58 protein-coding genes and 4 pseudogenes (2 of these 62 running past the window's edge) are annotated in these 54057 nt (G+C 57.9%); 27 read left to right on the top strand and 35 right to left on the bottom strand.

The window, feature by feature from the left end; all coding sequences use genetic code 11:
• The 6 genes from AC0V6L_RS05770 to AC0V6L_RS05745 form a co-directional block, all read right to left on the bottom strand.
• On the bottom strand, window positions 1-185 hold the 5' portion of the coding sequence (locus AC0V6L_RS05770; protein WP_486153389.1) for an endonuclease domain-containing protein. Its footprint begins 349 nt before the window's first position; 185 of the gene's 534 nt are visible here — the first part of the coding sequence; it begins with the start codon at window positions 183-185; the stop codon falls past the left edge of the window.
• Entirely contained in the window at window positions 182-1645 is a 1464-nt protein-coding gene (sufB, locus tag AC0V6L_RS05765) for a Fe-S cluster assembly protein SufB (protein ID WP_486155056.1), read from the bottom strand. Before sufB ends, AC0V6L_RS05770 begins: the two co-directional genes overlap by 4 nt.
• A 56-nt stretch (window positions 1646-1701) precedes the next feature.
• Window positions 1702-2154: an SUF system Fe-S cluster assembly regulator gene (locus tag AC0V6L_RS05760; RefSeq protein WP_486153388.1), complete on the bottom strand. Its 453-nt coding sequence runs from the start codon at window positions 2152-2154 to the stop codon at window positions 1702-1704.
• Window positions 2155-2237: 83 nt separating this feature from the next.
• Window positions 2238-3155: an AraC family transcriptional regulator gene (locus AC0V6L_RS05755; protein ID WP_486153387.1), complete on the bottom strand. Its 918-nt coding sequence runs from the start codon at window positions 3153-3155 to the stop codon at window positions 2238-2240.
• Between the two features lie 174 nt (window positions 3156-3329).
• The gene (locus AC0V6L_RS05750; protein WP_486153386.1) at window positions 3330-5174 is read right to left on the bottom strand and encodes a DUF885 domain-containing protein; all 1845 of its coding nucleotides are present in this window, start codon (window positions 5172-5174) and stop codon (window positions 3330-3332) included.
• Window positions 5171-6202, bottom strand: coding sequence for an AraC family transcriptional regulator (locus AC0V6L_RS05745; RefSeq protein WP_486153385.1), 1032 nt, complete (start codon window positions 6200-6202; stop codon window positions 5171-5173). Before AC0V6L_RS05745 ends, AC0V6L_RS05750 begins: the two co-directional genes overlap by 4 nt.
• A 328-nt stretch (window positions 6203-6530) precedes the next feature.
• Between AC0V6L_RS05745 and AC0V6L_RS05740 the strand changes: the two genes are divergently transcribed.
• From AC0V6L_RS05740 to AC0V6L_RS05730, 3 genes are all read left to right on the top strand, one after another.
• Window positions 6531-7595, top strand: a complete 1065-nt coding sequence (locus AC0V6L_RS05740) for a quinone-dependent dihydroorotate dehydrogenase (RefSeq protein ID WP_486153384.1) — start codon at window positions 6531-6533, stop codon at window positions 7593-7595.
• A gap of 10 nt (window positions 7596-7605) precedes the next feature.
• Window positions 7606-9357, top strand: a complete 1752-nt coding sequence (ggt, locus tag AC0V6L_RS05735; RefSeq protein ID WP_486153383.1) for a gamma-glutamyltransferase — start codon at window positions 7606-7608, stop codon at window positions 9355-9357.
• A gap of 207 nt (window positions 9358-9564) precedes the next feature.
• Window positions 9565-11406, top strand: coding sequence for an AMP-dependent synthetase/ligase (locus AC0V6L_RS05730; RefSeq protein ID WP_486155055.1), 1842 nt, complete (start codon window positions 9565-9567; stop codon window positions 11404-11406).
• 29 nt (window positions 11407-11435) lie between these two features.
• Here the strand turns inward: AC0V6L_RS05730 and AC0V6L_RS05725 are convergent, their stop codons facing one another.
• The 4 genes from AC0V6L_RS05725 to AC0V6L_RS05710 all read right to left on the bottom strand — a co-directional run bounded on the left by AC0V6L_RS05725 (window position 11436) and on the right by AC0V6L_RS05710 (window position 13967).
• Complete coding sequence (locus AC0V6L_RS05725; protein WP_486153382.1) at window positions 11436-11933, bottom strand: hypothetical protein; 498 nt, start codon at window positions 11931-11933, stop codon at window positions 11436-11438.
• Window positions 11930-12460, bottom strand: a complete 531-nt coding sequence (locus tag AC0V6L_RS05720) for a hypothetical protein (RefSeq protein ID WP_486153381.1) — start codon at window positions 12458-12460, stop codon at window positions 11930-11932. The genes AC0V6L_RS05725 and AC0V6L_RS05720 overlap by 4 nt, the downstream gene beginning before the upstream one ends.
• Window positions 12461-12563: 103 nt before the next feature.
• A complete protein-coding gene (thiS, locus tag AC0V6L_RS05715; protein ID WP_486153380.1) occupies window positions 12564-13550 on the bottom strand; it encodes a sulfur carrier protein ThiS in 987 nt (328 codons plus the stop codon).
• A 42-nt stretch (window positions 13551-13592) separates the two neighbouring features.
• Window positions 13593-13967 (bottom strand): MerC domain-containing protein, encoded by a 375-nt coding sequence (locus AC0V6L_RS05710; RefSeq protein ID WP_486153379.1) that lies wholly within the window; start codon window positions 13965-13967, stop codon window positions 13593-13595.
• A 141-nt stretch (window positions 13968-14108) separates the two neighbouring features.
• Here AC0V6L_RS05710 and AC0V6L_RS05705 point away from each other — a divergent pair, with 141 nt between their 5' ends.
• From AC0V6L_RS05705 to rpsI, 5 genes are all read left to right on the top strand, one after another.
• Window positions 14109-15221, top strand: coding sequence for a COX15/CtaA family protein (locus AC0V6L_RS05705; RefSeq protein ID WP_486153378.1), 1113 nt, complete (start codon window positions 14109-14111; stop codon window positions 15219-15221).
• The gene (cutA, locus tag AC0V6L_RS05700; protein ID WP_486153377.1) at window positions 15221-15550 is read left to right on the top strand and encodes a divalent-cation tolerance protein CutA; all 330 of its coding nucleotides are present in this window, start codon (window positions 15221-15223) and stop codon (window positions 15548-15550) included. The genes AC0V6L_RS05705 and cutA overlap by 1 nt, the downstream gene beginning before the upstream one ends.
• Window positions 15551-15564: 14 nt before the next feature.
• Window positions 15565-16320, top strand: coding sequence for a hypothetical protein (locus AC0V6L_RS05695; RefSeq protein WP_486153376.1), 756 nt, complete (start codon window positions 15565-15567; stop codon window positions 16318-16320).
• 211 nt (window positions 16321-16531) lie between these two features.
• The gene (gene rplM / locus AC0V6L_RS05690; protein ID WP_486149022.1) at window positions 16532-17011 is read left to right on the top strand and encodes a 50S ribosomal protein L13; all 480 of its coding nucleotides are present in this window, start codon (window positions 16532-16534) and stop codon (window positions 17009-17011) included.
• A complete protein-coding gene (gene rpsI / locus AC0V6L_RS05685) occupies window positions 17011-17541 on the top strand; it encodes a 30S ribosomal protein S9 (protein WP_486149020.1) in 531 nt (176 codons plus the stop codon). Before rplM ends, rpsI begins: the two co-directional genes overlap by 1 nt.
• A 115-nt stretch (window positions 17542-17656) precedes the next feature.
• On the opposite strand, the gene AC0V6L_RS05680 is transcribed toward rpsI, so the two are convergent.
• The 3 genes from AC0V6L_RS05680 to AC0V6L_RS05670 form a co-directional block, all read right to left on the bottom strand.
• A complete protein-coding gene (locus AC0V6L_RS05680; RefSeq protein ID WP_486153375.1) occupies window positions 17657-17845 on the bottom strand; it encodes a hypothetical protein in 189 nt (62 codons plus the stop codon).
• Window positions 17846-17983: 138 nt separating this feature from the next.
• On the bottom strand, window positions 17984-18724 hold the full coding sequence (locus AC0V6L_RS05675) for a metallophosphoesterase family protein (RefSeq protein ID WP_486153374.1): 741 nt from the start codon (window positions 18722-18724) through the stop codon (window positions 17984-17986).
• A gap of 118 nt (window positions 18725-18842) precedes the next feature.
• On the bottom strand, window positions 18843-19115 hold the full coding sequence (locus AC0V6L_RS05670; RefSeq protein ID WP_486153373.1) for a hypothetical protein: 273 nt from the start codon (window positions 19113-19115) through the stop codon (window positions 18843-18845).
• A 239-nt stretch (window positions 19116-19354) separates the two neighbouring features.
• Here AC0V6L_RS05670 and AC0V6L_RS05665 point away from each other — a divergent pair, with 239 nt between their 5' ends.
• On the top strand, window positions 19355-19663 hold the full coding sequence (locus AC0V6L_RS05665; protein ID WP_486153372.1) for a UrcA family protein: 309 nt from the start codon (window positions 19355-19357) through the stop codon (window positions 19661-19663).
• A gap of 129 nt (window positions 19664-19792) precedes the next feature.
• Here AC0V6L_RS05665 and AC0V6L_RS05660 read toward each other — a convergent pair whose 3' ends face one another.
• The 3 genes from AC0V6L_RS05660 to fumC all read right to left on the bottom strand — a co-directional run bounded on the left by AC0V6L_RS05660 (window position 19793) and on the right by fumC (window position 23337).
• Window positions 19793-20560 carry a LytR/AlgR family response regulator transcription factor gene (locus AC0V6L_RS05660; RefSeq protein WP_486149013.1) on the bottom strand — a complete coding sequence of 256 codons (768 nt, stop codon included), beginning with the start codon at window positions 20558-20560 and terminating at the stop codon, window positions 19793-19795.
• Complete coding sequence (locus AC0V6L_RS05655; RefSeq protein WP_486153371.1) at window positions 20550-21800, bottom strand: sensor histidine kinase; 1251 nt, start codon at window positions 21798-21800, stop codon at window positions 20550-20552. The genes AC0V6L_RS05660 and AC0V6L_RS05655 overlap by 11 nt, the downstream gene beginning before the upstream one ends.
• 103 nt (window positions 21801-21903) lie before the next feature.
• Complete coding sequence (gene fumC / locus AC0V6L_RS05650; protein WP_486153370.1) at window positions 21904-23337, bottom strand: class II fumarate hydratase; 1434 nt, start codon at window positions 23335-23337, stop codon at window positions 21904-21906.
• A 189-nt stretch (window positions 23338-23526) separates the two neighbouring features.
• Here fumC and AC0V6L_RS05645 point away from each other — a divergent pair, with 189 nt between their 5' ends.
• The 3 genes from AC0V6L_RS05645 to AC0V6L_RS05635 are packed head-to-tail and all read left to right on the top strand — an operon-like array spanning window position 23527 to window position 26241.
• A complete protein-coding gene (locus tag AC0V6L_RS05645) occupies window positions 23527-24132 on the top strand; it encodes a protein-L-isoaspartate O-methyltransferase family protein (RefSeq protein WP_486153369.1) in 606 nt (201 codons plus the stop codon).
• Window positions 24129-25604, top strand: coding sequence for a TolC family outer membrane protein (locus tag AC0V6L_RS05640; RefSeq protein WP_486153368.1), 1476 nt, complete (start codon window positions 24129-24131; stop codon window positions 25602-25604). The genes AC0V6L_RS05645 and AC0V6L_RS05640 overlap by 4 nt, the downstream gene beginning before the upstream one ends.
• A gap of 34 nt (window positions 25605-25638) precedes the next feature.
• A complete protein-coding gene (locus tag AC0V6L_RS05635) occupies window positions 25639-26241 on the top strand; it encodes a DUF2497 domain-containing protein (protein WP_486153367.1) in 603 nt (200 codons plus the stop codon).
• A 30-nt stretch (window positions 26242-26271) separates the two neighbouring features.
• On the opposite strand, the gene AC0V6L_RS05630 is transcribed toward AC0V6L_RS05635, so the two are convergent.
• On the bottom strand, window positions 26272-26586 hold the full coding sequence (locus AC0V6L_RS05630; protein ID WP_486153366.1) for a hypothetical protein: 315 nt from the start codon (window positions 26584-26586) through the stop codon (window positions 26272-26274).
• Between the two features lie 130 nt (window positions 26587-26716).
• Here AC0V6L_RS05630 and AC0V6L_RS05625 point away from each other — a divergent pair, with 130 nt between their 5' ends.
• The 3 genes from AC0V6L_RS05625 (at window position 26717) to xth (ending at window position 28419) form a co-directional block, all read left to right on the top strand.
• Entirely contained in the window at window positions 26717-27148 is a 432-nt protein-coding gene (locus AC0V6L_RS05625; protein ID WP_486153365.1) for a CBS domain-containing protein, read from the top strand.
• 63 nt (window positions 27149-27211) lie between these two features.
• Window positions 27212-27541, top strand: a complete 330-nt coding sequence (erpA, locus tag AC0V6L_RS05620) for an iron-sulfur cluster insertion protein ErpA (protein ID WP_486153364.1) — start codon at window positions 27212-27214, stop codon at window positions 27539-27541.
• Window positions 27542-27609: 68 nt separating this feature from the next.
• Window positions 27610-28419 carry an exodeoxyribonuclease III gene (gene xth / locus AC0V6L_RS05615; protein WP_486153363.1) on the top strand — a complete coding sequence of 270 codons (810 nt, stop codon included), beginning with the start codon at window positions 27610-27612 and terminating at the stop codon, window positions 28417-28419.
• Between the two features lie 63 nt (window positions 28420-28482).
• On the opposite strand, the gene AC0V6L_RS05610 is transcribed toward xth, so the two are convergent.
• From AC0V6L_RS05610 to AC0V6L_RS05565, 10 genes are all read right to left on the bottom strand, one after another.
• Complete coding sequence (locus tag AC0V6L_RS05610; protein WP_486153362.1) at window positions 28483-29154, bottom strand: cell wall hydrolase; 672 nt, start codon at window positions 29152-29154, stop codon at window positions 28483-28485.
• 196 nt (window positions 29155-29350) lie between these two features.
• A complete protein-coding gene (locus tag AC0V6L_RS05605; protein WP_486153361.1) occupies window positions 29351-29713 on the bottom strand; it encodes a DUF1491 family protein in 363 nt (120 codons plus the stop codon).
• On the bottom strand, window positions 29700-30191 hold the full coding sequence (locus AC0V6L_RS05600) for a PaaI family thioesterase (RefSeq protein ID WP_486153360.1): 492 nt from the start codon (window positions 30189-30191) through the stop codon (window positions 29700-29702). The genes AC0V6L_RS05605 and AC0V6L_RS05600 overlap by 14 nt, the downstream gene beginning before the upstream one ends.
• Window positions 30181-30642, bottom strand: coding sequence for a PTS sugar transporter subunit IIA (locus tag AC0V6L_RS05595; protein WP_486148987.1), 462 nt, complete (start codon window positions 30640-30642; stop codon window positions 30181-30183). Before AC0V6L_RS05595 ends, AC0V6L_RS05600 begins: the two co-directional genes overlap by 11 nt.
• A 160-nt stretch (window positions 30643-30802) precedes the next feature.
• A complete protein-coding gene (gene hpf / locus AC0V6L_RS05590; protein ID WP_486148985.1) occupies window positions 30803-31366 on the bottom strand; it encodes a ribosome hibernation-promoting factor, HPF/YfiA family in 564 nt (187 codons plus the stop codon).
• Between the two features lie 62 nt (window positions 31367-31428).
• Window positions 31429-32133 (bottom strand): DNA polymerase III subunit epsilon, encoded by a 705-nt coding sequence (gene dnaQ, locus AC0V6L_RS05585; protein WP_486153359.1) that lies wholly within the window; start codon window positions 32131-32133, stop codon window positions 31429-31431.
• Window positions 32134-32204: 71 nt separating this feature from the next.
• Window positions 32205-32837, bottom strand: a complete 633-nt coding sequence (coaE, locus tag AC0V6L_RS05580) for a dephospho-CoA kinase (protein ID WP_486153358.1) — start codon at window positions 32835-32837, stop codon at window positions 32205-32207.
• A complete protein-coding gene (locus AC0V6L_RS05575) occupies window positions 32834-33700 on the bottom strand; it encodes a shikimate dehydrogenase family protein (RefSeq protein WP_486153357.1) in 867 nt (288 codons plus the stop codon). Before AC0V6L_RS05575 ends, coaE begins: the two co-directional genes overlap by 4 nt.
• On the bottom strand, window positions 33700-34311 hold the full coding sequence (locus AC0V6L_RS05570) for a Maf family protein (protein WP_486153356.1): 612 nt from the start codon (window positions 34309-34311) through the stop codon (window positions 33700-33702). Before AC0V6L_RS05570 ends, AC0V6L_RS05575 begins: the two co-directional genes overlap by 1 nt.
• Window positions 34308-35153, bottom strand: a complete 846-nt coding sequence (locus tag AC0V6L_RS05565) for a pyruvate, water dikinase regulatory protein (protein ID WP_486153355.1) — start codon at window positions 35151-35153, stop codon at window positions 34308-34310. Before AC0V6L_RS05565 ends, AC0V6L_RS05570 begins: the two co-directional genes overlap by 4 nt.
• Before the next feature lie 345 nt (window positions 35154-35498).
• On the opposite strand from AC0V6L_RS05565, the gene hemE reads away from it, so the two are divergent.
• The 10 genes and pseudogenes from hemE to AC0V6L_RS05515 all read left to right on the top strand — a co-directional run bounded on the left by hemE (window position 35499) and on the right by AC0V6L_RS05515 (window position 45058).
• On the top strand, window positions 35499-36518 hold the full coding sequence (gene hemE, locus AC0V6L_RS05560; protein ID WP_486153354.1) for a uroporphyrinogen decarboxylase: 1020 nt from the start codon (window positions 35499-35501) through the stop codon (window positions 36516-36518).
• 7 nt (window positions 36519-36525) lie between these two features.
• Window positions 36526-36969: a CopD family protein gene (locus tag AC0V6L_RS05555; protein WP_486153353.1), complete on the top strand. Its 444-nt coding sequence runs from the start codon at window positions 36526-36528 to the stop codon at window positions 36967-36969.
• Between the two features lie 237 nt (window positions 36970-37206).
• Window positions 37207-38471 (top strand): annotated as a pseudogene (rho, locus tag AC0V6L_RS05550) (transcription termination factor Rho).
• 54 nt (window positions 38472-38525) lie between these two features.
• Window positions 38526-38918: a BLUF domain-containing protein gene (locus tag AC0V6L_RS05545; protein ID WP_486153352.1), complete on the top strand. Its 393-nt coding sequence runs from the start codon at window positions 38526-38528 to the stop codon at window positions 38916-38918.
• A 101-nt stretch (window positions 38919-39019) separates the two neighbouring features.
• Complete coding sequence (locus AC0V6L_RS05540; RefSeq protein ID WP_486153351.1) at window positions 39020-39292, top strand: DUF6489 family protein; 273 nt, start codon at window positions 39020-39022, stop codon at window positions 39290-39292.
• 38 nt (window positions 39293-39330) lie between these two features.
• A pseudogene (mnmE, locus tag AC0V6L_RS05535) lies at window positions 39331-40618 on the top strand (tRNA uridine-5-carboxymethylaminomethyl(34) synthesis GTPase MnmE).
• Between the two features lie 72 nt (window positions 40619-40690).
• Complete coding sequence (mnmG, locus tag AC0V6L_RS05530; RefSeq protein ID WP_486155054.1) at window positions 40691-42577, top strand: tRNA uridine-5-carboxymethylaminomethyl(34) synthesis enzyme MnmG; 1887 nt, start codon at window positions 40691-40693, stop codon at window positions 42575-42577.
• A 2-nt stretch (window positions 42578-42579) separates the two neighbouring features.
• Window positions 42580-43212, top strand: coding sequence for a 16S rRNA (guanine(527)-N(7))-methyltransferase RsmG (rsmG, locus tag AC0V6L_RS05525; RefSeq protein WP_486153350.1), 633 nt, complete (start codon window positions 42580-42582; stop codon window positions 43210-43212).
• A gap of 41 nt (window positions 43213-43253) precedes the next feature.
• Window positions 43254-44030 carry a ParA family protein gene (locus AC0V6L_RS05520; protein WP_486151514.1) on the top strand — a complete coding sequence of 259 codons (777 nt, stop codon included), beginning with the start codon at window positions 43254-43256 and terminating at the stop codon, window positions 44028-44030.
• Window positions 44027-45058 (top strand): ParB/RepB/Spo0J family partition protein, encoded by a 1032-nt coding sequence (locus AC0V6L_RS05515; protein ID WP_486153349.1) that lies wholly within the window; start codon window positions 44027-44029, stop codon window positions 45056-45058. The genes AC0V6L_RS05520 and AC0V6L_RS05515 overlap by 4 nt, the downstream gene beginning before the upstream one ends.
• 35 nt (window positions 45059-45093) lie before the next feature.
• Here the strand turns inward: AC0V6L_RS05515 and AC0V6L_RS05510 are convergent, their stop codons facing one another.
• Together AC0V6L_RS05510 and AC0V6L_RS05505 are read right to left on the bottom strand one after the other, a co-directional pair.
• Window positions 45094-46020, bottom strand: coding sequence for a glycine zipper 2TM domain-containing protein (locus tag AC0V6L_RS05510; protein WP_486153348.1), 927 nt, complete (start codon window positions 46018-46020; stop codon window positions 45094-45096).
• 169 nt (window positions 46021-46189) lie between these two features.
• Window positions 46190-46685: pseudogene (locus AC0V6L_RS05505) on the bottom strand (GAF domain-containing protein).
• A gap of 100 nt (window positions 46686-46785) precedes the next feature.
• On the opposite strand from AC0V6L_RS05505, the gene AC0V6L_RS05500 reads away from it, so the two are divergent.
• Window positions 46786-48276: a PQQ-dependent sugar dehydrogenase gene (locus AC0V6L_RS05500; protein WP_486153347.1), complete on the top strand. Its 1491-nt coding sequence runs from the start codon at window positions 46786-46788 to the stop codon at window positions 48274-48276.
• A 9-nt stretch (window positions 48277-48285) separates the two neighbouring features.
• Here the strand turns inward: AC0V6L_RS05500 and AC0V6L_RS05495 are convergent, their stop codons facing one another.
• Both AC0V6L_RS05495 and AC0V6L_RS05490 read right to left on the bottom strand, forming a co-directional pair.
• Window positions 48286-49116 (bottom strand): DUF815 domain-containing protein, encoded by an 831-nt coding sequence (locus AC0V6L_RS05495; RefSeq protein WP_486153346.1) that lies wholly within the window; start codon window positions 49114-49116, stop codon window positions 48286-48288.
• Between the two features lie 12 nt (window positions 49117-49128).
• Window positions 49129-50872, bottom strand: a pseudogene (locus AC0V6L_RS05490) (acyl-CoA dehydrogenase family protein).
• A gap of 89 nt (window positions 50873-50961) precedes the next feature.
• On the opposite strand from AC0V6L_RS05490, the gene AC0V6L_RS05485 reads away from it, so the two are divergent.
• A complete protein-coding gene (locus AC0V6L_RS05485; RefSeq protein WP_486153345.1) occupies window positions 50962-51915 on the top strand; it encodes an L-threonylcarbamoyladenylate synthase in 954 nt (317 codons plus the stop codon).
• Here AC0V6L_RS05485 and AC0V6L_RS05480 read toward each other — a convergent pair.
• From AC0V6L_RS05480 to fdxA, 4 genes are all read right to left on the bottom strand, one after another.
• Window positions 51912-52271 carry a hypothetical protein gene (locus tag AC0V6L_RS05480; protein WP_486153344.1) on the bottom strand — a complete coding sequence of 120 codons (360 nt, stop codon included), beginning with the start codon at window positions 52269-52271 and terminating at the stop codon, window positions 51912-51914. The two genes, AC0V6L_RS05485 and AC0V6L_RS05480, sit on opposite strands and share 4 nt — an antisense overlap.
• Before the next feature lie 39 nt (window positions 52272-52310).
• Complete coding sequence (locus tag AC0V6L_RS05475; RefSeq protein ID WP_486153343.1) at window positions 52311-53114, bottom strand: head GIN domain-containing protein; 804 nt, start codon at window positions 53112-53114, stop codon at window positions 52311-52313.
• A gap of 132 nt (window positions 53115-53246) precedes the next feature.
• The gene (locus tag AC0V6L_RS05470) at window positions 53247-53780 is read right to left on the bottom strand and encodes a CarD family transcriptional regulator (protein ID WP_486148945.1); all 534 of its coding nucleotides are present in this window, start codon (window positions 53778-53780) and stop codon (window positions 53247-53249) included.
• A gap of 265 nt (window positions 53781-54045) precedes the next feature.
• Window positions 54046-54057 carry the end of a ferredoxin FdxA gene (gene fdxA, locus AC0V6L_RS05465; RefSeq protein WP_486148943.1) on the bottom strand. The gene runs 327 nt beyond the window's last position, so the window shows 12 of its 339 coding nt (coding positions 328-339); its start codon lies beyond the right edge, outside the window; it ends in the stop codon at window positions 54046-54048.

Below are 54057 nucleotides of genomic sequence, written 5' to 3'. Positions count from 1 at the left end.
GCGGTGGCGAACCGTTTGGCGAGCGCCTTGTGCGCCTCAGACGAAAACCGCCGCCTCTCGCGCGCCTGGTTGTGAAGTTCATCAAGCCGCTTGTCCGAGATTTTCCACCCGCGCCCCTTTTTGTTGAGGGTTTCAGGATCAATCTCGGTCGTCTCTTTCAGGCCAAGGGTCTTGCGTTCGGTCACCCCACGCTCCCTTCAAGTGAGATCGCCAAAAGCTTTTGCGCTTCGACGGCAAACTCCATTGGCAGTTCTCTAAGTACATCCTTGGCAAAGCCGTTTACGATGAGGGCTACCGCTTCTTCTTCATCCAGTCCGCGCTGCTGCGCGTAAAACATTTGTTCGTCAGAGATTTTGGAAGTTGTTGCTTCGTGTTCGATTTGTGCGCTGGGGTTCTTCACTTCGATATATGGCACTGTGTGCGCCCCGCATTCATCGCCCAACAACAAACTGTCGCACTGTGTGAAATTGCGCACCCCGTCAGCGTTTGGACCGACCCGCACCAACCCGCGATAGGTGTTGTTCGATTTGCCCGCTGAAATCCCCTTGGAGATGATGGTTGAGCGCGATCCCTTGCCGTTGTGGATCATCTTGGTGCCGGTATCGGCCTGTTGGAAATTATTGGTCACCGCGACCGAGTAAAACTCGCCCACACTGTCTTCGCCGTTCAATACGCAGGACGGATATTTCCATGTCACCGCGCTGCCCGTTTCCACTTGGGTCCAGCTGATTTTAGAGCGGTCACCCTGGCACAGCCCCCGCTTGGTCACGAAATTGTAGATCCCGCCCACGCCTTCGCTGTTTCCGGGATACCAGTTCTGCACGGTCGAATATTTGATCTCTGCATCTTCCATTGCGACCAGTTCAACGACGGCGGCGTGCAGCTGGTTTTCATCGCGCATCGGCGCGGTGCACCCTTCGAGATAGGACACATACGAACCCTTCTCCGCGACGATCAAAGTGCGTTCAAACTGGCCGGTATTTTCAGCATTGATGCGGAAATAGGTCGACAGCTCCATCGGGCAGCGCACGCCTTCGGGCACGTAAACGAACGTCCCATCCGAAAAGACTGCAGCGTTGAGGCAGGCGAAATAGTTATCGCGCGTCGGCACAACCCGGCCCAGCCATTTTTTGACGAGCTCAGGATATTCTTTGATTGCCTCGGAGATAGAGCGGAAGATCACGCCCGACCGCATCAGCTCATCACGGAAAGAAGTCGCAACGCTGACGCTGTCAAACACCGCATCCACGGCAACCTTGCGCGCGCCTTTGACACCGGCGAGCACTTCCTGTTCGCCCAGCGGAATACCCAGCTTGTCATAAACCCGCTTAATCTCAGGATCGAGATCATCGAGCGAATCGAGTTCCACCTTCTTGGTCGGCGCAGCGTAATAATACGCGTCCTGATAATCGATCTTGGGATAGCCGACTTTGGCCCAATCGGGCTCTTCGAGTGTCTGCCACAAGCGGAACGCTTTCAGCCGCCAATCAAGCATCCATTCCGGCTCGCCCTTTTTGCCTGAAATGAACCGCACCGTGTCTTCGGTGAGGCCTTTTTCGGCAAATTCGGTTTCGATGTCGGATGACCAGCCATGTTCATATTCAGCCGCATTGGCCGCTGCTGCCGCCTTTGCATCCGCGTCCATTTCAGGAGCATCGAGCGTTTCAGGCGCCGCAGGGGTTTCAAGATCGAGATTGTCGGTCATGCCGCTTCTTCTTTGGCTTGGAGAGAGGGGGAAATTGCATGTGCTGCGTCAGGCGCGGTGCGCAATTGATTAAGCGTGATGCCAGCAAGAGCGCCGCGCAGGGCGGTGTTGATGATTGGCCAATGCGGCTTCATCGTGCAGCCAGCCTCATAATCGCAGTCTTCACCGTGGACGCAGGCCGTCAGCGCAATCGGCCCTTCGACGGCCTCAACGATGTCAGCGACGGTGATCGCTGCAGCGGGCCGCGCCAATTGCAGGCCCCCGCCCACTCCGCGCACAGAACGCAGCAGGCTGGCAGAGGTCAGTTTCGAGACGAGTTTCTGGACCGTTGGCACCGGAAGGCCCGTTTCGCTCGCCAATTCAGCCGCGCTCACACGCCCATCACCGCAATGGGATGCGGCCTGAACCATGGTGATCACGGCATAGTCGGCGAGGTTGGAAAGGCGCATAAATTCCGCTTATTGCGAGTTATTCTTAAATCGGACCAATTGAGTCGGATTTTAATTACGCGCGCATTGGTCCGATTTCAAGTCTAGTCTGCCTTGCCGATCGCGCGATAGGGCGACAACCGCTCCAGGCTCTGGATATGGGTGAGCCTTTCAAACATCGACCCGCCCGTACCTCCCAGCCGCGATGGGGTATACCCGCAAAAACGCCGGATTTCGCGGATCATATGCGGTTGATCAAAAAAGGCTTCTGCAATTTCGGCTTCGCCCTCATCTGTTAAGTCGGGTTGAGCCAGTAAGTTTGCAGCGCGAACGGCGCGAAACTTCCGGGCGAGCCCGTGGGGCGCAAAGCCAAAATATTGCTGCACCAGCCGCTCCATCTGACGGCGCGAATATTGCTGGTCCTGGACAAGCTCTTCAATCGGGGGATTAAGCGAGGAACCGAGCCAGGCGAGCACTTTGTCGATGACGCGTTCATGCGAGGCAGAGACAGGCTTTAACCGATGCCTGATCCATTCAGCCACTTCGAGGCAGGCGTCCTGTGTTGAAGTTTCTCCCGACAAACGGCGCGGCACGAGGTCGTCGGAAAGGTGGTCAATATCTGGCCCAAGCACTTCGCTCGCATGCAAATATCGGTTGCCGTAATCTTTTACCGAAAGCCCCGTCAGTGCAGCGGCACCATGCGGCGAAAGGGAAGCTCCAAGGCACCAGAAAGGGCCGTCATAAGAATAAGGCACAACCTGCTCGAAAGCGTTGAACAAGGCAGGCCCGTTCGCCACTGTGTCGAAACGGTCTCCAAACTGGCCCGACGCAGTGCCTCGTATGGTGAGAAATAATTGCGGCATCATGCCCGGATGGTGATCTTCGGCCGGTCCAGCATGAAGCCGCAACTCAAACAGTGCGAGAATATACTTCTCCAGGCCCGCCGGCGGATCGAAATACTTTAGCTGAAAATGCTCGTTACTGGCATCATTGGCGAGCGTGAGTTTCGACGTAGCAACCATTGTTTATGCAAGTGGGGCGATCAAGCCGTTTTGGCAACATATCGCAGCTCAATCGCCCCCAGCGCCCATAGGGTAAGGCTCTGCGAAGCCGGGAGTAATCGGCCCTGTGGCAGGTTTTAGATGCATCGGCACAAAGCCCATTGTATTCCAGCGACACGGAAAAAAGGCGGCTCGTCAGCCGCCCTTCTGCGTCTCCACCCAAGCTGTCACATTCTCTTCCAGAATCGAGAGCGGCACCGGGCCAGACAGCAAAACCGCATCGTGAAAACCCCGGTAATCGAAATCCTCGCCCAGCTCTTGTTGCGCCATCGCGCGCAATTCCATGATTTTCAATTTGCCGATCATATAGGCGGTCGCCTGGCCGGGCGTGGTGATATAGCGTTCAATCGCTTTCACGATATCCCCTTCGGGGTTGGGCGTGTTGGTTTTGAGGTAATCAATCGCTTCTTCCCGGGTCCAGCGTTTGGAATGCAGGCCCGTATCGACGACCAATCGGCAAGCGCGCCACAATTCCATGCCAAGCCGCCCGAAATCGGAATAGGGATCTTCATAGAAACCCATATCCTTGCCCAGCTCCTCGGTATAAAGGCCCCAGCCTTCGGTATAGGCTGTCCACCCGCCATAGCGGCGAAACGGCGGCAGATCGCCTAGCTCGGTTTGCAATGCGCGCTGCAAATGGTGGCCGGGAAACCCTTCGTGATAAGCGAGCGCTTCCAGCTCATTTTTCGACATATCGCGCAGATTGTACAGGTTCACATAATAGGTGCCGGGGCGCGATCCATCAGCGGCCGGGCTTTGATAGAACGCTTTGCCCGCGCTTTTTTCGCGGAATGCCTCAACCGGTTTGATGATCATGGGCGCTTTGGGAAGGCGGCCGAAATATTCAGGCAGCTTCTTCTCCATCGCATCCAGTTTCGCCTGGGCATCGCGCAGGTAATCCTCGCGCGTTTCGTAGAAGAATTGATCGCCTGTCCGGGTGAACTCGAAGAATTCCTGCAAAGTGCCTTCAAAGCCAACCTTGGCCATGATGGCGCGCATTTCGCCGTGGATACGCTCAACTTCGCGAAGGCCGATATTGTGAACCTCATCAGCCGAAAGATCGGTGGTGGTGTAGCGTTTCAATTGCGCGGCATAATACGCCTCGCCATCCGGCAGGCGCCAGACGCCATCATCGGTAGGCGCAATTGCTTGTTGGCGCTTCATTTCGGCCAAAAGCCGCTCATAAGCGGGGAGGGCAGATGTGTTCCAGGCCTCTTTGGCAGCGCCTTGCCACATTGTCGCAGAGGCGGCCATATCCAGCGCCTGTCCTTCGCCCACGGGCAAAGCCATGACTTTCGCTTCGAAATCTTTGAGCACCGCATTATCATTGCCTGCCGCAATCAACGCTTCGAGATCAGCGATGATATACGGATAGACCCAATCGGGCGGCATAACGCCTGCATCGGCGCGTTCGCGCGCTTGCGCGGTCAGAGCATCGAGCTGCGGCCCCATCCCGAGGATGCGGTTCACATAGGCATCGGCGTGGGAAGGCTCGCTCACCCGGTGAATGTTGATCAGAAACGCCGGCATCTGCGTGTGCGGGCCGCGGCGATGATCGAAGATATAGCCCAGATCGCGAAACGGATGGAGGCTTTTGGAAAGCTGCGCTGATTGCACAAACAGCCGGTAGGAAAGCGCATCCTCGCTCGTCAGCGCATCCAGATCAAAGCGCTCTTCCATTTGCGCGGCCACATCCTGCGTCAAACGGTACCGCGCCAGTTCTGCCGCATCGGACGGGTCACCCCAGCGGCCATAATCCTCATCACGAATGCCCCGGTAGGATTTGGAAATGGGCGACATTGCGAGCAAGGCGGTGTTGTAGGTTTCAAACAATTCCGCCAGCGCGGGTGATGTTTGCTCATCACCGGGCGCGGCTTTTTCAGGCTGATCACCGCCTTCCTGATGATGCTCTGCAAGGGCTGCAGGGGATGTTGCCGCGAGGGCAAAGGCGCTGATGCCAGCAAACAGCAGACGGTTCATTGATTGTCCTTTTCGGGTGTTGATTTGCCGATTTCCACCAGCGGTCGCAGCACATCTGCCTCGCGCCCCCAGCGCGGGTCAAGTTCGCGCAGATTTTGCGGGGCTATCATTTCATTGAGGAACGGGCTGTCTTCTGCACCAAGGCGCGCAGGCGTGCGCCCGACGAACCGGTTGATCTCGCGGATCATATGCGACTGGTCAAAAAACGCCTCGCCCAGGGCCGCTTCGTAATCGGGGGTGAGCGTGGGGAATGACAGCAACGCGGCTGCGCGCAAAGCGCGGTATTTGCGCGCGATATCCTTGGGCGGAAGGCCAAAATACCGTTCAACCAGGCGCTGCACCTGCCGCTCTGAATAGGCCGCCTGCGCCATCAGGTCGCCGACATCGGGGTTAAAGGAGGAGCCCAGCCAGTTGTTAACCAGCTTGATAAGCTCACAATGGCGCGGATTGATGGGGCGAGCCTTTTGGCCAATATAGCTACCCAGCTGCAAAGCGCACTCGCGCCCGGTTTGCGTCCCCGCGAGATACTCCGCGATCAGCCGCTCCCCCAATGTCACCACATCTTCGCCCAGCACATCCCGTGCCTCGACGAGGCGATTGCCATATTCACCTGCATGCAAGCCGGTCAGCGCCGCCCAGCCCAGCGGGGTAAGCGCGGCTCCGATAACGTGGAACGGGCCGTTCACAACAATCGGCGCTGCATCGGACAGCGGCGTGAGCAGCGCGACGGGCGGATTGGGCTCCTGCCGCCCATCGCGAAAATGCATATGCCCCTTGCCGCGCGCAAACAGCGATAAGTGCCCGATAGACGAGGGTTGAATGTCGCGAATGATCTTTTCATCGCAGCGAAAGTGATAAAGCGTGGTGATAAAGTCGCTCAGCGCCACAGGCGGCGCGACATAATCAATGTCGATCAGCGACGAGGAAGTCAGCTCAAAGTCTGACGCGGACGCAGTCTTTGCGATATTTGTGCTTTTGCTTCCCGATTGTGTCGGCTTTAACTTCGGCTCAGGTTGTGGCTGTTTCATCGCTCTTGCTCTTTTGTGGGGAGCACTAGGCGGTTTTGTCTTGTTTTGACACAAAAAAAGGGCGGCCCCATGTCGGGACCGCCCATTTGAGTTGAGGAACTCTTCGCATTGCTGCTCCGAGCCCTTCGGGTCGCAGGAGATGATGTAACGAAGGGATATGCCGGATAATTGTATGCAAACGACAAGGTTGGTTACCTAGGGTAATGCCACGATTGATTAACCACACTTGCAAACCATGCATGTCCCGGAAGTTAGCGGGTTAGCGGGCCTGACTGCCGCGAATTCCTTTCGCTCGACACAGGCAAAATATTTGCCATAGGCTGGGGCCATGCTGTTCAATTTGCTCAAACCAGCCCTTTTTGCGCTCGATTCGGAGACCGGACACCGCCTCGCTTTGGCCGGATTAAAGGTTTTGCCGAATCGCTCCCGCGCCGTTTCGCATGCGAATCCGCACAGTGATAGCGGCCCGTTAGCCATTGAAATCGCCGGATTGCATTTCCCCAACCCTGTTGGTGTCGCCGCCGGGTTTGATAAAGATGCCGAAGTGCCCGATGCGCTGCTTGGGCTGGGGTTCGGCTTTACTGAGGTCGGGTCGGTCACCCCGCTTGCCCAAGCAGGCAATCCCAAACCGCGCCTGTTCCGGCTGGTCGAAGATGACGCTGTCATCAACCGGATGGGGTTCAACAATGCCGGCGCAGATGCAGCCTTTGCGCGTTTGCAATCCCGCAAGGGCCGCCCCGGCATAGTGGGCATCAATATCGGCGCCAACAAAACGTCCGAAGACCGGATCGCCGATTATGCCAAGATGGCCAGGATCATGGCGCCTTTGGCGAGCTATCTGGCGGTCAATGTCTCTTCTCCCAACACGCCCGGCCTGCGCGCCCTGCAGGATGAAAGCGCGCTGACCGCTTTGATCGATGGCGTTATCGCAGCGCGCGGTGATGTGTGCCCCGCCAATGCCCCGCCAATCTTTTTGAAAGTCGCGCCCGATCTTGAACCCGCCGATGTCGACGCGATTGCCCGCATTGCCCTCGATAAAAAGCTGGGCGCGCTGATCGTATCGAACACCACGATATCGCGCCCGCCTTTGCGTTCGCACCATGCGGGCGAGGCAGGCGGCCTTTCGGGTGCGCCTTTGCGCAAACTCGCGCTTGAGCGGGTGCGCGATTTTCGCAAGGCGACGGGCGGCGCCATCCCCCTGATCGGGGTCGGCGGCATCGCGAACGAGGATCACGCATGGGAACGCATCAAGGCAGGCGCCAGTCTGGTGCAGCTGTATTCCGCCATGGTCTATCACGGACCCACTCTTGGCGCGCGCATTGCCAAGGGGGTTGAGCGATTGATGCAGCGCGAGGGGTTCACGCGGCTTGCCGATGCGGTTGGAAGCGAATAGCACGGCGGCCATGAAAGTGATCACTTTACTGGCGACAGCCGCGCTATCCCTGTCTGCATGCACTGCGGCCAATCCGCAACCCATCCCTCTCGATGGCGTAGAAGACATCCAATTTTCGCAAAGCGGCGCTGTCAGCGCCGCCGATCCGCGCGCCGCCGCCGCTGGCGACGCGATCCTTGCTAAAGGCGGTTCTGCCACCGATGCAGCGATTGCGGTGATGATCGCGCTGACTGTGGTTGAACCGCAAAGCTCCGGCATTGGCGGAGGCGGCTTTATGGTCCGCGCCAGCGAAAATGGCATCACTACCTATGATGGCCGCGAAACGGCCCCCGCTGCGGCCACCGGCACGCGCTTTCTTGATGGGAACGGCCAGCGCCTGCCGCGCGATCAGCGGGTTCTGTCGGGATTGAGCGTCGGTGTGCCGGGCAATATTGCCCTGGCAGCAAAAGCGCATGCAGCGCATGGCAAGCTGCCCTGGGCCGATCTGTTTCAGCCCGCCATTGCGCTTGCCCGCGACGGTTTCAAAATGAACCGCCGCCTGCACAATTCGGTGAAAACCCGCAGCAATCGCGCTGGCAAGACGCAGGCGGCCCGCGCGATCTATTTCGATCAGAACGGCGAAGTGCTGCCCGTCGGCTCTACGATAAAAGTGCCTCAGCTGGCGCGCACTCTGACCGCGATTGCCGATCAAGGGCCATCGGCCATGTATGACTGGCTGGCTGGCGAGATTGCCGCCTATGTCGCAGCAGAAACGCCGCAGGACGGCAAGATGACCATCGGCGATGTCAAAGGATATAAGGCCAAAGAGCGCCCGCCCGTTTGCTACGATTACCGCACCTACAAGATTTGCGGGATGGGCCCGCCATCATCCGGCGGTGTGGCCGTGGCGCAGATGCTGGGCCAGCTGGAACGCTTTGATCTGGCCGAAATGGGCCCTGAAAGCGCGCAATTCTGGCACCTGTTCCTCGAATCGCAGCGGATTGCCTATGCTGATCGCGAACTGTATATCGGCGATACAGATTTCGTCGAAGTGCCAGTACGGGGCCTGCTCAACCGCAATTATGTCGCTGGCAGGTCCGCATTGATCGACCCTGCCAAGGCGCTGGAAAAAGCGCAGGCCGGCACCCCGCCCGGCGCTCCGCTGGCGCGCGCTGATGGCGATGAACCGCCTGAAAATGGCACCACGCATTTCTCTGTCACAGACAGCGAAGGCAATGCCATCAGCTATACCTCTACGATTGAGGGGGCATGGGGATCAGGCCTGTTTTTTGCCGGGTTCTTCCTCAACAATGAACTCACTGATTTCTCCTCTTCGCCCGAAATCGACGGCAAACCTGTCGCCAACCGGGTCGAAGGCGGCAAACGCCCGCGCTCTTCTATGGCGCCAACGATTGTTCTGGATGAAACGGGCGAGGTTGTGCTGGTAATCGGCGCGGCTGGCGGGCCGACCATTCCGGTGCAGGTTGCGCGTTCGATCATCGGCGTGCTCGATTTCGGGATGAGCGCAGAAGACGCGCTGGCTCTGCCGCTGGTCATGGCCTTTGGCGATACGGTCATCTCGGAAAAAGGCAGCGTGATTGAAAGCATGGGCGGCGAATTTGAAGCGCGCGGGCACAATCCCATCCGGTTTGTCGACCCGCGCGGAAAAACCAACGCTTTGCGCCGCACGGCCAATGGCTGGGAAGCCGCCGGTGACCCGCGCGTCGCGCCTAATTTAAGCTATGAGGCAGCCAGCACAGGCCCGGCGGTCGATCAACCCTAAGGCGCAGGCCCCAAACACGGCCACCATCCCGGCATCAATGCGGGCAATGCTTGCCGCTACGGCAAGGAAAGCCTATTTTGGCTAGCAGATATTGAGAATGCCCGGCCTGTCCGGGCGCAGGAGACCTTGGATAGAAGGTCTCAGGAGGATCCTAAACCCGTGCACGCCCCCACCACGCAAAGCAGCCTTCCGATCAGCGATCGCCCCATCGTAAACCCAAACGATGATCCGATTTTGCAGGACATCGATAGGGCAGGCAATCTGGTTGATCTGTTCCTCAAACGCGCCGATGCCAAAGGCGATGCCCCGTTTTTGGGGCGCAAGACAGATGGCAATTGGACCACGCAAAGCTGGCGCGACGTGGCTGAGCAAGTGTGCATTTTTGCCGAAAGCCTGCGCGCGCTGGGACTGGGAGATGGGGACCGGGTGGCGCTTGTCTCAGAAAACCGGCCCGAATGGTGCATTGCCGATCTCGCCATAATGGCGGCGGGCTGTATCTCTGTCCCGACATATATCACCAATACGCGCCGCGATCATGCCCATATCCTCGATAATTCGGGCGCGCGCGCGGTGATTGTTTCCACCGAAAAACTGCTTGGTCCCCTGGTCGAAGCCATCGCGTCCACCGGGATGATCGAACATGTGATCGGGATCGATGATTTGCAGCGCAAGCAGTCATCAGCCTTTGAGTATCATTCCTGGGCCGATTTAGTCACGGGCGATTACGCCGAGGCGCGCAACGCTGTCGATGATCGCATTAGCGGCATCGCGCGCGAGGCGACCGCTTGCCTGATCTATACCAGCGGCACTGGCGGCGCGCCGCGCGGGGTGAAACAGCACCACGGCGCGATCCTGTGCAATGCGGCGGGCGCTGCCGAAGTGCTGATCAATGATTTTGGCATCACGGATGAACGGTTCCTCTCTTTCCTGCCCTTGTCCCACGCATACGAACATTCGGGCGGGCAATATCTGCCGATTTCGGTCGGCGCAGAGATTTTCTATTCCGAGGGGCTGGAAAAGCTCGCCTCCAATATCGAAGAAGTCCGCCCCACCATCATGGTCGTTGTGCCGCGCCTGTTCGAAGTGCTGCGCACACGGATCATGAAGCAGGTCGAAAAGCAGGGCAAACTGGCCCGCTTTATGATGGGCAGCGCTGTGAAAATCAGCGAAAATTCGGCCGAGGGCAAAAAGCGCAAGCGCGACCGTCCGCTCGATCTGGTGATCGAAAAAGCGCTGCGCCCCAAAATCCGTGCGAAATTTGGCGGGCGATTGAAAGCGCTTGTGTCAGGCGGCGCGCCGCTCAACCCGGATGTGGGCAATTTCTTTGATGCGATGGGGCTGACCATGCTGCAGGGTTACGGCCAGACAGAGGCGGGGCCTGTCATCAGCTGCAATCGCCCGGCAGCAGGATTGAAAATGGACACCGTTGGTCCGCCTTTGCGCCATGTTCAGGTCAAAATCGCCGACGATGGCGAGATCCTGTGCCGGGGCGAGCTGGTGATGCACGGCTATTGGCGAAACGAGGCAGAAACGCAGCGCACTTTGCAACTTGACCCGAATGAGCCGGATGGCCGCCCATGGCTGCACACAGGCGATATCGGGCACTTGGATCACAAAGGCCGGATCGTCATCACCGACCGCAAGAAAGACATGATCGTCAACGACAAAGGCGACAATGTCGCCCCGCAAAAGATCGAAGGGATGCTGACCCTGCAACCCGAGATTGCGCAGGCCATGGTGTCCGGCGACAAGCGGCCTTATGTGGTCGGCCTGATCGTGCCCGATGCGGAATGGGCGCTCGAATGGTCACGCGAGAACGGCGAGAAATTCGATATGAAAGCCTTGCAGGATTGGCCCGAATTCAAGAAAGCCGTGCGTGCAGCAATCGACCGGACAAACAAAGAGCTGTCCGTCACCGAAAAAGTGCGCAAGTTTGAATTTGCAGACGAAGCGTTCTCCATCGAGAACGAGGAAATGACGCCAAGCATGAAAATCCGCCGCCACAAAATCCGCGACCGGTATCAGGCGCGCATTGATGGGATGTATTGAGGGGGCGAAAGCCCCCGGTGCGGCCAGATTTAAGCCGCTTTCAAACGCGCAACCAGAGCGGCATTCGCGAGGATATTGCCCACTTGATCGTGGATTGAACGGGCATCGGCATCGGTCGCGCGCACCAATTCGTGCCGCTCGTCGTTGCTCCAGACCCTATCCGGGGTCACGTCGTCCCTGTCCAAGGGCAAGTGGCGGGTCACAAAAAGAGGCCTGTTTTCAACGTCATACAGAACCTGAAGCGTTCCGTGAGCAAGCACATGACGCACCGGCCGCAGAGATTGCCAGCGCCCAATACGCCGCTCAAGGTTTTTGCACCGACGATCACCGCTTTGGATCAAACGACCGCGCAGGTCTTTGACGCTTGTCAGCGCTCCGTTCTTGATTGGAAGATCAAGCGCAATGCACAAGCTACCGATGGCTTGTTCCGCTTTGGCAAAATTTGTCAGCACCCGCGCCAGCCATTGTTGAGCCTGCGCTATGGACTGATGCGAATTGTCGGCGGTAATGGGCAGTGCTTCGCTCAAACCGCCTCAACATCCTCGACAAACTCGGGATAGAACACCGGCGCCCTGCCTGACCAGCCGGCGGCAGTGGCGGCTGCTTCGCTTAAGCTTTGCAGCAGGGTTTTGCGCGTATCCGGCTCGATCTGCGGCAAAGCGGCTGCCGCGCAGAACACCGCCGGCAGATAGCCGCGCACATTCGCGCCGATCAACCGTTCATACAGGAACCGAAAAGCGGAAAAGCTGGTGAGCTGTTCCTGCCCCAGATCAAACGCCGCCATCCGCACCGCTGTGCCCATAAAGCCTTCGATCTCGCTGGGCGCGCCCTGGTTCGGCACCAATCCGCGCAAACCCGCCACATCGCGGTACGCGACATATTGGCGGCGGATCGCGATGCAATCACGCTCGCCCCGGCCCCACAGCTTAAACGCGTCCTGGCGCGCCAGACCGATATCCAGGCTGCGCTTGATGTAGCGCTGCTCAGCTGCGGTAAAGCTGGCAAATTCGCGCATCTCGCCGATGGCCATGGAAACAGATTGGGTGGTCGGCATTCTGGGTTCTCCGAAACGGGAGAACCTTTTGCGCCAGTTTGGTTAATTCTGCGTAAGCATAACGCGGCGAAAGCAATAAGCCCGCCGGCGATACAGTGCCGCGTTAAATCAGCCCGGCAAGCGGACTGGACGGATCAGCATATTTGCGCCGCCCCATCCGGCCCGCCAGATACGCCTCGCGCCCACCTTCAACCGCGAGCTTCATCGCGCGGGCCATGCGGATCGGATCTTTCGCCTCTGCAATGGCGGTGTTCATCAAGATGCCATCGCACCCCAATTCCATGCCCACGGCAGCATCCGAGGCTGTTCCCACGCCCGCATCGACCAGCACAGGGACATTCGCACCCTCAACGATCAGACGGATCGTCACCTGGTTTTGAATGCCCAGCCCCGATCCAATCGGCGCGCCCAAAGGCATGATGGCAACCGCGCCTGCATCCTCCAATTGCTTGGCCGCTATCGGATCATCGGTGCAGTAAACCATGGGGAGGAAGCCTTCCTTGGCCAGCACCTCGGTCGCTTTCAATGTCTCGCGCATATCGGGGTAAAGCGTGCGGGCTTCACCCAAAACTTCCAGTTTAACCAGATCCCAGCCGCCCGCCTCGCGCGCCAGGCGCAAAGTGCGCACCGCATCCTCGCCGGTAAAGCATCCGGCGGTGTTGGGCAGATAGGTGATTTTCTTGGGATCGATAAAATCGGTGAGCATCGGGGCCTTGGGATCAGAAACATTCACCCGGCGCACTGCGACCGTCACGATGTCCGCCCCGCTCGCCTCTACTGCTGCGGCGTTCTGCTCGAAATCCTTATATTTGCCCGTGCCCACAATCAGGCGCGATTTGAATGTCCGCCCGGCGACGCTCCACGTATCCGTGGGCGTATTGTCGCCGCCGCCCACAAAGTGGACGATTTCCAGCGTATCGCCTTCGTTTAGCGCAGCTGTCTCCAATGTGGAGCGCGGGACAATTTCGGCATTGCGCTCCACCGCGACTTTGGCAGGCTCAAGCTCAAGCTCGCGCACAAGGGCAGCAATGGTGGCGGCGCTCGTCTGGCGCGGTTCGCCATTGAGGGTGATCGATTTCGTTGCAGTCATGAGGGGGAGATAGAGCCTCCCATCCGCTGCGCAAGCGTGAGTTTATCCCGCCGCGCTGCGCAAATTGAGAATATGGCCCAGCGCGACAAGGGCAACGCCGGTGATCGTCAGGGCAACCTCGCCGGTGCCATGCGGCACCAACAGCGCCGCGCCCATTGCAGCCAGCCCCGCAATTGCAAACACGGCTGGCCCTGTCTTGCGGTGGAGATAGACCCCCCAGCCAATAGAAGCTGCAGCGAAAACAAAGGCCAGGACAAGGCCGGTTTCGTGAATTTCGGGCGCAAGGAAGAAATGCCCGCCAACACCCAGCGCGCTGACAAACACAATCGTGGCAAGACAATGCACAGCGCACAGTCCTGCAATCGCAATGCCCGCGTGGTCCATCCGGCGGCGAAGTTTGTTGGTGCTGTCACCCATTGGCCGTCCATCTATGTGATATTGTATCATTTGGCAAGGGCCGATCCCGCCCAATACGTCCAATCTTGCATGAACCGCGTAGCTGCTTTCGACAATCGCGCTTGCAAGGCTGGCAATCGCGTTACATCTAACCGGGCGAATATGGCGACTTTATCTTCATCCCCCACCACCCCGCCCGCGCATGGGCATGCCGCTGATCAGAACAGTGCGCGGCCTTTATTGCTGGCGCGGTGGCTGGAATTTGTGGCGGCGTTTGTGGTTGTCATCGTGCTGGTCGGCGGGATCACACGGCTTACCGAAAGCGGGTTGTCGATCACCGAATGGGATGTGGCAACCGGCATTTTGCCGCCGTTAAGCGACACGGCATGGCAGGCCGAATTCGCCAAATATCAGGCAACGCCCGAATACAGGCTTGAGGCGAGCCTGTCGGGCATGACCCTGTCAGAATTTAAGTTCATTTATTTCTGGGAATGGTTCCACCGCCTGCTTGCCCGGCTGGTGGGGGCGGTCTTTGCACTTCCGCTGGTCTTTTTCTGGGTGCGCGGCATGATCCCGCACGGATATAAGGCGCGGCTGGCAGGCCTGCTGGCGCTTGGCGGATTGCAGGGTCTGTTTGGCTGGCTGATGGTGCAATCAGGGCTGGTCGGTGATATGACCGATGTGAGCCATTTCCGCCTTTCGCTGCACCTGCTCACCGCGCTGTTGCTGCTGGCGTGTCTGGTGTGGACCGCGCGCGATATGCGCCGCATCGCCCGCAATCCGGCTGCCGCGCCTGCGCCCATGACATGGCAATCGGGCGTGGTTGCGGCCGTGCTGTTCGTTCAGCTTTTGCTGGGCGCATGGGTGGCGGGGCTGAATGCGGGCCATGCTGCCTATGACTGGCCGATGATGAATGGCCGTCTGATACCAGAGATGAACGGGGCGGGAGGGTTTTTCTGGACATTGACGCATGATCCGTTCGTGCTGCATTTCCTCCACCGCTGGTGGGCGTGGATCGCAGTCGCAGCCTTGGTATGGCAAGCGCGCAGAACCCGAAAGGCAGACCGGGCCGCTGCGATTGCGCTCAATTGCGCCTTTGGCATCATGGTCATTTTGGGCATCGCGACGGTTCTTTCGCAGGTTGAATTGTGGATCGCGGCTGCGCACCAGCTAACGGGCGCACTGCTGGTCGCCGCCACCGCGTGGGCCATGCATGCAGACGGCGCGGCCAGTCAGTCGGCCAGTGAGTCGGCACGTCAGGATGCGGCCACCTGATGAAGGATAATGCCGCAGCGCTGGTCTGGAGCACCTTTCCCGATCGCGCAGCGGTGCGCATGATTGCCGCCAAACTGCTCAATGCGCGTCTGATCGCCTGCGCGAATATTGTGAGCGAAATGGAATCGATCTTTACCTGGCAAGGCAAAGTGCAATCAGGCCAGGAATGCGGCGTGCTTTTCAAGACACAGGCCTCTCAATTGGAGGCGTTGATCGCGCGAATTGGTGAATTGCACCCCTATGAAACGCCCGTTATTCTTGGCTGGCATTGTGATAAAGCTTACCCTGCAACGCTGGATTGGCTAAAACACAGCTTACAAAGCGATTAAAACAGGGCTCACCCATGAACAGCACAGGGTCAACACGGCGAACTGTCCTTCGGGGCTTGGCAGCCGCGCCTGTGCTGCTGGGAGGACAATTTGCGCTTGCTCAATCCGAGAGTGCCGGCGCGCCGGCGCTTGAATATCCCAAACAGCCCATGCGTCTGGCCCGGGTTCTGACGCGCGATTTACGCGGCGGAGCAGTGTTGCAGGTGGCCCGCGATTGGCAGGTCGAATTTGCGCCGCAGGGGCGCGGGGTTGCCATCACAGGCGCCCAGCTTTCGGCCCGCGTCGATGCGCCGCCCGGTCTTGCGCAAATGGCCGCAATCGAACAGCAACGCGAGACAGGTGATATGTTCCCCATCCTGCTATCAGAAGGCGGGGTCATTCTGGCAGCAGGCTCGTCGATGCGCGATGTGGATTTGAACTACGCCGTGTTAAAGGCGCAGACGATCCTGGCGCAAACGCGCATCCCTGATGATGAAAAGGCGCAGCACAGCCTGTTCCTTGCGCAATTGCAGCGCAGCGGCGCATCTTTGCTCGATCAAATGCCGCCCGATCTGTTCTTTCCCGGTGGCACCCCTTTGCGGTCCACGCGTGAGATTAGCCTGCCGGGCGGGCTGATCGGTGAATTTGAAATGCGCTATGACGCCTTCACCCGCGCCGGCGCACCCTGGCTGCACCGGGCTTTGCGCGAAGTGATCACCCGGATCGGCGGTGAAGCGAGGCGATCTGTTGAGGAATGGACGCTTGAAACGCTGAGTGATGCGGGCCGATAGGCGCTTTTGACGCTTTTTTGGCAACGCTCAAAAACAGGCGGTATTATTTTACCTCTCCGCAAAGGCCCCGTTTTGCTTGACTAAATGGGGTAAAACGAACACATGCGCTGCTCTTTCGCGTCTGGGCATCAGCCGCGGCGCGATTCGATTGGGGGGCTGAGTGCCCGCACAATCGCAACTGTATCATTCGTTCGTTTAAGGACATTCTGCCATGAAGGCGATCAGCAAACAGACCCGGTCGATCAAACCGGCCGAGGTCGAAAAGAAATGGCACATCATTGATGCCGAAGGTCTTGTCGTAGGCCGCCTCGCATCAATCATCGCCAACATCCTGCGCGGCAAGCACAAGCCAAGCTACACCCCCCATGTCGATTGCGGCGATCATGTGATTGTCATCAATGCCGACAAGGTCCGCTTCACCGGCAACAAAGCCACGAAGAAGATCTATTACAAGCACACCGGACACCCCGGGGGCATCAAAGAGACGACTCCTGCCAAAGTGCTCGAAGGAGCGTTTCCCCACCGCGTTCTTGAAAAAGCCGTGTTCCGCATGATCCCGCGTGGTCCGCTGGGCCGCGATCAAATGCGCGCATTGCACCTTTATAACGGCACCGAGCATCCGCATGACGGCCAAAAGCCGCAAGTGATCGACGTTGCCTCCATGAACCGTAAGAACAAGGTGACAGCATAATGGCTGATCAAACCCCTGAAGAAACAAACACCGTCTCTGATCTGTCGGATCTGAAAGACATCGCCGGTGATGCCCCCGCAGCAGATGCGGCAGAAATCGCTCAGGCGCCGGCCATGCCCTTGCGTGAGCAAGAGCTTGACGCGCAGGGCCGGGCCTACGCCACAGGCCGCCGCAAGGATGCGACCGCACGCGTTTGGGTGAAACCGGGCACGGGTAAAGTGACCATCAATGGCCGCGATCAGGAAGTGTATTTTGCACGCCCCACTTTGCGCCTTATCATTGACCAGCCGTTTTCGATCACCGATCGTCAGGGCCAATATGATGTGGTTGCCACTGTCAAAGGCGGCGGGCTGTCAGGTCAGGCCGGCGCGGTTAAGCACGGCATCAGCCAGGCGCTTACCAAATATGAGCCCGCACTGCGCGCCACTGTGAAAGCCGCTGGCTTCCTCACCCGTGACAGCCGCGTTGTGGAACGGAAGAAGTATGGCCGCGCCAAAGCGCGTCGCAGCTTCCAGTTCTCGAAGCGTTAAACCGCGCTTTTGTTCAGCTGCGAAAAAGGGCGGCCTTCCAATCCGGAAGCGCCGCCCTTTTTATGTGCGCGTTCGCAGACCGAAGCGCGCCGGGTACTAATTTTAACGCTGCATCCTAACGCTGCAACAGCATCAGCGCATAGGCAATGCCCGTCCCGCCCAAAAACAAGGGCCAGGACCAAGCCACTTTGAAATCTCCGACAGTCATTTGATGGACCAGCAATTGGCCCCCGCTTGACCCTTGCGCGCCGATCACCACGGAAACCGTCCACGCAAGCACCGCGCCCAACATCGCAGACTTCATTATGTCCATCATTCCGCTCCAGACAATCAAACCGTCACAATGACAGCCAGCGCTCTTAATGCGCGTGTTTCGTCAGGAATGTCTTAAACGGAAGCTTAGGGTTAGGGTTAAGCGCGCGATACTGGCAAGTACGTGCGATCAGCCGAGTGTGCGCAGCTGGGTTGTGATGCGTGTCGGCCCGCAAGTGATGACCTGATAGGATGGCGGGGCGCCTCTGCGCAGCCTGGTGGACAAAGTGCCTGCCCCGATCATCCGCATCGAACGCCTGCCCACCTGGCGCAGCCGGTCAAACGGCACATGGATATGCCCCGAAAGCACCGCATGCGCGCCCGCACCCACAAGCGCGGCAAACGCCTTTTCGCCTGACAGCGTGGGATTGCCCGGCTTTGTCTCCGGCCCCAGCAAGGGGTGATGGCCCGTCACCAGCTTCTTGCGCGGATCATCCTTCACCGCTTCGAGCTGCTCGACAGTGTCTGCCAATGCGGCGCGCGTGACCACTCCGTCGACCCAGGGAAAGCGGCTCTGCATGCGGACGGTTGTTTTGAGCGGGACCAGAATGCAATCCTGCGTCGCGAACCCATCGACCGCCACGGCATCACGCAGCCGGTTGAACCGGCGATAGGGGGCAATCGCACGCTCCAGCATATTCACATAAGGCATGTCGTGATTGCCCGGATCGAGCAGGACCGGCACATCAATCGCGTCAAACCATTCGCGCGCCGCACGGTATTCGCTGTGCTTGGCACGCTGAGTCAGATCGCCAGTGCACACCAGCGCATCGGGCCGCTCGGCCGCAATGGCTTGCGCGACTGCATCCAGTGCAGCGCGATCTTCGGCGCCGAAATGGACGTCGCTGATATGAAACAGGCGTGTTGGCATGATCGCGAATGTGTGAAGCCGTATTATTGGCAATGCGCAATGGCAAAATGGCTGTAAATCCAATTCGCTGCAAAAGCGCTGGCCAAATAGTTGCGCCAGACAACTTATCCCAGCCCCGCTAAATACGGCCGCTCAAAATCAACCACGCAAACCCGCCATTCAAAGCGGTGTAGGCGAGATAGGCGATCGCAAGGCTCGTCCAGCCATTCGCCGCCAGCGCCATCGCGGCGAGCAGCACCAGAAATTCAGCCACCAGCGCGAGCCGCTTTCCCAGCACAGAGGCAAAGCCCGGCATAGAATCGATCAATTCGTGCCCGCTTTCGACCACAGCGCGGTGCAGAGCGAAATTCCCCACGCCCAACACAAACACGAATCCAACCACAATCCACATAGATGACACTATGGCGTAAACGCCGGTCGGGCGAAATCCTCCATTTGTCGGCGGTCTTATGCATTCGGTCAGCACAGCGCTGCGCCTATCGAGCGACGTGGCCGGGTTGGTCGAGCACCGCGTGCGCACCCGCAATCAAGCAGGTATCTCTTTATCTATCGGAGCGCCCGGCAACCCCGTTTGAACTCCCCGATTTGAACCCGTTCGAACCTGGGCGCTGCGATACAAGGAGAGATACAATGAAGATGATTGCCCTTACCACAGCCGCCCTTGGTCTTGCCGTTTCTGCCGTGCCAGCCATGGCCGCGCCGCAAGAAGCCGAATCGATGAAAGTCTCCACCCGCGGTCTCGATCTCGCCACCGCCGAGGGGCAGGAAATGCTCGACGAACGCATCGAGCGCGCAGCAAAATCGGTCTGCCGTGTGGGCCACGTCCGCACAGGATCACTGATCGAAGCGCAAGCTGCGAAAAAATGCCTCGCCAAGGCCCGGGCCAGCGCCAAACGTCAGACCGCAGCCATTGTCGCCCAGCAGCGCCGCGGCGGCTGATCTACGAGGTACCCTCTTGGGCGTATCCTTTTACCACGACCCGGTACGCGCAAGAACTTTGGTCCGGATCCATCTAGTCCCTGGGTCCGGGCCATTTTTATGCAAAATGACAAATTGAGCCGATTGGCTTTAACGGCCCGCCATCTTCTTCACTTTGGCAAGATATGTCCGCCCAATTCGCAGAGCATCGCCATTCATCAGCTCAGCGGACCAAACACCCAAACCATCATGACGCAGCCCGCGAATATTATCCCGGCGCAAAATGGTGGAACGGTGGATGCGGATAAACTCATCGGGATCAAGCCGCGCTTCTAACCCGGCAATAGTCTGCAGCAGCAGGTACGAGCGCGAATCGCTTTCTGGATCGTTCGGTTTGCCCACGTGCAGTCGGACATAATCGCGCTCTGCATCAATCTGGTGCACTTCGCTTACCGCGATGCGCAGCAATTCGGACCGGTGCGGCACCCACAATTCATCGAGCCATTCGCTCGCGCGTTCCTTGCGCTCTCCCCGGCGCACTATGGCCCGTTCAATCGCGCGCGCCAGCCTGTCTGCGGCAACGGGTTTGAGGACATAATCGACCGCTTCTAAATCAAACGCCTCAACCGCAAAATCATCGTGCGCGGTGACAAAGATGACGGCAGGGGGCGTGTCGCTTTCCGAAAATTTTGCCGCAACGCCAAGGCCATCCAATTCCGGCATGGTCATATCCAGCAGCACCAGATCAGGCTCAAGCTTTTCCGCCAGACGCAAAGCCGCCGCGCCATCGCTCGCCGTGCCCACGACATTGATCGCGGGGATTTCCGCGCAAATGACTTGAATACGTTCCACCGCCAGCGGTTCGTCATCCACGATCAGAGTGCGAAGAGCTGTATCTTTGTTTTCGCTATCCGTCATGGCGTGTCTTTCTGCGAGAGAGAGGGATGCGCATTTCCGTTATGTAACCCCCTTGGACAGGAGCGGACGACAGCACGATATCGGACCCAAAGCGGGCCTCCAACCGGTCGCGCACATTGGCAAGACCAATGCCAAATCCATGCGCGCTGCCTTCGGGCACGCCCGGCCCATCATCGCTGACAGTGACCACCAAACGATCAAACTCCTCGCGCGCGGCCAAAGTTACTGTCACTTGCCGCACGACCGAGGAAACCGCGTACTTGACCGAGTTTTCAACCAGCGGCTGAAGGATCATGCCCGGCACCCGCGCCTGTTCCAGATCCGCAGGAAGATCGAACACACAGCGCAGACGATCAGGAAAACGCACCGCTTCGATATCGAGATACAGCCGCTGCAGATCAAATTCATCGCGCAAAGTCACATCGCTCGTCGGATCATCGGCAAGCGAATGGCGGTAAAAGCGGCTGATGGTCTGGATCATGCGTTCAGCCCGGTCCACTTTGCCTGTCATCACCAAGGCCGATAGCGAATTGAGCGTGTTGAACAGGAAATGCGGATTGACCTGATAACGCAGACTGCGCAATTCCGCCGCCTTGGCAGCAGATCGCAATTGCTGCTGGCTGCGTTCCGCCGCGCGCGCCTGCGCAATCGCGAGCATCGCAATGTACAATGCAGCCCAGGTGAGCAGGATATAATACCGGTTCAGCGCGGCATCGAGCATCGAATACCAATATTCGCTTTTGTCGTTCGCATCCTGAAGCGTGAATGTCAGCACCGGGGGATCATCGGGATCGACGTTCTCACCGTCTTCGGGAACCCAGCCGCGCGGCTGTTCAATCTCTGCCAGCAAATTGCCCGATGCATCGCGCCGAAGGGTAAAGCCGCGCTTTTCGGCGAATTCTTCCTGCACCTTTTGCGACAGGGGTTTGAACAGCGCCTGATTGACCTGAGCGATCAGGATCGCGGTGGGCATGGCAGCCACCAGCGCCACCGCCATAATCACCCAGCGTTTTCGCCCTTCGAACAGGCGCAGCACGCTCCACATAATAAGCGTGGCGGCCACGCCCACTGTGCAGACCAGACCCCGGCGCCACAGGATGTCAATTTCAACACCCATGCCGACAATCACACCGCGCAAAGTCAACAGCACGAAATACACCGACCACAGCGCAAGGATCGACAGCACAATCGTGCGCAGTTCAACGGTGGGTTTGGTTTCCAGGAATTGAGAAATGGCCATATCTACCCAGCAGACCTAAGCGGCACAGCCCCGTGATGGAAGAGGCGCGAGACGCGATCATCGACCCGCATCAGGCCTTGGTCGAATAGCTGCTTACGGCCCTTTACGCCTTTGGCTTGATCATTTCCGAGGGCACAATCCACTCTCTAAACTGCTCCTCAGTCATCAGGCCCAGTTCCATTCCCGCTTCTTTCAGCGTTGTGCCGTCTGCATGGGCTTTCTTAGCGATTTTCGCCGCATTGTCGTATCCGATATGCGGATTAAGCGCGGTGACGAGCATCAGGCTTTCATTCATCAGCTTGTCGATCCGGTCCGTATTGGCCGTGATCCCTGTGACGCAATTGTCAGTAAAGCTCACCGCGCTGTCGGAGAGCAGGCGGATTGATTGCAGCACCGAATAAATCATCACAGGCTTGAACACGTTCAGTTCCAGATGCCCGTGCGATCCTGCAACGCTGACAGTGGTGTGATTGCCCATCACCTGCGCGCACACCATGGTGAGCGCCTCGCACTGGGTCGGGTTCACTTTGCCCGGCATGATGGATGAACCCGGCTCATTTGCAGGCAGAGCAATTTCGCCAAGGCCAGAACGCGGGCCAGAACCGAGCAAGCGGATATCGTTCGCTATTTTCAGCAAGCTAACAGCGGTAGAATTGAGCGCGCCTGACAGTTCGACACAGGCATCATGCGCGGCCAGCGCTTCAAATTTGTTGGGCGCCGTTACAAAGGCATGGCCGGTCGCATCGGCGACCTGAGCTGCAAACTTTTCAGCAAAGCCGATTTTCGAATTGATCCCGGTGCCAACGGCCGTTCCGCCCTGCGCCAATTCCAGAACGCGCGGCAGAGCGTTTTCCAGCCGGACAATCGAATATTCAACCTGCTTGGCGTAGCCGGAAAATTCCTGGCCCAGTGTCAGCGGGGTCGCATCCTGCAAATGCGTGCGGCCGATTTTGACGATATTGGCAAAAGCGCCCGCTTTCGCATCCAGCGCGCCGTGCAAATGCTGCAAGGCCGGGATCAATTGTTCAATCGTCTCGCACGCCGCTGCGATGTGCATCGCGGTGGGGAATGTATCGTTGGAGCTTTGCCCCATATTGCAATGATCGTTGGGGTGAACCGGCTCCTTGCCGCCATGCTGGCCGGTCAGGATCTGGTTCGCGCGGCTGGCAATAACCTCATTGGCGTTCATATTGGACTGCGTGCCAGACCCGGTCTGCCACACCGATAGCGGGAATTGCGCTGCCAAAGTGCCATCAATTACTTCGCCCGCTGCCTGAACAATCGCATTGCCCAGCTCATCAGCCAGCACGCCCAGTTCCATATTCGCTTTTGCTGCCGATTGCTTTTGAATGCCCAGCGCTTTCACCAGCGGGGCGGGCATCGTTTCAACGCCGATGGCAAAGTTTGCAAGGCTGCGCTGCGTTTGAGCGCCCCAATGCGCATCGACCGGCACCGCCACATCGCCCAGCGAATCGCTTTCGATCCGCACTTTGCCTGTCGCGCCAAAAATGGCTCCATCGTTCACCACGTCGCTCATCGAATTGTTCCTTATCCCGGTCGAATGCCGGCTCCCATAAGCACCGCAATTGGCCCACGTCAAAGGCCTTGGCTGCAAACCTTTCAAAGTCTAGAGCCTGCGGGGCGTCTGGCCGGGCGGGCTCTATGGCCGCACAGTAAGGCTTGACGCACTGTATTGTTCACTTAATACAGCTCTTGTGGAGTAGAAATGACCGAAGCATCCCTCACCCTTGATACAGCCACCGCGCGAAAGGCCATGATCGACAGCCAATTGCGCACCAGCGGCGTGAACGAGGAATTCGTCCTTTCACGAATGATGGCAGTCCCGCGTGAGGATTTCCTGCCCGCTGACAAAGCGTCTCTGGCCTATATTGATCGCTCGATTGCGCTGGATGGCGGCGCGCATCTGGCCTCGCCGCTGTTTTGCGGAAAGCTTCTGCTTGAGGCGACACCGCACAAACATGACGGCGTTCTGATTGTTACAGGCGGCACGGACTACCTGGCCGAACTGGTGCGCCCATTGGTCAGCACGGTCACAGCGATTACGCCCGCTGATGCAGTGGCGGGAACGGGTTTTGATGCGGGGGCCTATTCGCTGATCCTTGTAGATGGCGCGGTTGAACACATGCCCGATCAGCTTGCCGATGCGCTTGCCGAAGAAGGGCGGATCGTGACCGGTCTGCTGCTTCGCGAAGTCACGCGGCTGGCCATCGGCCGCAGGATCGCGGGGCAAACCGCTTTGCAAACGCGCGAGGATATTGGCATCCCTGTTCTCGCAGCGTTCAACAAAGCCAAGCCCTGGACATTCACTTGATCGCTCGCACCTCTTCTATCCGCGCGGCATTGCTCAGCGCAGCGGCGGCGGGCTGTGTCATCAGCGCGCCCGCTCAGGCCGATACCCTGCGCGAAGCTTTGGCATCGGCGTATAACACGAACCCGACACTTGCCGGTCAACGCGCCAGCCAGCGCGCGACCGATGAAGAGGTGCCAATCAACCGCGCGCCCGGCCTGCCCGACGTGCGGGTTACCGCAACGCACATCGAATTTGTCCGCCAATCCTCCAACGCTTTCACCGCACCGTCGCGCAATTTGGGCGTCAATGCGGCGGTGACCGTTCCGATCTACACAGGCGGAGCGGTGAAGAATGGCATCCGCGCCGCAAAAGAGCGCGTTGCCGCAGGACAAGCCGATTTGCGCGCCACGGAAAGCTCGATCTTCAGCCAGACGGTCGCCGCCTATATGGACGTGCTGCGCACCGAGGCGCTTGCGGGGCTTGCCGCCAATCAGGTCGATGTGCTGCGGGTCAATTTGGAGGCCACGCGCGACCGGTTTGAAATTGGCGATCTAACGCTCACCGATGTCGCGCAATCGGAATCGCGCCTGGCTCTGGCTGAGGGGGATTTGCGCAGCGCTGCCTCCAATCTGATCGCGGCGCAGCAAAGCTATATCCAATTGGTCGGCCAAGCGCCGATGAACCTTGAAGCGCCCCCGCCTTTGCCCGGCCTGCCTGATACGGTGGGGCTGGCGGTTGATACCGCGCTGAAACACAATCCCGACCTTATCGCCGCAAAAGAACGCGCCGATGCCGCGGGTTTTGACACCAAGGTGGCAGGATCGGGGCGTCTGCCCACTGTCGGACTGTTCGCCAATGGCGATTACAGCGATTTTTATGGGACGCTTGGCGGTCCGATTGCGCAGAACTTTGTGCAGGCAGAAACGACAGCCAATCTGGGTGTAAGGGTCACCATTCCGCTGTTTCAAGGGGGTCTGCCCGCAGCACGCCAGCGGCAGGCCGGCGCACGCGAAAGCGCCGCGCTTGAAAATGTGATCGCCACTGAACGCAATATCATTGCGCAGACCAGATCGGCCTTTGCCAGCTGGCAGGCATCCAATGCAGTGATTAAAAGCTCGCAAGCCGCGGTTGAGGCGGCAGAGCTGTCACTCGAAGGGGTGCGCGCAGAAAATTCGATCGGCAATCGAACCATTCTCGATGTTCTCAACGCCGAACAGGAATTGCTTTCTTCCCGTGCCCAATTGGTGACCGCGCGGCGCAATGCCTATGTCGCTGGCTTCACTCTGTTAGCGGCCATGGGACGCGCTGAAGCGCGCGATCTTAACCTCGATACAGGCGGGCCTTTATACGATCCTATGGTTAATTTTGACCGGGTCAAAGGCAAGATCTGGGACTGGGACCGCGACCCAAAACCTGAACCAGAATCAACCAGAACCGTTGACATTGATACGCCAGAGGCATCAATTGGTCCCGAATTCACGCCGAGTGAATAAATTAACCAAGTGATTCGGGGAAATGGGGCATCCAATGGCGCAAGATAACGCAGCTTCGGTCGAGGAAATCCTTGATTCGATCAAAAAAGTGATTGCCCGCGACAACCGCAGCGATGCGATTGAAGCCCGGCGCAAGAAACAGATCGTATCGGATGACAGCGAAGCGGAGGGCGACATGGACACAGCCAATAAGACGGGCAGCGAAACCAAACTGGATGCGATGGAATTGACCGACGAGGTCCAAACCACCGGCGCTGATGACAATGCAGATCAATCCTCTAACGAAGTGCTCGACCTAGGCGCGATGGAATGCGTCGCGGATGATGCCAGCGATGATGATGCAGATGCCTTTTTTGACTCGGAAAGCGAAGAAACCGTGCCGACAACCAATCACGAAGCCCCGCTAATCAACGACGAAGTGCGCGGCGCTATGCAGGAAAACCTCGCCGCTCTTGCCATGCTGGCAGAGCCGGGTGCAAAACCGCAGATTGTGCGGTCTGGCGAAACATCACTCGAAGGGCTGACGCGCGAATTGATGCGCCCTATGCTGGCCGAATGGCTCGACAAAAACCTGCCTGGCATGGTCGAGAAAATGGTTCAGGCCGAAATCGCGCGGATCGCGGGCAAGCGTCGCTGAAATTAGCGGGAAAAGCCGCTTGAGCCGAATCTAGTCGTCGTCTTTGCGGCCAAACAGCTCTTCGCTGCTTGGCAAACGATTGTCGACCGCCTCGTCATGGCCTGTCCCGTTGGACAGAAACGCCAGCCCCATCAGCCCGCCACCAAGCAGCATCGTAAAGCTGATGCCCAGCGCCACGGCAATATAGAAATGCACGGATATCATGCCGTTATAGGCATAGAGCGCGCTTAGCGCGACAATCACGATTACCACCGTAACCGCCATGAGAACTTTCATGATCTGGCGAAACCGGCCCCAAGCATAGGCAGCGTTTTCTGGATCATCGAGGGGTGATTTTTCAGCCATGCCCGCATCCATGCGCGTTGCCGGATCGCTTTGCAATCCGCGAAATCACCCTTCGGCCTCGCACAAATGCGGATTCGCTTTTCTTGCAAAGGGATGGCAGGTTTGTGTTTGAGAGAAAGAGAGGTGCTTCATGACAATCGCAAAGATTCTCGCCGACCGCTCCGCCCATGACGTTATTTCGTGTGACGTCCAGACTCCGGTTTCTGAAGCCGTATCGATGCTCGCAGGCAAACGCATCGGGGCGCTTCCCGTCTTGCGCGGTGGAGCCGTGGTCGGAATTATTTCAGAGCGCGATGTAATATACCGCCTGGCCGAAGAAGGCCGCGCATGTCTCGACCAACCTGTCGAAGCGATCATGACGTCGCCCGCTATCACCATCACTCCGGAAACCACGATCGATGATGCGCTGTCTTTGATGACAAGGCGCCGCTTTCGCCATTTCCCTGTGATTAGCGGCGATGCGCTTGTCGCATTCATTTCAATCGGCGATCTGGTGAAAAGCAAGTTTGATGAGGTTGAACACGAAGCGGCTGCGATGCGGGATTATATCCAAACGGTCTGAGGCGCGGGACGCTAAATCACCGCGCACCTTGAGCAAACAGGCGGCTCTTCCTAAATAGACCTTATGGCCAACACCCTCACTCTGACCGAATCGGCGGCTAAGCGCGTCGCGTGGATCGCTGAAAAGCAGACCAAACCTGCGATCCTGCGTCTCTCGGTCGAAGGCGGGGGCTGCTCGGGCTTTCAATACAAGTTTGATCTGGCAGGCGCAGCGGAAAGCGATGATCTGGTCAGCGAAACCAATGGCGTGCGCCTGGTGGTCGATCCCATCAGCCTCGATCTCGTCAGCGGCAGTGTGGTCGATTACGTCGAATCGCTCGGCGGTGCAGCCTTCCGCGTCGAAAACCCCAATGCCGCTGCCGGATGCGGATGCGGATCGAGCTTCGGGATTTAGGATCTCCCTCGGGGTATTTCGGCCTGACGCGATAGACGCGGGCTCTTTCGTCCGGCATGCTCACGCCCATGAAAATCGCCACATTCAACATCAATGGGATCAAAGCCCGCCTGCCGCGTCTTAAGGAATGGCTGGCCGAAACCCGGCCGTCGGCCGCGTGCCTGCAAGAGATCAAAAGCCAGGATGAAGGCTTTCCCGCCAGCGAATTTGAAGAGCTTGGCTATCAAGCCATCTGGCATGGGCAGAAAAGCTTTAACGGCGTCGCAATCCTTGCCGATACCAAAGCGGGATATTCGATTGACGAAGTGCAACGCGGCCTTGGCATAGATGGCCCAAAAGAAGGCGAGGGCGAGCAATCGCGCTATCTCGAAGCGGACATTACCAGCGAAGATGGGCGAACCGCGCGGATCGTGTGCATATATCTGCCCAATGGCAACCCGCAGCCAGGGCCCAAATTTGACTACAAAATCGCCTGGATGGAGAAATTGCGCGCGCGCATGGCGGACATCTGGGCCGAAGAAGTGCCTGCCGCTGTGCTGGGCGATTACAACGTCATTCCCTTTGATGATGACACCTATTCGGTGAAAGCCATGGCCAATGACGCGCTGACTCAGCCCGAAAGCCGCTCTGCCTATGCCCGGTTGCTGGCCGATGGCTGGACCGATGCAGTGCGCACATTGAACCCGCGCGGCGGGGTCTGGACCTATTGGGATTATCAAGCGGGCGCATGGCAGCGCGATCACGGGTTCCGCATCGATCACATTTTGCTGTCACCCGAAATGGCGGGCAGATTAAGCGCGGTGGGCGTTGATCGCGAACATCGCGGGCGCGAGAAAGCCAGCGATCATGCACCTGTATGGGCCACTTTCGCTGATTAAGCGCACAAAAAAGCCCCCGCCGATCAGGGCGAGGGCTTTGTGTCTTGTTTGGCAAGCGCGAGCTTACCTGTAGAAAATATGCGTATCGATCTGCGCGGTCCGCTCTTTGCGGCGGCTCCATGATGGTCGGACATATTTCGCATGGAAATACACCGCATCGCCCGCTTCACAGTCCCACATATCGTTGTGAGCGATCTTTGCGATGGCTTTTGCGCGCGTCCAAGCCGAAGATCCCGTGCGGATACGCGGCATTTTGCCGCCTTTCACAAACGAGAATTGCGCGCGTTGATACACAACGCCGCAATAGCTTGCAGGGAACCGGCGATCTTCGGACCGATTGATCACGACATTGGCGACAGCCAGCTGACCAGCGAGCGGCTCACCGCGCGCCTCGAAATAAACGGCGCCGGCAAGGCAGCGCATTTCGTCGGTTAGATTGTCGGCACCGTCCACTTGCGAAACCAGTTCGCGCAGTGATCCAGCGTTTAATTGGGGTGTTTCTTCGGCCGGCTCTTCGGGAAGCGGCTGAACCACTTCGCGTGAGACAAACTCGATCTCTGGCGAAACGACTTCGGCATCGCCATTGGCGGTCTCTTCGATCGTGGGAGCCGCGTCAGCCGTATCGGCCTGACCCAGATCCTGTGCCCAAGCTTGAACGCCATCGGCGCTCGACAAGCTGAGAGCAGCGGTTGCCATGACAGCCATGGCACTCAACGAATAAGTCTTACGACTCATGAAAATTCACTTTTGTGCGGTGAGCGAGCTCCGACGCAGGAGAGAACCTGTTGCGTTTTCGCAAATTGTTTTATGGTTCAAAAAGCCTGCCGGCTGCCCCCCGTCTGCGTGCTAACCTGTTAGCCGTATTGCTAACGCGTCAGCCTGCGCACCTGGAAGCTCGGTGCCAAATAGGCCGGTTGACGCTTAGGTCAAGTTAAATGGGCAGACTTGCGATGAAGCGTTCTGGATCGTCGATATCCACCTCCAAAATCCAGATATCGCTGTCTTGGCCCTGCCTTCGCGACAAATACTCAGAAAATTCATAAGGCTTTTCAGCATCTTGTGATTTTGTAGGAACAAAAGCACGCGTTCCATCCAATTGCGGCATTCTTTCGTAAAGCTGCGCTACCTCGCCCCGACACATTGTTACAAGCAGGATTGTTCCCGCATCCCGCTCCCCCTTGGCCAGCACTGTTGCCATGCCGCCCTTGGTCTCAGCCAGCCTAACCATCGCGCCAATTTCGAGGTGAGCGGGCAGCCGCGTATCGCCTGTCATGCGCTGATCACGGCGTTTCAACCGCCTCGGCGCTATATCCCGCGAGGCTCGACAGGGCGATGCGAGAGCGCATGAATGTGCCAGTGCCGCGGCCAATCTCGTCCCCTTCCGCATCGACCAGCCGCGATTCGGCCACGAAAACACGCCGTTTCCCGCTGACCCAGCGCCCTTCGGCCACGACCTGGCCGGTTTTGACAGGCTTGGTAAAATGCAGGTTGAAGCTGGTGGTCAGAAGAAAACGATCGGTCGCAAGAGTGTTCGCGGCGTAAAAGGCCGCATCGTCGAGCATTTTGAAATAGATCGTGCCATGCGCCGCGCCCGCCGCGTGGTACACATCCTCGGTGATGTCGAACACCAGCCGCGAAAGACCTTCGCCCACAATCTCAAGCGAGGACGTAAACATCGCATTGACAGGCGCTGAGGCGTAAAGCCGTTCAAGCGCGCGATAATGAAGGCCCGCCCCATCGACCGGAGGAGAAGCTGCGGTCTTAGGCGGCATCGCGCAGGAATTGATTGGTCAACATCGCATAGACTGCATCGACATCGGGTGCATCGAGCAGGCTTTGCAACCGCGCATCATCGCGCACAAACCGCGAAATGGCGGCCAGCGCGTGAAGATGGGTTGCCCCGGCATTTTCTGGCGAGACCAATGCGAAAAACAGTGACACAGGCATCGCATCTGCTGCCGCAAAATCCACCGGTTCGCTTGATCTCAAAATGGCCAAAGTCGGGCGGCGCACTTCGGCGCTGCGGCAATGCGGAATGGCCACGCCGCGGCCAAAGCCCGTGCTGCCAAGCGCCTCGCGCTGTTCGAGCCCGTCACAAATAGCAGCCTCATCAATGCCGTACACGTCGGCAATCAATGCAGCGATGTTTTGCAAAGCGTGATGCTTGTCTGCAAGGCGAGCAATAGAGACCGCCTGCGGCACCAACACGATATTCACGTCCATGATAATCCCAAATTTGAACTTATTGAGCCCCTCTTAGGGCTTTCACTCATCAAAGAAGAGCCAGGCGCAATAAAGGGGTGCGCCGCTGGCTACCATCAATGATGAGCTGGACCGTTGTTTTCACTCGCGCCGTACATAGCGCGGTGATGTTTTCAAGATCCTAACGCGGTTCGACCCAACCAATTGAGCCATCCGTGCGGCGATAAACCATATTATGCCTCTCAGTGCCAGCATTTTTGAAAAACAAAGCTGGCGTATCGCGCAGATCGAGCATCATCACGGCATCGGCAACGGTGGCGGTCGGCACCTGAACGCTGGTCTCCGCAATGACGGGCGGAGCGTCGCTGACAACTTCCTGTTCGGGCTCTTCAGTGGCGAGAATGGTGTAGGCAGCCTCTTCCTCAGCACGTGCATGGGCGGTGCGTTCATGCCGGTCGGTTAAACGGCGTTTATAGCGCCGCAACTGCTTTTCGATTTTGGTCGCAGTTTGATCGAGCGCCTGGTGCGCATCATGCGCATTGCCTTGCGCTTTCAGGATCAGACCTTGCGAGACATGGGTCACGATATCGCATGAAAACGCGCCCGCTGGACCTTTGCCAAAAGTCACATGGCTCGACAAAGCGCGGTCGAAATATTTGTCGACGATCCCGCCCAAACGCTCTGATGCGTGTTCCTGCAAAGCGGTGCCCGTTTCGACCTGATGTCCCGAAATCCTGATGTCCATCTGCTTGCAGTCCTCCTGATTGTGCGGCCAATGCTCTGGCCAGATAGTTCGCTCGCGCCCCTTTACCGCGCCCAAATCGCGTCCTTGATCCCTTCGATAAAAGCGGAATGGCGAGTCAGTTCTTCTGATGATGGAGCATGCGGGCGTGGTTCACGTCGCTGCTGCGAAGAAGCGGGCGCGGATGCGAATTGCGCTGGCTGGCCGGCCGTCTCACCTGTCATGCCAGCATCATCGGCGGCCAGTTCAAGGCCAATCTGCCGCCCGCCTGTCAGCTCAACATAAACCTGAGCGAGCAATTCCGCATCAAGCAGCGCGCCGTGTTTCACCCGGTGGCTGCGATCAATGCCGTAACGGGTACACAAAGCATCAAGCGAAGCTTTTGCGCCGGGATGTTTCTTGCGCGCAATCGCGACGGTATCCACCATCCGGTCCAGCGAAATCGGCGCGCGGCCAATGCGTTCGAGCTCGGCATTGAGAAAACCAAAATCAAAGCTCGCATTGTGCGCGACCAGAGGGGCATCGCCGAGAAATTCGAGCAATTCATCGGCGGTGTCGGAAAACAATGGCTTTGCGGAAAGAAAGCTGGCGGACAGGCCATGCACCGCTTCGGCAGCAGAGGGCATGTCGCGTTCGGGATTGTAATAGGCGTGGTAGCTCTCGCCGGTTTCGACCCTGCCGATCATCTCAACACAGCCGATTTCCACCATCCGGTCCCCCGTTTTAGGGTCAAGGCCGGTTGTCTCTGTGTCAAATACCACTTCGCGCATTGGTGATGTTATTCACCCAAGCGGCCATCAGCGCAAGAGGGGCAATCACGCATGGACAGATGAAAACACCGCTATGGCTGGGGTTTTTGGGCTAATCGTCCCTCTAGTTTCTCTACCAGCTGCTCCACCTGCGCGCGCGTTTCGGCAAGGCTGGTCGAAGTATCAATACTATAATCGCCACGCTCGCGCTTTTCGGCATCGGGCACTTGCAATTTGAGGATGTCTTCGAACTTTTCCGTCGTCATCCCGTCTCGGGCGAGAACGCGCTGGCGTTGAATATCCGCCGGAGCCGACACAACGATCACCGCATCAAAGCCGGCCTCTCCGCCGCGCTCGAACAATAAGGGTATGTCAAACAACAGCATGGACGCATCGGCATTGTCTTCAAGAAACTGTGCGCGCGCGGCGCCAACAGCAGGGTGCACGATAGCTTCGAGCTGGGCGAGTTTTTCCGCGCTGCCAAACACCAACGCGCCCAATTTCGCGCGGTTTACGCCGTCTGGGCCGGTTGAACCGGGAAACGCTTCCTCAATCGGCGCGATAAGAGCGCCGCCTGCGCCTTGCAGACGACGCACTTCGGCATCGGCATCAAACACCGGCACACCGCAATCGGCAAACATAGCAGCGACGGTCGATTTGCCCATGCCAATCGAGCCAGTAAGGCCAAGCATCATGGGGCGCTTGTCACGCGGAGAATCGCTCATGCTTCCACCATCTCGCTCAATTGATCGTTAAATTCGCGCGGTGGTTTTTCGCCAAAGAACTTTTCAAACGCCGCCGCCGCCTGACCGATCAGCATGCCCGATCCGGAGATGGTGGCAAAACCTGCTTTTCCAGCCGATTGCAGAAAATCGGTGTGCGGCGGACTGGTCACGATATCATAAACGATGCTGCCGGGCGGCGCATGGCTCCAGTCAAACATGAGCGGCGGATTGCCTTTCATGCCAAGCGGTGATGCGTTGACGATGAGATCAAGGCATCCTTCACGGTCATCAAAGGCGAAATCAGTTGGCGCGGCAAAATGCGCCAGCGGCGCTGTGTAATGTTCGCCCTTGGGCATAAGATCATTGAGCAAAGCGCGCGCTTTGCCTTCATTGCGGGCGGCTAAAACAACCGTAAATCCCTCTTCGCTCAAAGCGGTCACCAGCGCGCGGGCAGCCCCGCCATTGCCGATGATACGGGCCATGCGGAACAAGTGCTTTTCCGCCAGCACATCGCAAAGCGGCTCAAGAAAGCCCGCGCCATCGGTGTTCGCGCCAATCAGGGCGCCATCAGCCTTGCGGTACACAGTGTTAACCGCACCAATGCGCGCAGCTTGCGGCTCCAGCTCATCGATCAGCGGGATAACCGCCTGTTTGAGCGGCATTGTGATATTGCACCCCAGCCAGAGCGAATTAGCCCGCGCCGCCTTAATGTAAGCAGGCAATCCATCCTGGGTTACTCGCCGGGCGCCATAGCGCGCGTCAATTCCCAGCTTTTTAAGCCAGAACCCATGGATCAGCGGCGATTTGGATTGCATGATCGGATCACCGATCACTTCTGCAAACGGGCTTGTCTCTGCACCCATCACGAAATCAGTACGCCCTGATCGCGCAGACTATCTAGCAATGGCAAAAGCGGCATGCCCAGCACAGTAAACTGATCGCCTTCAATCCGGTCAAACAATTGCACGCCCATCGCCTCAATGCGGAAAACTCCCACGGTAAAGCCCACTTCGGGCCATTCGCGTGTCAGGTAATGTTCGATAAAGTCGCCCGACAATTCGCGCACATGAAGAACCGCTTTTGAAGTGGCGCTCCATTCGCATGTGTCATCGCGCACCAGGGCTGTTGCGCTGTGCAATTCGAGCGCTTTGCCAGAGAAAAAGCGCAAATGTTCAGCCGCATTGCCGCGCGATGTGGGTTTGTCGAACCTTTGGCCGCCTGCCACCACAAGACTGTCACTGCCCAAAACAAGCGCGCCTGGATAGTCGGGCGCGAGCGCAGCGGCTTTGGCCACGCTTAACGCCTCAGCAATCTCGGCAGGGGAGGCGCCTTTAAGGCTCGCCTCAATCGCGCGTTCGTCAATATCGGCAGGGACAGCCCTGTATGGTACGCCTGCCGCATCGAGCATGGCGCGGCGCGAGGCGGATTTCGACGCAAGGATCAGATCGGGGACGCTGCCCGTTTCGCTGCTCATATCGGTTTGCCCACCCCGCCCACAGGTTTGTTTCGGCGCTGACGGTCCTGAACCAGCCGGATGATGGCGGCTGCGCTTTCCTCAATCGAACGGCGCGTCACATCGATTACGGGCCAACCATTATCGGCAAACATCCTGCGGGCAAATTGCAGCTCTGCCTTAACCCGCTCATTATCAACGTAGGATGTTTCGGTGCCCTCATTCAGCGACAAAAGCCGATTACGCCGGATCTGGACAAGCCGCTCTGGCGCTGTGGTCAGACCCACCACCAGCGGGTTGCGCAGGCCAAACAGTGCCTTGGGAGGCGGGCTTTCAACGACAAGCGGGATATTGGCGGTTTTGTACCCGCGATTGGCCAGATAAATGGACGTGGGCGTTTTGGAACTGCGCGACACTCCGGCGAGCACAATATCCGCCTCTTCCCAGTCTTCATGCGCGACGCCATCATCATGCGCGATGGTGTACTGGATCGCATCCACCCGTTTGAAATAGGCATCATCCATCGAATGCTGCCGGCCCGGGCGTCCGTGCGCTTCCTGACCCAGTTGGGATTCGAGCACGGCGGTGACCGTATCAAGCACCGGCACCGCGGGCAGGCCAAGGTGGCGGCAATGCTCTTCCAAACGCTTGCGGCTTTCCGGGTTCACCAGAGTATAAAGCACAAGGCCCGGATTATCCGCCAGATCAGGCACAATCCGGTCCAGATGCTGTTTGGAGCGTACCATTGGCCAGAAATGCCGGCTCACGTCGGGATCATCGAACTGCGCCAACGCAGCCTTGGCGATCATTTCCAGCGTTTCCCCGGTTGAATCCGAGACAAGATGAAGGTTTATACGGTTCATGATAAAAGGTCTTGCTGGATACGGCCCATCTTAACGTCTGGCCTTGTGGAAACACCTAGGCATAAACCACGGGAGGAAACGGTCGACAAGCATGGGAGGAGATTTCATGCCCATTATCGGCATAGCTCGAGGGGCATTTATCGACACGCATTAACCGTTTTGCGCAGTCTGGGTATAGTGGGGATAGTTTCCGATTGACTCAGGGCTTTTGCGGATTCGCATCATGGCAAAACACTTTGATCTTTCCCCAAAATCGGGCAGGGGCTGGTAATTCCCACTTTCCACAGGGCCAACAAACACCATCAATCTTTAATAATATATATTATATTGTTTTTAGGAGAGACTATGCCGGGCCCATTGCTCGACACTTTGAACGGTTCACGCCAACCTGTACCGCCTGTCTGGCTCATGCGTCAGGCCGGGCGTTATCTGCCCGAATATCGCGAATTGCGCGCAGAAAAGGGCGGTTTTCTCGAACTGGTTTACGATAGCGAGGCCGCTGCTGAAATTACCGTGCAGCCCATTCGCCGATTTGGTTTTGACGGGGCAATCCTGTTTTCCGATATTCTGATTGTGCCCCACGCCATGGGACAAGGTCTTGCATTTCTAGCCGGGGAAGGCCCGAAATTAAGCCCGACCTTGCTGGAAAGCGAGCTGGCAGATTTCACCCAGGCGCCCGAACGCTTTGACCCGATTTATGAAACCCTGCGCCTGACCCGGAAACTCATCAGCGATGATGTGACCTTGCTAGGCTTTGCAGGGTCGCCCTGGACGGTTGCAACTTACATGATCGCGGGCGAAGGGTCGAAAGATCAGGGCCCGGCGCGGCTTTTGGCTTACAAAGACCCGCAGCGCATGCAGGCGATCCTTGATGCGATTGTTCATGTGACGATCGGTTATCTGCGCGGGCAGATTGATGCAGGCGCCGAAGCGGTGCAGTTGTTTGACAGCTGGGCAGGCAGTCTTGCTCCCGATGAATTTGAACGCTGGGTTATCGCGCCGAATGCCAAAATCACCTCGGCCATCAAGCAATCGCACCCTGATACGCCCTTGATCGGCTTTCCAAAGGGTGCAGGCTCCAAATTGGCGGCCTATGCGCGCGAAGTGGGGGTTGATGCGGTTGGGCTTGATGAAACGCTCGATCCGGCCTCTGTGCATGCTTCGCTGCCTTCTGGGATGCCAGTTCAGGGCAATCTCGATCCGCTTTTGGTTGAAGCAGGCGGACCAGCTTTGCCGAAACGGGTTAAATTTCTCATCGAAGCTTTTGAGGATCGCCCGCATGTGTTCAATCTGGGTCATGGTATCGGCCAGTTCACTCCGATTGAGAATGTCGAGCAATTGCTCACTGCGCTAAGAGGCGAATGACGCGGTAATGGATGCACTTTTATCCATCAGTGATTGGCTGCGCGCTGGCCATGTGATCTTCATCGTCTTCTGGCTGGCCGGGCTGTTTATGTTGCCGCGCCAATGCATTTACATGCTCGATCATGCGCCGGGCAGCGAAGGTGAAGCGAAATGGGCGGTGCGGATGGGCAAATTGCGCAAGATCATTCTGACACCCAGCCTGATTATCGTGTGGGTACTTGGTCTTGCGATCGCCATTCCGGGCGGATATTTCGTCGGTGCGGGCTGGCTCCATGCCAAGCTTGTGCTGGTGATATTGCTTTCAGGCTATCACGGCTGGCTGGTTGCTCAGACCAAGAAAATGGCCCGAGGTGAGCGGCCTTTGTCGGAAAAATCGCTGCGGATGTTTGGTGAGGTTCCGGGCCTGCTGCTGGTGCTGGTTGTGGTACTGGTTTATATCAAACCGTTCTGATCGGTTCATGCCGGACGGGGCGGGCAAGATGGCGCAGCGCGGATTGACCTTGCCCTTTGCCAGCCTTAGTCTAATGCTTCTTCTTACCGGATAAATCGCACGGTTTTCTCAAGCGATTGCGTCTGCTTTCTCCAAGCCCAGCCCCACCATTCATCCACTTGAAGCGTAGGGCACCTCTTTCATTCAAGAGGCACTGACGGTCCCGGTTTTTTCTTGATTACTGGATACGAAAATACAATGCATCTCAAAGACTTAAAAGTAAAAGCTCCGGCCGAACTGGTCGCCATGGCCGAAGAATTGGGCGTCGAAGGTGCCTCAACCATGCGCCGTCAGGATTTGCTGTTCAGCATCCTGCGCGAGCTTGCCGAGGATGAGGAATACGAAGAGAAAATCATGGGCATCGGCACTATTGAAGTGCTGCAGGACGGCTTTGGTTTTCTGCGTTCACCCGAGGCGAATTATTTGGCGGGGCCGGGTGATATCTATGTTTCTCCCAATCAAATCCGCAAATGGGGCCTGCGCACCGGCGATACAGTCGAAGGTGAGATCCGCGCGCCCAAAGAGGGCGAACGCTATTTTGCGCTTACCGGGCTGACTACGGTCAATTTTGAAGAACCCGATGCCGTGCGTATGCGGACCAATTTTGACAATCTCACTCCGCTTTATCCCGAACAGAAACTCAATCTCGACACGCTCGACCCCACGGTGAAGGATAAATCTGCGCGCGTGATCGATATCGTATCGCCGCAGGGCAAGGGCCAGCGCGCTCTGATCGTTGCGCCGCCGCGCACAGGTAAAACGGTGCTGCTGCAAAACATTGCGAAAGCGATCACGGATAATCATCCCGAGGTGTTTCTGCTGGTTCTGCTCGTCGATGAACGCCCGGAAGAAGTCACCGACATGCAGCGCAGCGTGAAAGGCGAGGTAATCTCTTCAACCTTTGACGAACCGGCCAATCGCCACGTGCAAGTTGCTGAAATGGTGATTGAAAAGGCGAAACGTCTGGTTGAACACAAAAATGACGTGGTGATCCTGCTCGATTCCATCACGCGCCTTGGCCGGGCGTACAACACTGTCGTTCCCAGCTCTGGTAAAGTGCTAACAGGCGGTGTGGATGCCAATGCGCTTCAGCGGCCCAAACGGTTTTTGGCGCGGCGCGCAATATTGAAGAGGGCGGCTCGCTCTCCATTATTGCCACCGCGCTGATCGATACTGGCAGCCGGATGGATGAGGTCATCTTTGAGGAGTTCAAAGGCACCGGTAACTCTGAAATCGTGCTCGATCGCAAGGTTTCCGATAAACGCATCTTCCCGGCGCTCGATGTCGGCAAATCAGGCACGCGTAAGGAAGAACTGCTGGTCGAAAAGGACAAGCTCTCCAAAATGTGGGTGCTGCGCCGGATCCTTATGCAGATGGGAACGGTCGATGCGATGGAATTCCTGCTCGACAAGATGAAAGATTCCAAAACCAACGAAGATTTCTTCGACACGATGAATCAGTGATGTAAGAGAGCCTCAGAACTCGATCATAAGAGTTACCGGGGGAACATCTGCATCATGGTTAGCCAATATCTCTATATCAGCACCGCGCCGAGCTTGTCGCGCGGTGAGGTCGATTCCATCATGGAGAGCAGCACGCGCAACAATCCGGTGGCAGGTATCACTGGTCTTTTAATCTATAATGGGCGCAATTTTCTCCAATTTCTTGAGGGGGAAGAGGCGGAATTGGTGACACTTATGGTGCGCATCACGCATGATCCGCGCCACAGCGGCATTTCAGTGCTTGAACGTCAATCGGGCAAACAGCGTGCATGCGCGGATTGGGCCATGAAGCGGGTATTGCTTGCCGAAAGTGTTGAAAACAGGCGCGAAATGCTGAGTGAACAGCTGCCCAATCAGCTCGATGAGAACTTTCGGCGAATCATCATGAATTTCGCTGTTTTGAACTAGAAAGGCCCGGCTTTGCTGACGCGATTGGTCTTGCTTGTTGCGCATTGCCTGTGCGGGGCCCAAATCATGTATACTATGCAGGGTTTGAGAGGTGATGTCCGATGAAAATCAATGTCGAAATTGAATGCACTCCCGAAGAAGCGCGCGATTTTTTGGGTCTGCCCGATGTGAGCGAGGCAAACTCGGTCTACATCGATAACATCACCAATGCGATGAAGGGTGTGAGCAACCCTGAACAAATGCAGCAATATGCGCAGGCCCTGGCTCCGATGGGTCAGATGGGGCTAAAGCTGTTTCAGAGCTTTGTCGAAGGCGGCATGCGCAGCGCAGGCGTTTCGGGTGGAAGCAAAAAGGACAGCGATAAGGGCAAATAGCCTGCATTCCTTGCTGCAAATCCTTACCGGCCGGACTTATGCACTCACACAATGCCACAATTTTTGCGGTTTCCAGCGGAGCTGCGCCCGCCGCGATTGGGATCGTCAGGGTTAGCGGACCGGACGCCGCTGCCGCGTTAAAGGCGCTGACAGGTAGGCAATTTACGCCGCGCCGCGCCAGTCTTGCTACATTGTCAGAATCGTGCCGGTGTCGTGCTGGATCAGGCGGTAGTGCTTTGGTTCCCTGGTCCAAACAGCGCGACAGGTGAAGATTGCGCTGAATTTCATTGTCACGGGGGCAGGGCGGTCCTTGCGTCAGTTGAAGCGGCGCTCGAAGAATTGCCGAGCCTGCGGCGCGCCGAGCCGGGCGAATTTACGCGCAGGGCCTTTGCCAATGGGCGCATCGATCTGGCCGAGGCGGAAGGTTTGGCGGATCTGCTTGCGGCAGAGACCGAGCTTCAGCGCGCCGCGGCTATGGCGAATGTGGGCGGGATTTTATCACGGCAGGTTGAAGAATGGCGGACACGGACCCTGCAGCTCTCTGCTCAGGTAGAGGCCGCGCTCGATTTTTCCGATGAAGATGATGTCGATGCCTTGCCTAGTGCATTCGCCAGCTCCGTCTCAATTCTGCGCGAAGCGATAGCGCATTGGCTTTCCCGTCCGCGTTCTGATCGGCTCGGCAATGGTTTTCGCGTTGTCTTGGCAGGCCCGCCCAATGCCGGAAAGTCGACCTTGTTTAACGCACTTGTTGAAAGTAAAGCGGCGATCACATCAGCGATTGCAGGGACAACGCGCGATGTCATCGAACGCAGTGTTGGAATCTCCGGTGTGCCCTTTGTTTTTGCCGACACCGCTGGTTTGCGGGATGACAGCGATGATACGATTGAAGCCATCGGCATAAAGCGCGCTCAACACGCATTGGATAGCGCGGACATTGTCCTGTGGCTGGGCGATGAGGGTGAGGGCCCGCCAGGTGCATGGGAAGTTGCCCCACGCTTGGATGCGGCTGATTTTACCGAGAAGGGCGAGAAAGCATACCGCGTGTCTGCGCAAACCGGGGAAGGCGTTGACGTTTTGAAGGAAGCGCTCGTCACAAAGGCAAGGGCGAGTTTGCCGAAACCGGGCGAGGCCGCTTTGAATGAGCGCCATCATCGCCTCCTCAGCGAAGTGCATCATTCTTTGAAAGCGGCGCAAGAGCTGCGTGATCCCTTGCTGGTTGCCGAGGAGCTGCGCAGAGCAAGGCTTGGCTTTGATCGCTTAATCGGCAGGGCGACGACCGAAGATATGCTCGATGCTCTGTTTGGCCGGTTTTGTATCGGAAAATAACCCGCGTTCGGCTGAAGTGTTTCACGTGAAACAGCTTTGACTGTTCAGCATGGAACGCCTATTTCGCCGGGCATGCATGGATATGATGTTCTTGTAATTGGCGGCGGTCACGCCGGAGTTGAAGCGGCCTTGGCCGCCGCCCGCATGGGTGCGCGCACGGGCCTTGTGACTTTTGACCTGTCTGCAATTGGCGCGATGAGCTGCAACCCAGCGATTGGCGGGTTGGGTAAAGGCCATTTGGTGCGCGAGGTGGATGCACTTGATGGCATTCTGGGCCGCGCCGCCGATGCTGGCGCAATCCATTATCGGATGCTCAATCGCTCCAAGGGCAGCGCGGTGTGGGGTCCGCGTGTCCAGGCGGATCGCTCATTGCTCAAGGCCTATGTTCAAACGGCGGTAAGACGGCAGGCCAATCTCTCACTTATAGAAGGGGAGGCCGCCTCTCTCATGCTTTCGGGCGGCTGCGTCGCTGGTCTAGAGCTGTCCGATGGAACCGAGCTGACTGCACCGCGCGTCATTTTGTGCACCGGGACATTTCTGGGCGGAGTGCTTTATCGCGGCGAGGAGCGGTTTGAAGGTGGCCGCATGGGCGAAAATGCCGCCCACAAGCTCGCACAGCAATTGCGCGGTGCAGACCTTCCCATGGCGCGATTGAAGACGGGGACACCGCCGCGGCTCGACGGGCGCACGATCAATTGGGCTGAGCTGGAAGAGCAGCCCTCTGATGGGGAGGAGTGGACAATGTCTCCCCTCACCCAGGGCCGCCGCAATCCGCAAGTGTTCTGCGCGATCACCCGAACCACTCAGGCTGCGCACGATGTCATTCGCGCAAACCTTGATCGCTCACCCTTGTTTTCGGGCGCGATTGATGCGGCGGGGCCGCGCTATTGCCCTTCAATAGAGGACAAAATCCACCGCTTTGGGGACCGTGACGGGCATCAGATATTCCTCGAACCTGAGGGTTTGAGCACGCATCTGGTCTACCCCAATGGCATCAGCACCAGCCTTCCGGTGGACGTGCAGGATGCGATGCTGCGGCTTATGCCGGGTCTTGAAGATGTCGCGATTGTCGAGCCCGGCTATGCCGTGGAATACGATCACATCGACCCCCGCGCGCTAACAAGTGATCTGCAATGTCGGCAGATCCCGGGTCTGTATTGTGCAGGCCAAATCAACGGCACGACCGGCTATGAGGAGGCTGCGGCACAGGGGTTGGTCGCGGGGTTGGAGGCCGCTGCTGCGGTGTTGGGCAAATCCGCGCCCGCCATTGACCGCGCGAACTCTTATCTCGCCGTGATGATCGATGACCTTACCCTTCAAGGGGTTACCGAACCATACCGGATGCTGACTGCCCGGGCGGAATATCGGCTGCGGCTGAGAGCAAATAACGCGGCCTCGCGGTTGACGCCGCTAGGTATCCAATCGGGCTGTATCAGCGAAGAACGCTCCGCATGGTTCCATCAGCGCGAGAAAGATCGCGCCCAGTTGGCCGCCGCCTTCGATGTTACCGTACCCGCGTCCGACCTGGCTGAAAGCGGCCTCAATGTTCGGCGAGATGGCGGGGTTAAGCCCCTGGCGGAATGGCTCAGGCATGATGGGATCGGGCTTGAGGCTCTGTCGCCGTGGTTGGGCGAAGTGACGGTTAGCAATCCGTCGCTTGCGCAAGAGATGGCAGAGGATGCGGCATACGCTCCCTATCTGGCGCGGCAGGACGCAGAGCTGCGTGATTTACGGGCAAGTGAAGGCCTCTGTCTGGCGAGCGACTTTCCCTATGCGCAGGTGCCAGGCCTGTCGAACGAGATGGTCGAACGGCTCACTGCCGCTGCTCCGGCGACTCTGGCGGCAGCCGGGCGCGTTCCGGGAGTGACCCCGGCGGCATTGTCTGCTTTGTTGGTTCATGCCCGGCGCGAACTGGCTAAAAATTCTGGCCCGGTGTCTGCTGACCAGCACGCAGCTTGACCATGCCCCCACAAATAGCCTCCGAAACGGATGCCCGTGCCTTTTGTGCGCAATGGGGCGATGCCTTGGCAATGGATCGTCTGGATCGGTTTGCCGAACTGTTGCTGGCTGAGAACCGGCGGCAGAACCTCATCAGCAAACCGTCTGAGGCGCAGATCTATCAGCGTCACATCGCTGACAGCGTTCAGCTTCTCAAATATGTTTCACGTGAAACGCCGGGGCGCTCCGAGTTCACTTGGCTTGATCTCGGCACTGGAGCCGGATTTCCTGGGCTTGTTATCGCCATTTTGCGCCCCGAATGGCCTGTTTTCCTGGTGGAATCGCGGCAACGCAGGGCAGCGTTCTTGGAGGAATGCGCGCAGACAATTGGCTTGCCGCATTGCCGGGTGCTGGGCGAGCGATTGGAGCGAGTGGAACCTTTCCCGGTCAACATCATTTCTGCCCGCGCATTTGCGCCGCTTGAAAAACTCCTCCGCTTATCCGCACCCTTCTCCACAAAGGCAACGCGCTACCTCTTGCCTAAGGGGCGTTCGGCAGAGCACGAATTGTCACAGCAGAAAAAACCGATTCGAAGCATGTTTCACGTGAAACAGTCATTGACCGACAGCGAGGCAGGAATCATTGTGAGCGCATAAGGCCCATTCGCGATTGGAAAGTTCCCATGGAGAGACGAAAAATGCTGACCATTGCGATTGCGAACCAAAAGGGTGGTGTGGGCAAAACCACCACGGCGATCAACATCGCAACAGCGATGGCTGCCACGGGTTGGCGGACGCTGCTGATAGACCTTGATCCGCAGGGAAATGCGTCAACGGGCCTCGGGATTAATGCGGCTGATCGTGAGCTTTCGAGCTATGATCTGCTGGTCGATGAAATTCCCCTGACCGATGCTGTGGTTGGAACCAGCATTCCCGGTCTCGATCTTGTGCCAGCCACCGTTGATTTAAGCGGTGCCGAGGTTGAATTGGTCACAGTTGATGAGCGGACCGCGCGGTTGAAAAAGGCGCTCGAAAATCACACTGATCACGACATTTGCTTCATTGATTGTCCGCCATCGCTTGGATTGCTGACTTTGAACGCGTTGTGCGGGGCTGATACTCTGCTCGTGCCATTGCAATGCGAGTTTTTTGCTCTCGAAGGTCTCAGCCAATTGCTGCAAACGGTTGAACGGGTGCGTGAACGATTTAATCCCTCCCTCGACATTATCGGGGTCGCGCTCACCATGTTTGATCGGCGCAACCGCCTGACCGATCAGGTGTCCGACGATGTGCGCGATTGTTTGGGGCAATTGGTGTTTGAAACCGTCATCCCGCGCAATGTTCGCCTGTCCGAGGCGCCAAGCCATGGGCTGCCAGCTTTGGTCTATGACCATTCCTGTGTCGGCAGCCGCGCTTATATCGCACTGGCGCGTGAATTGATCGGTCGGTTTCCAGCTGAGAGGGAAGCAGCGTGAGTAAGAAAGCACTAGAAGAGGCCAAAAACGGCGTTGTGCAGAGCGGCCCCGCTCCGGCAAAGAAAAAGCTTGGCAGGGGCCTCGGCAAGGGTTTGGGCGCGTTGATGGGGGAAGTGCAACGCGAAGAACCCCTCGTCCGCGGGGCCAATGCCGCGCCGACATCTTCTGATCGCGCGGAACAAGTTGTAGGTGGGCCGGCCGAGAATAACGCCGCCGTCGATGCCAATTCCCCGCTGAGAATGGTCAACATTGCCTCGATTTCGCCTCTTCCTGGCAACCCGCGCAAGCATTTTGACGAAAATGCGCTTGATGAACTCGCGTCGTCAATCGCTGCACGCGGCGTGATCCAACCGATCATTGTGCGCCCGGCCAAAAAGGGCGCGTATCAGCTGGTTGCGGGCGAGCGCCGGTGGCGTGCCGCACAAAAGGCGCGGTTGCATGAAATCCCGGCGCTGGTTCGGGACCTTGATGACCGCGAGGTCATGGCGCTGGCGCTGATAGAGAACCTCCAACGCGAAGACCTGAACCCGGTTGAGGAAGCCCGCGCGTATCAAAAGCTTGCCGAAGAGCAGGATATGACTCAGGCAGAAATCGCCCGCATGGTTGAAAAGTCGCGCAGCCACGTCGCCAATATTCAGCGATTGCTCAACCTGCCCGAAGCGGTGCTCGACCTTGTTGAACGTGGCCAGCTTTCCATGGGGCATGCTCGCGCCCTTATTGGCCAGGACGATGCTTCAGATCTCGCTCAACGTGCGGTGAATGATAATCTGTCCGTTCGCGAGATCGAAAAACTGGTTCGAAAGACGGCCAAATCAGTCTCAGGCGAACCAAAACCGCCGCAGCCATTGGCCGATGCGGGCCAAGATGCTGATATTCAAGCGGTTCAGAACCATCTTGAAGAGTTTCTTGGCCTTCCCGTTCGGATAAAGGCGGATGCTGACCCGCGATCAGGCGCGATCACCATTCGTTACACCACTCTCGATCAGCTTGATCTGGTGTGCCAGCGCCTTACCGGAGGCGATATCTGACCGGGATACGGTTTGAACCGCACCCGGAGACACGTTTACTCCTGGATCAGCTTTGAGCCTGCGGACTGCTTCACGTAACGCGGTGCAGGGATAACCCGGCGCGCAGGCACACCTTCTTCGCGCACAGTCTCGCGGACGATTACGCGTTGAGGCTGTTCAACTTCAACAGGTACCCAAACCACTTGCGATGGCTGTTGATAGCCATAGGGCTGATATTGATATTGGGGTTGGTATTGCGGCTGATATTGCACCGGGTAGGGTTGATATCCCTGCGGTGCCGGGATCGTCCGCGCAGCAACCCGGTTGGCCGGGACTGGGGTTTGGCTCAAATAATTGTTGAGCGCGTCTTCGCAATTGTACACTTCATCTTTGTTATCGCGTTTCAGCGCATTGCCCAATGCTGCTCCCGCCAGGCCGCCGGCGCCTGCCCCGATAAGCGTTCCGCCCAGGCGTTCACCATCGGCGATACGATTGCCTGCGATGCCGCCGACAGCTGCACCCAAGAGGCCGCCGAGAATTTGGCTGCGCTCTTTGTTGGAGCGGCCCGCGATCCGCCGGCGACATTCATTAAGCCATTGTTCGCGTTGAACCACAACCTGTGCCGCAGCAGGCGGCGCGGCATAGACGGGCGCTGGATAAGGCTGGCCATAATAGCCGCCCGGATAGGGAGCGGCTTGAACAGGCTGAGCCTGCTGTGCAGGGTATTGATATTGCGCAGGAATTTCCCGCGCTGCTGGCGTGCGCGCGGGGATCCGGCGCGTCCGCGTAATTGTTTCAACACCATCTGGCCCCGTCACAGTCTCAACCGTCTCAGTTGGAAGCTGCGCGGGCAATTGCGTCGCTATGGAAGGTGATGGCACCCGGTCAGGAGCGGTCTGCGCAGCGGCGGCGGCAGATATACTGGCTGCGCCCAATGCGCATGAAAAGCCCAAGGCTGCTCTTATCGTAAGAGTGTTCTGCATTTTCTTCCCTCTCAATCGGCGTGTTCGACTCGAATTCATCACAAGTCATTGCGTTAGCGATCTGTTTACCAGTCTCTTTTTGAGACTCCTAATCGCGCGCTCACGATGTTTCGTTTCGGGTCGTTAACCTTGGCCGTTCTTATCGAGGCGCGAAACTGAATGGGGGCTTTCAGATACGATTGTTTACCAATTGCGCTAGGCTTTCGATCCCGTGAGCGTCTTCCCGCGAAAATCGCCCTTTTTCAGGGCTGTCGAGGTCGATTACTGCAATGACTTTGCCAGCGCGCATGACGGGCACAACCAGTTCCGATTGGCTAGCCGCGTCGCACGCAATGTGTCCGGGAAAGGCGTGCACGTCCTCGACCAGCTGCGTCACACCGTCTTTTGCGGCGACACCGCATACGCCGTGACCCAGTGGTATGCGGATGCACGCCGGGCGTCCCACAAACGGCCCAAGCACCAATTCCTCACCGCCGGTCTTTGCAGGGGCCAAGCGGTAAAAGCCTGCCCAATTAAGGCCTGGCACAAATTCCCAGATCAGCGCCGCGACATTTGCCATATTGGCGACCGGGTCCGGTTCTCCACCGGTTAGCGCATCCGCTGCATCCACCAGTTGGCGATACCTTTCGCGGGGGGAGGGCACTATCTGGCTTGAAATCAAACATAAAGGCTATCGGGGCTTTCTGATCTCGAGATCGGCAACGATCCGGTCCATGCATCGCTTCGCATATTGCCGCAAGCACTCCGCGCCTCTATCGCTGATGCATGTCTATTCTTCGCAAGCTTTCAATCACCGTTCTCGTCATCATTGCCCTTATTGCGGCCGCGCTGTTTTTCCTGACGCGCGGTGATACCGCCGATTTGGCTGTCGCGGATGTTGCCGGGACTGATCCCACCCTCGAAGAGCCCAATGCAGAGAGCTTTCCCACAGTCCAGATTGCCAAGCCAGTGGGCTGGGAAGCAGCAGATGCGCCCACGGCGGCAGATGGTCTTGCCGTCAATCGCTTTGCTGAGGGGCTGGATCACCCCCGCGTGCTCTATGCATTGCCCAATGGTGATGTGCTCGTCACGCTAACCAGAGCGCCTGCGGCAGAAGAAGAACCGAGCGGATTTATGGCGACGGTGCGCGGCTGGGTCGCAAGCTATCTGTTTTCCGAGGCTGGCGCGGCGGGCGCATCGGCCAACCAGATAGTGCTGCTGCGCGATGGCGATGGCGATGGCGTGGCCGAAACTCAAAGTGTCATTCTTGAAGAGGGCCTCGATTCGCCATCAGGCATGAGCTGGCATGAGGGTGTGCTGTATGTGGCCAATCACAACGGAGTGCTCGCCTATGAATACGCTTTGGGCAGCGATGCGGTAACTTCGGAGCCGCGCAAGCTCATGGATCTTCCGCCCGGCGGCGGGCACTGGATGCGCAATATGGAAGTGCATCCCGATGGCGACCGGCTCTACATCGCGGTCGGCTCGGTCAGCAATATCGGCGAATCCGGCATGGAGGTCGAAGAGGGCCGTGCCATGATCTGGGAATACAATCTGGAAACGGGCGATGCACGCCAATACGCAGCCGGCTTGCGCAATCCCAATGGCCTCGATTTCTCGCCATGGAGCGGCGAATTGTGGACCACCGTGAATGAGCGCGACATGCTCGGATCAGACCTTGTGCCCGATTACCTCACCAATGTTCCTGTGGGCGCGCAATATGGTTGGCCGTGGCTGTATTACAAAGACAATCCTGACCGCCGGGTCGAAGCGCCCAAGCCGCAATTTATTGAGGAATACACGCGCAATCCTCAATATGCTTTGGGTCCGCATGTGGCGGCTCTGGGGCTGGTCTTTACTGCTGAGGGGCACACAATGGGCGAACAAATGGCAAGCGGCGCCTTTATCGCGCGCCATGGATCGTGGAACCGCAAACCGCCATCGGGATATGACGTTGTCTATGTCGCATTTGATGAGCTGGGCAATCCGCAGGGCAAGCCTGTCCCGGTCCTGACCGGTTTCCTCAAGGATGACGGCACCACCAAGGGCCGCCCTACCTGGGTGGAATGGGCAGGCGATGGGTCGCTTTTGGTATCGGATGACACCGCCGGGATTATCTGGCGCACCCATGCACCAGGCGCTGAACCGGGTGCGGGGATTGAGCGGCTGGAGGGCGAAAGCCTACCTCCGCAACGCGAATTGACCGATCCGCGGCGCGTTTATGAAGAGGAATATCTGCGCGAACAGGCCGCCGAAGGTTTGATCCCGAGCCCGTAAACGCTGCGGTTAGAGCGCTTTTCCCGCTCGTCCGGCCATTTCAACTGCGAATTGATAGGCGGTTCGGCCCGACCTGTTGCCGCGCGCAATGGTCCAGGCGAGCGCTTCTTTTACATCAAAACCCACGCTCAAAGGGTCAAGATAGGCGCGCACGATCTCGAGATAGGTTTCCTGATCGCAAGGATGGAACCCCAAGCTAAGACCGAACCTGTCCACCAGTGCGAGGAAATTGTCCCGCTCATCGCGCGCATGCATGCTAGTCGTGGCATCGCTTTGAACCTGTTTGGTGAGCGAACGGCGATTTGATGTAACCGCAAAGCGGATGTGAGGCGGGCGTTTTACGACCGACCCATCGAGCAGACTGCGCAGCGCCTGATCGGCGGCTGCATCGCTTTCATCAAACGACAAATCGTCGCAAAAGATCACAAAGGCTCGCGGTTGATCGGCAAGCTGCAACAGCAAATCAGCCAAGCTCGTTAGCGCCTTCTTTGGCACCTGCACCAAGGCAATGGCGCCCATATGTTCGCGCTGGATATCGGCCAAAACCGCGCGGATCAATGCAGATTTCCCCATCCCGCGCGCGCCCCACAAGATCATGTCATGCGCGGCTGCCCCTGCGGCCAGACGCTGGCAATTGTCGCGCAGCGCAACTTTCTGCGCCTCAATCCCGCGCAGCCGATCAAGCGGTTCTGCCGCCAAAATGTCGATTTCCCGGGCTTGCGCACCCTCCCACAGAAAAGCCGGGGCGCTTAGCCAATCGGGTTCCTTAAACGGGGCAGGGGCCAACCGCTCAAGCGCGGCAGCGATCCGCTCCCACGGTGCATTGCGCGGATCGCTCATGCCAAGCCGGGTCTATCCCGCCAGCTTTTCAGCGGGAAGAGCATAGAGGAGGTCCGAACCGCCCACAGCGCCCGCCTTGTGCCCGAAAGCCTCCGGCACAATCCGGTCGAGAAAAAAGCGCACAGTCACAGGTTTGCTCTCAGCCAGCGAAGGCGCCGCGCCTTCGGCCACGGCTTGCGCCTGGTTCATCAATTGCCACCCGGCGACCGCTATGGCGGCCATTGTGCAGAACGGCACGCTGCCAGCCAGCCTGTCATCCAGGCTTGCTTCGTCGCGCATCCAGCGCGCAATCTCGGCGCATTCCTTGGCGAGTGCCGCCAGTCCTGCTTCGCCTGACGCATCGCGCGCAATGTCCTCGAACAGGCCAATCATCGCCTCGCCGCCATCAAGGCCCAGCTTGCGTGTAACGAGATCAGCCGCCTGAATGCCATTGGTGCCTTCGTAAATTGGAGCAATGCGCGAGATCGCGCCAATGTTGCGCGGCGCCCGTTTCCTCGACAAAGCCCATGCCGCCGTGGATTTGAATGCCAATGCCAGCAACCTCGACCCCGACATCGGTGCCCCATGCCTTGACCAGCGGAACAAGGATATCGGCGCGCATTTGTGCCGCTTCATCGCCGATCGTTCCGCGATCGACCTGGCCTGCGCAGTAATAGAGCAGCGCGCGCACACCCTCGGTCAACGCTTTCATCCGCAGGATCATGCGGCGCACATCGGGGTGTTCGATAATCGCGACGGGGGTCTTATCTGGCGAGCCCGCGCGCGCAGATTGCACCCGGTCCATCGCGTAATACAGCGCCTGCTGCGTCGCCCGTTCCGCGATTTGGTTGCCCTGATTGCCCACATTGATCCGCGCATTGTTCATCATCGTAAACATCGCGGCGAGCCCCTTGTTCTCATGGCCAACCAGCTCGCCAATGCATTCGCCATTGTCGCCGTAAGACATCACACACGTAGGCGAGGCATTGATACCAAGCTTATGTTCCAGGCTCACGCAGCGCAGATCGTTGCGATTGCCAAGCGAGCCGTCTTCATTGACGTGATATTTGGGCACCAAAAACAGCGAGATACCGCGTGATCCCTCCGGCGCGCCGGGAAGTCGCGCGAGCACCAGGTGGATGATGTTGTCGGCCAACTCATGCTCGCCCCAGGTGATGTAGATCTTTTGCCCGGCGATTTTGTATTTGCCCGTATGTTCGCCGCTTTCAATCGGCTCAGCGGTGGAGCGCAGCGCGCCCACATCCGAACCCGCGGCCGGTTCGGTGAGGTTCATCGTTCCGGACCATTTCCCGCTGACGAGATCGGGCAGATACTTTGCTTGCTGATCTTTTGATCCGTGATGTTCCAGCGCCTCAATCGCGCCGACCGAAAGCATGGGTAGCAGGTTAAATGCCATATTTGCCGCGCCCAAATTCTCCAGCACATTGCATGACAGCGTAAAGGGCAAGCCCTGCCCGCCATGTTCAGTTGGCGACGCAATCGCATTCCAACCCTGTTCGACATAGCTGTCATAGGCCGCCTTGAACCCATCAGGCAGGCGAACCATCCCGTTTTCCAGCCGCGCGCCTTCTTCATCACCGATACGGTTAAGCGGCGCAAATTCGCCAGCGGCAAAGGCACCGACCCCTTCGACAATGGCCTCGACCAGATCTGCTTCGGCATGGGCGAATTTGTCCGATTGGGCGAGCTCTTCAATCCCTGCATTCACGCGAATGGCGAGCAATTGTTCTTGGATGGGGGGCGTGTAAGTGTTCACAGGCAGTTCTCGTCCTTTAGTATTCAATCGCGCGTAGAAGATACGGGTGCCCCTTGGCACCGGTTGCACAAGGTTATAGCGAACTTCGCATGAGCGACAAACCCGCTACGGAAGTGGTCTTGGCAGACGCGCAAGGCATAGTGCGAGCAGCGCAGATCCTCGAATCGGGCGGACTGGTCGCGGTTCCGACAGAGACCGTTTACGGGCTCGCTGCGCGCGCCGATTCGCCCGAAGCGGTAGCGAAGATATATGCCGCAAAAGGGCGGCCTGATTTCAACCCGCTGATCGTCCATGTGCGCGATGCGGCGCAGGCTGCGCGGTTTGCTCAGTGGGGCGCAAGCGCTGACGAAGCCGCTCAGCAATATTGGCCGGGTCCGCTCACCTTGGTCTTGCCTAAGCGTCTAGATGTGAGCTTAGCGCCCGCTGTGAGCTCCGGGCTTGAAACCATTGCGGTGCGTTCTCCTGCGCATCCGGTGATGCACGATTTGCTTGCTCAAGTAGATTTCCCGCTCGCTGCGCCCTCTGCCAACCGCAGCGGTTTTATCAGCCCGACCAGTGCCGCCCATGTTTTGGCATCGCTGGATGACCGGATCGATCTGGTGCTGGATGGAGGGACAACACAGCAAGGTGTCGAATCGACAATCGCGGCATTGCGAGATGGCCAAATATGGGAAGAATTGCGCCCCGGCCCTGTTTCGCTTGGCGCTTTGCGCAGCGCAGCGGCTCAAAATAGCAAGCCCGCCCGATCTGACATTGAGGCTCCCGGCCAATTGGCCAGCCATTATTCGCCGGGTAAGCCTGTGCGGCTGAACGCCGATAGCACAGAGCCTGATGAGTTCTTTATCGGGTTTGGGGGTGGTGCAGCAGATTTCGACCTGTCGGCAGCAGCAGATTTGAGTGAGGCGGCGTCACGCCTTTATGACGCTCTCCACCATGCTGCTTCTTCAGACAAGCCGCGCATTGCGGTTGGTGGTATACCGGAAGAGGGCATAGGCCGCGCGATCAATGATCGCCTGCGCCGGGCTGCGGCGCCAACGGATTAATCGTCGTCCGGCTCAGCCGGGATCGTTGGGATAATAGCGCGCATTTCATCCAGCGTTTCGCGCGCGTCGCGGCATGCGTTGCTGTTGCCATCTTCGCATTTCGCGCTCTGCTTGGCGTATTCGCGTTCCAGCTTGCCTAATCTTTCTTCGCGTTTGCAGATCTCCCGCCCGCGGTTTTCGTCCGCTTCGGATTGGCTGGTGGTGGCGACATCGACCGCTTTCGACGCGACGCGAACAGGGGCCGTCACGACATTGGCGGCCGTGCGGACAAGGCAACCGGAAAGGGCGAGGGAGGCACAAACAAGGCCAAAAAGAGCTACAGCGCGCATGCCGTGATTGTCGCGCGCGTCACGCATCAATGCAAGTCGGGATAAATGCTAAGGGCTCGGCTGGTCTTATTCTTCGCCCGTTTCGCTTTCGCTGGCCGCGCTTTCCGCATCAACTGAGGGTGCAGAGGCGCCATTTTCGGCTGGTGTGCAGTTAAGCGTTCCTGAACCAAAGCTCGACAGGTTGCAGGTAGCGGTGCCGACAACATTAATGTCGCCCGATCCGCCGATTGACGCGTCTACTGTGCCGTTCGATTGCAATGCAATATCGCCTGAGCCCCCGATCGATATGTCGACATTGTCAGCCATCACGTCTGCAAAATTGACCGTGCCAGATCCGCCAATCGTGATATCGAGATTTTTGACGCTCCCAGCTGCAATAACTTCGCCAGCACCGCCGATCGATATGTCGAGCTCTTCTGCGTCAAGATTGCCGATCCGGATGGTGCCTGACCCGCCAATATTCGCATCCGCATTGCTGGCCAGGGCCGGGGTTTCGATTTCACCGCTTCCGCCGATGGTCAGTTCGCTTGGGATGGCCATTGTGATGCGGATGATGGCCGTGCCTTTATCGCTCCAGCTTTCCTCACGCGTTACCCCAATGAGGTCGCCATCGCGCACGAAGCGCAGCGAATTGACTGTCTCATCGTCGCCTTCGACGCTGATATCAAACGTATCGCCTTCGGTGACAATCACCTTGTCGCCGCTTGTCACGAGGATCTCATCAGGTGCTGAACCGCTCATATCGAGATCGGCAAGCGGCACGCCTTCTTCGCCGTTTATCGTGACATCGACATCATAGCACCCTGAAAGAGTCGCCCCCAAACTCAGTGCGACAAGCGGCAAGGAATGTTTCAAAACTCGGCTAAGCATGGGTATTCTCCAACAGGATATCTAAGCGTATTGTTGATGTAATACACTAAATCGCATGCTGCAAGGTCGCAAACAAAAAGGGCCGCCCAAACGAGGACGGCCCCTTTCGCGTCTTATCAAAAACAGCCTCTATCAGCTGTCTTCAGTATCTTCGTAATATTGCGGCGCATGTTCGCGCAGGACATCGAGAATTTTCTCAAGCGCTGCCGGCTCATCAGTTTCTTCCATCGCTGCCAATTCGCGCGCGAGGCGGCTGGAGGCGGCTTCGAAAATTTGCCGTTCTGAGTAGCTTTGCTCGGGCTGATCATCCGGCCGGAAAAGATCGCGGGTTACCTCGGCAATCGATACCAGGTCGCCTGAATTGATCTTGGCTTCGTATTCCTGCGCCCGGCGCGACCACATGGTGCGCTTGACCTTGGGCTTGCCTTTGAGCGTTTCCATCGCCTCTTTCAGCGTTTTGTCCGAGGACAGCTTGCGCATGCCGATCGATTCGATTTTGTTCATGGGAACGCGCAGGGTCATGCGCTCTTTTTCAAACCGCAACACATACAGTTCCAGCTGCATGCCAGCAATTTCTTCATTCTGAAGCTCAATCACACGGCCAACGCCGTGCTTGGGGTAAACAACATAATCACCAACGGTGAAAGCAGGCTCATTGCTAGCCATGCATTTTCCTTTCGCTAAGCCTAACCCAATCTCGTCTAAGCAAACGATCTTTCGCCGGCGATTTCCCCGCGATGAGAGAACCGCCCGGTTAAAACCAGCTTGTCGGCAAGATAGTAAGGGTTGTCGGCCTTTCTCATTGTCATGCCGCGATCGAGACCCGAATGCAGCGGCTGAAAGATCATATAACACAATCGCAACAAAATTGCGAGTCGCAGGCGAGACGCTACGGAAATCTGCGATTGCTCATGCAAACCGCGTTTGTAAGTTAGTCGCCTTC

This window comes from Erythrobacter sp. JB1-15, assembly GCF_057365035.1.
This window is presented reverse-complemented; position numbering and strand designations above follow the sequence as displayed.

What these genes read in the sequence shown, in the direction of transcription:
- AC0V6L_RS05645 (WP_486153369.1), top strand. Translation starts at nt 23,527, where the DNA reads ATGACCGAAGCATCCCTCACCCTTGATACAGCCACCGCGCGAAAGGCC.
- AC0V6L_RS05755 (WP_486153387.1), bottom strand. Translation starts at nt 3,155, where the DNA reads ATGGTTGCTACGTCGAAACTCACGCTCGCCAATGATGCCAGTAACGAG.
- AC0V6L_RS05740 (WP_486153384.1), top strand. Translation starts at nt 6,531, where the DNA reads ATGCTGTTCAATTTGCTCAAACCAGCCCTTTTTGCGCTCGATTCGGAG.
- AC0V6L_RS05545 (WP_486153352.1), top strand. Translation starts at nt 38,526, where the DNA reads ATGGTTAGCCAATATCTCTATATCAGCACCGCGCCGAGCTTGTCGCGC.
- AC0V6L_RS05500 (WP_486153347.1), top strand. Translation starts at nt 46,786, where the DNA reads ATGTCTATTCTTCGCAAGCTTTCAATCACCGTTCTCGTCATCATTGCC.
- AC0V6L_RS05510 (WP_486153348.1), bottom strand. Translation starts at nt 46,020, where the DNA reads ATGCAGAACACTCTTACGATAAGAGCAGCCTTGGGCTTTTCATGCGCA.
- AC0V6L_RS05495 (WP_486153346.1), bottom strand. Translation starts at nt 49,116, where the DNA reads ATGAGCGATCCGCGCAATGCACCGTGGGAGCGGATCGCTGCCGCGCTT.
- AC0V6L_RS05635 (WP_486153367.1), top strand. Translation starts at nt 25,639, where the DNA reads ATGGCGCAAGATAACGCAGCTTCGGTCGAGGAAATCCTTGATTCGATC.
- AC0V6L_RS05575 (WP_486153357.1), bottom strand. Translation starts at nt 33,700, where the DNA reads ATGGGTGCAGAGACAAGCCCGTTTGCAGAAGTGATCGGTGATCCGATC.
- AC0V6L_RS05695 (WP_486153376.1), top strand. Translation starts at nt 15,565, where the DNA reads ATGAACAGCACAGGGTCAACACGGCGAACTGTCCTTCGGGGCTTGGCA.
- AC0V6L_RS05745 (WP_486153385.1), bottom strand. Translation starts at nt 6,202, where the DNA reads ATGAAACAGCCACAACCTGAGCCGAAGTTAAAGCCGACACAATCGGGA.
- rplM (WP_486149022.1), top strand. Translation starts at nt 16,532, where the DNA reads ATGAAGGCGATCAGCAAACAGACCCGGTCGATCAAACCGGCCGAGGTC.
- coaE (WP_486153358.1), bottom strand. Translation starts at nt 32,837, where the DNA reads ATGAGCGATTCTCCGCGTGACAAGCGCCCCATGATGCTTGGCCTTACT.
- AC0V6L_RS05475 (WP_486153343.1), bottom strand. Translation starts at nt 53,114, where the DNA reads ATGCTTAGCCGAGTTTTGAAACATTCCTTGCCGCTTGTCGCACTGAGT.
- mnmG (WP_486155054.1), top strand. Translation starts at nt 40,691, where the DNA reads ATGCATGGATATGATGTTCTTGTAATTGGCGGCGGTCACGCCGGAGTT.
- cutA (WP_486153377.1), top strand. Translation starts at nt 15,221, where the DNA reads ATGAAGGATAATGCCGCAGCGCTGGTCTGGAGCACCTTTCCCGATCGC.
- AC0V6L_RS05760 (WP_486153388.1), bottom strand. Translation starts at nt 2,154, where the DNA reads ATGCGCCTTTCCAACCTCGCCGACTATGCCGTGATCACCATGGTTCAG.
- AC0V6L_RS05665 (WP_486153372.1), top strand. Translation starts at nt 19,355, where the DNA reads ATGAAGATGATTGCCCTTACCACAGCCGCCCTTGGTCTTGCCGTTTCT.
- AC0V6L_RS05565 (WP_486153355.1), bottom strand. Translation starts at nt 35,153, where the DNA reads ATGAACCGTATAAACCTTCATCTTGTCTCGGATTCAACCGGGGAAACG.
- rpsI (WP_486149020.1), top strand. Translation starts at nt 17,011, where the DNA reads ATGGCTGATCAAACCCCTGAAGAAACAAACACCGTCTCTGATCTGTCG.
- AC0V6L_RS05625 (WP_486153365.1), top strand. Translation starts at nt 26,717, where the DNA reads ATGACAATCGCAAAGATTCTCGCCGACCGCTCCGCCCATGACGTTATT.
- dnaQ (WP_486153359.1), bottom strand. Translation starts at nt 32,133, where the DNA reads ATGCGCGAAGTGGTATTTGACACAGAGACAACCGGCCTTGACCCTAAA.
- ggt (WP_486153383.1), top strand. Translation starts at nt 7,606, where the DNA reads ATGAAAGTGATCACTTTACTGGCGACAGCCGCGCTATCCCTGTCTGCA.
- AC0V6L_RS05655 (WP_486153371.1), bottom strand. Translation starts at nt 21,800, where the DNA reads ATGGCCATTTCTCAATTCCTGGAAACCAAACCCACCGTTGAACTGCGC.
- AC0V6L_RS05520 (WP_486151514.1), top strand. Translation starts at nt 43,254, where the DNA reads ATGCTGACCATTGCGATTGCGAACCAAAAGGGTGGTGTGGGCAAAACC.
- fumC (WP_486153370.1), bottom strand. Translation starts at nt 23,337, where the DNA reads ATGAGCGACGTGGTGAACGATGGAGCCATTTTTGGCGCGACAGGCAAA.
- AC0V6L_RS05710 (WP_486153379.1), bottom strand. Translation starts at nt 13,967, where the DNA reads ATGGGTGACAGCACCAACAAACTTCGCCGCCGGATGGACCACGCGGGC.
- hpf (WP_486148985.1), bottom strand. Translation starts at nt 31,366, where the DNA reads ATGGACATCAGGATTTCGGGACATCAGGTCGAAACGGGCACCGCTTTG.
- AC0V6L_RS05630 (WP_486153366.1), bottom strand. Translation starts at nt 26,586, where the DNA reads ATGGCTGAAAAATCACCCCTCGATGATCCAGAAAACGCTGCCTATGCT.
- AC0V6L_RS05750 (WP_486153386.1), bottom strand. Translation starts at nt 5,174, where the DNA reads ATGAACCGTCTGCTGTTTGCTGGCATCAGCGCCTTTGCCCTCGCGGCA.
- AC0V6L_RS05720 (WP_486153381.1), bottom strand. Translation starts at nt 12,460, where the DNA reads ATGCCGACCACCCAATCTGTTTCCATGGCCATCGGCGAGATGCGCGAA.
- AC0V6L_RS05555 (WP_486153353.1), top strand. Translation starts at nt 36,526, where the DNA reads ATGGATGCACTTTTATCCATCAGTGATTGGCTGCGCGCTGGCCATGTG.
- sufB (WP_486155056.1), bottom strand. Translation starts at nt 1,645, where the DNA reads ATGGACGCGGATGCAAAGGCGGCAGCAGCGGCCAATGCGGCTGAATAT.
- AC0V6L_RS05610 (WP_486153362.1), bottom strand. Translation starts at nt 29,154, where the DNA reads ATGAGTCGTAAGACTTATTCGTTGAGTGCCATGGCTGTCATGGCAACC.
- xth (WP_486153363.1), top strand. Translation starts at nt 27,610, where the DNA reads ATGAAAATCGCCACATTCAACATCAATGGGATCAAAGCCCGCCTGCCG.
- AC0V6L_RS05540 (WP_486153351.1), top strand. Translation starts at nt 39,020, where the DNA reads ATGAAAATCAATGTCGAAATTGAATGCACTCCCGAAGAAGCGCGCGAT.
- AC0V6L_RS05470 (WP_486148945.1), bottom strand. Translation starts at nt 53,780, where the DNA reads ATGGCTAGCAATGAGCCTGCTTTCACCGTTGGTGATTATGTTGTTTAC.
- rsmG (WP_486153350.1), top strand. Translation starts at nt 42,580, where the DNA reads ATGCCCCCACAAATAGCCTCCGAAACGGATGCCCGTGCCTTTTGTGCG.
- AC0V6L_RS05705 (WP_486153378.1), top strand. Translation starts at nt 14,109, where the DNA reads ATGGCGACTTTATCTTCATCCCCCACCACCCCGCCCGCGCATGGGCAT.
- hemE (WP_486153354.1), top strand. Translation starts at nt 35,499, where the DNA reads ATGCCGGGCCCATTGCTCGACACTTTGAACGGTTCACGCCAACCTGTA.
- AC0V6L_RS05485 (WP_486153345.1), top strand. Translation starts at nt 50,962, where the DNA reads ATGAGCGACAAACCCGCTACGGAAGTGGTCTTGGCAGACGCGCAAGGC.
- AC0V6L_RS05675 (WP_486153374.1), bottom strand. Translation starts at nt 18,724, where the DNA reads ATGCCAACACGCCTGTTTCATATCAGCGACGTCCATTTCGGCGCCGAA.
- AC0V6L_RS05480 (WP_486153344.1), bottom strand. Translation starts at nt 52,271, where the DNA reads ATGCGTGACGCGCGCGACAATCACGGCATGCGCGCTGTAGCTCTTTTT.
- AC0V6L_RS05600 (WP_486153360.1), bottom strand. Translation starts at nt 30,191, where the DNA reads ATGCCGCCTAAGACCGCAGCTTCTCCTCCGGTCGATGGGGCGGGCCTT.
- AC0V6L_RS05680 (WP_486153375.1), bottom strand. Translation starts at nt 17,845, where the DNA reads ATGAAGTCTGCGATGTTGGGCGCGGTGCTTGCGTGGACGGTTTCCGTG.
- AC0V6L_RS05670 (WP_486153373.1), bottom strand. Translation starts at nt 19,115, where the DNA reads ATGTGGATTGTGGTTGGATTCGTGTTTGTGTTGGGCGTGGGGAATTTC.
- AC0V6L_RS05595 (WP_486148987.1), bottom strand. Translation starts at nt 30,642, where the DNA reads ATGGACGTGAATATCGTGTTGGTGCCGCAGGCGGTCTCTATTGCTCGC.
- AC0V6L_RS05660 (WP_486149013.1), bottom strand. Translation starts at nt 20,560, where the DNA reads ATGACGGATAGCGAAAACAAAGATACAGCTCTTCGCACTCTGATCGTG.
- erpA (WP_486153364.1), top strand. Translation starts at nt 27,212, where the DNA reads ATGGCCAACACCCTCACTCTGACCGAATCGGCGGCTAAGCGCGTCGCG.
- thiS (WP_486153380.1), bottom strand. Translation starts at nt 13,550, where the DNA reads ATGACTGCAACGAAATCGATCACCCTCAATGGCGAACCGCGCCAGACG.
- AC0V6L_RS05570 (WP_486153356.1), bottom strand. Translation starts at nt 34,311, where the DNA reads ATGAGCAGCGAAACGGGCAGCGTCCCCGATCTGATCCTTGCGTCGAAA.